The organism is Paenibacillus terreus (assembly GCF_042138595.1).
In the GTDB taxonomy this organism is placed as follows: Bacteria; Bacillota; Bacilli; order Paenibacillales; family Paenibacillaceae; genus Paenibacillus; species Paenibacillus terreus.
Map to the genome: position 1 here is coordinate 230,687 of NZ_JBHIRX010000004.1, position 57,671 is coordinate 288,357.

The 57,671-nt window shown below is 50.6% G+C and carries 52 protein-coding genes, 4 pseudogenes and 1 riboswitch (1 of these 57 cut by a window edge); of the genes and pseudogenes, 11 read left to right on the plus strand and 45 right to left on the minus strand.

Annotated elements, in window-relative coordinates:
* Positions 1-51: 51 nt before the first annotated feature.
* The 3 genes from ACE5KN_RS10210 to ACE5KN_RS10220 all read right to left on the minus strand — a co-directional run bounded on the left by ACE5KN_RS10210 (position 52) and on the right by ACE5KN_RS10220 (position 3,099).
* Positions 52-708 (minus strand): GntR family transcriptional regulator, encoded by a 657-nt coding sequence (locus ACE5KN_RS10210; protein ID WP_375526523.1) that lies wholly within the window; start codon positions 706-708, stop codon positions 52-54.
* Positions 709-813: 105 nt separating this feature from the next.
* Positions 814-1,941, minus strand: a complete 1,128-nt coding sequence (locus tag ACE5KN_RS10215) for an NAD(P)/FAD-dependent oxidoreductase (protein WP_375526524.1) — start codon at positions 1,939-1,941, stop codon at positions 814-816.
* Positions 1,942-2,109: 168 nt separating this feature from the next.
* Positions 2,110-3,099: an aldo/keto reductase gene (locus ACE5KN_RS10220; protein ID WP_375353203.1), complete on the minus strand. Its 990-nt coding sequence runs from the start codon at positions 3,097-3,099 to the stop codon at positions 2,110-2,112.
* Positions 3,100-3,260: 161 nt separating this feature from the next.
* On the opposite strand from ACE5KN_RS10220, the gene ACE5KN_RS10225 reads away from it, so the two are divergent.
* The 4 genes and pseudogenes from ACE5KN_RS10225 (at position 3,261) to ACE5KN_RS10240 (ending at position 9,583) form a co-directional block, all read left to right on the plus strand.
* Entirely contained in the window at positions 3,261-3,911 is a 651-nt protein-coding gene (locus ACE5KN_RS10225) for a TetR/AcrR family transcriptional regulator (RefSeq protein ID WP_375526584.1), read from the plus strand.
* A gap of 271 nt (positions 3,912-4,182) precedes the next feature.
* The gene (locus ACE5KN_RS10230; protein WP_375526525.1) at positions 4,183-5,592 is read left to right on the plus strand and encodes an efflux RND transporter periplasmic adaptor subunit; all 1,410 of its coding nucleotides are present in this window, start codon (positions 4,183-4,185) and stop codon (positions 5,590-5,592) included.
* A pseudogene (locus tag ACE5KN_RS10235) lies at positions 5,585-8,687 on the plus strand (efflux RND transporter permease subunit). Before ACE5KN_RS10230 ends, ACE5KN_RS10235 begins: the two are co-directional and overlap by 8 nt.
* 23 nt (positions 8,688-8,710) lie before the next feature.
* A complete protein-coding gene (locus ACE5KN_RS10240) occupies positions 8,711-9,583 on the plus strand; it encodes a TetR/AcrR family transcriptional regulator (protein ID WP_375353209.1) in 873 nt (290 codons plus the stop codon).
* Between the two features lie 100 nt (positions 9,584-9,683).
* Here the strand turns inward: ACE5KN_RS10240 and ACE5KN_RS10245 are convergent, their stop codons facing one another.
* From ACE5KN_RS10245 to ACE5KN_RS10275, 7 genes are all read right to left on the minus strand, one after another.
* On the minus strand, positions 9,684-10,466 hold the full coding sequence (locus ACE5KN_RS10245) for a patatin-like phospholipase family protein (protein ID WP_375526526.1): 783 nt from the start codon (positions 10,464-10,466) through the stop codon (positions 9,684-9,686).
* 23 nt (positions 10,467-10,489) lie between these two features.
* Positions 10,490-11,122, minus strand: a complete 633-nt coding sequence (cdaS, locus tag ACE5KN_RS10250; protein WP_375526527.1) for a sporulation-specific diadenylate cyclase CdaS — start codon at positions 11,120-11,122, stop codon at positions 10,490-10,492.
* A gap of 70 nt (positions 11,123-11,192) precedes the next feature.
* On the minus strand, positions 11,193-11,453 hold the full coding sequence (locus ACE5KN_RS10255) for a YciI family protein (RefSeq protein WP_375526528.1): 261 nt from the start codon (positions 11,451-11,453) through the stop codon (positions 11,193-11,195).
* A gap of 148 nt (positions 11,454-11,601) precedes the next feature.
* A complete protein-coding gene (locus tag ACE5KN_RS10260; RefSeq protein WP_375526529.1) occupies positions 11,602-12,507 on the minus strand; it encodes a LysR family transcriptional regulator in 906 nt (301 codons plus the stop codon).
* Positions 12,508-12,706: 199 nt separating this feature from the next.
* Entirely contained in the window at positions 12,707-13,753 is a 1,047-nt protein-coding gene (locus tag ACE5KN_RS10265) for an LLM class flavin-dependent oxidoreductase (protein ID WP_375526530.1), read from the minus strand.
* A 43-nt stretch (positions 13,754-13,796) separates the two neighbouring features.
* Positions 13,797-14,339: a GNAT family N-acetyltransferase gene (locus tag ACE5KN_RS10270; RefSeq protein WP_375526531.1), complete on the minus strand. Its 543-nt coding sequence runs from the start codon at positions 14,337-14,339 to the stop codon at positions 13,797-13,799.
* Positions 14,332-14,826 carry a DinB family protein gene (locus ACE5KN_RS10275; protein WP_375526532.1) on the minus strand — a complete coding sequence of 165 codons (495 nt, stop codon included), beginning with the start codon at positions 14,824-14,826 and terminating at the stop codon, positions 14,332-14,334. The genes ACE5KN_RS10270 and ACE5KN_RS10275 overlap by 8 nt, the downstream gene beginning before the upstream one ends.
* A gap of 270 nt (positions 14,827-15,096) precedes the next feature.
* Here ACE5KN_RS10275 and ACE5KN_RS10280 point away from each other — a divergent pair, with 270 nt between their 5' ends.
* The 5 genes and pseudogenes from ACE5KN_RS10280 (at position 15,097) to ACE5KN_RS10300 (ending at position 20,193) form a co-directional block, all read left to right on the plus strand.
* Positions 15,097-16,209, plus strand: coding sequence for an iron-containing alcohol dehydrogenase family protein (locus ACE5KN_RS10280; protein WP_375526533.1), 1,113 nt, complete (start codon positions 15,097-15,099; stop codon positions 16,207-16,209).
* Positions 16,124-17,323, plus strand: coding sequence for an ABC transporter substrate-binding protein (locus ACE5KN_RS10285; protein ID WP_375533076.1), 1,200 nt, complete (start codon positions 16,124-16,126; stop codon positions 17,321-17,323). The genes ACE5KN_RS10280 and ACE5KN_RS10285 overlap by 86 nt, the downstream gene beginning before the upstream one ends.
* A gap of 39 nt (positions 17,324-17,362) precedes the next feature.
* Positions 17,363-18,139 carry an ABC transporter permease subunit gene (locus tag ACE5KN_RS10290; RefSeq protein ID WP_375526585.1) on the plus strand — a complete coding sequence of 259 codons (777 nt, stop codon included), beginning with the start codon at positions 17,363-17,365 and terminating at the stop codon, positions 18,137-18,139.
* 121 nt (positions 18,140-18,260) lie between these two features.
* Positions 18,261-18,935: pseudogene (locus tag ACE5KN_RS10295) on the plus strand (ATP-binding cassette domain-containing protein); the annotation flags it as partial.
* Positions 18,936-18,963: 28 nt separating this feature from the next.
* Positions 18,964-20,193: an aminotransferase-like domain-containing protein gene (locus ACE5KN_RS10300; RefSeq protein WP_375526536.1), complete on the plus strand. Its 1,230-nt coding sequence runs from the start codon at positions 18,964-18,966 to the stop codon at positions 20,191-20,193.
* A 220-nt stretch (positions 20,194-20,413) separates the two neighbouring features.
* Here ACE5KN_RS10300 and ACE5KN_RS10305 read toward each other — a convergent pair whose 3' ends face one another.
* Positions 20,414-21,286, minus strand: a complete 873-nt coding sequence (locus tag ACE5KN_RS10305; protein WP_375526537.1) for a helix-turn-helix transcriptional regulator — start codon at positions 21,284-21,286, stop codon at positions 20,414-20,416.
* A 238-nt stretch (positions 21,287-21,524) separates the two neighbouring features.
* Here ACE5KN_RS10305 and ACE5KN_RS10310 point away from each other — a divergent pair, with 238 nt between their 5' ends.
* The gene (locus ACE5KN_RS10310) at positions 21,525-22,187 is read left to right on the plus strand and encodes a nitroreductase family protein (protein ID WP_375353228.1); all 663 of its coding nucleotides are present in this window, start codon (positions 21,525-21,527) and stop codon (positions 22,185-22,187) included.
* Here the strand turns inward: ACE5KN_RS10310 and ACE5KN_RS10315 are convergent.
* The 18 genes and pseudogenes from ACE5KN_RS10315 to ACE5KN_RS10400 form a co-directional block, all read right to left on the minus strand.
* Positions 22,146-22,334 (minus strand): annotated as a pseudogene (locus ACE5KN_RS10315) (transposase domain-containing protein); the annotation flags it as partial. The gene ACE5KN_RS10310 and the pseudogene ACE5KN_RS10315 sit on opposite strands and share 42 nt — an antisense overlap.
* A 392-nt stretch (positions 22,335-22,726) precedes the next feature.
* Positions 22,727-22,858: pseudogene (locus ACE5KN_RS10320) on the minus strand (nitroreductase family protein); the annotation flags it as partial.
* A gap of 63 nt (positions 22,859-22,921) precedes the next feature.
* Complete coding sequence (gene ssuE / locus ACE5KN_RS10325) at positions 22,922-23,479, minus strand: NADPH-dependent FMN reductase (RefSeq protein WP_375526538.1); 558 nt, start codon at positions 23,477-23,479, stop codon at positions 22,922-22,924.
* A complete protein-coding gene (locus ACE5KN_RS10330; RefSeq protein WP_375526539.1) occupies positions 23,476-24,822 on the minus strand; it encodes an LLM class flavin-dependent oxidoreductase in 1,347 nt (448 codons plus the stop codon). Before ACE5KN_RS10330 ends, ssuE begins: the two co-directional genes overlap by 4 nt.
* 60 nt (positions 24,823-24,882) lie before the next feature.
* Complete coding sequence (locus tag ACE5KN_RS10335) at positions 24,883-26,067, minus strand: M20 peptidase aminoacylase family protein (RefSeq protein WP_375526540.1); 1,185 nt, start codon at positions 26,065-26,067, stop codon at positions 24,883-24,885.
* Positions 26,068-26,086: 19 nt separating this feature from the next.
* Positions 26,087-27,097: an LLM class flavin-dependent oxidoreductase gene (locus ACE5KN_RS10340; protein ID WP_375526541.1), complete on the minus strand. Its 1,011-nt coding sequence runs from the start codon at positions 27,095-27,097 to the stop codon at positions 26,087-26,089.
* 13 nt (positions 27,098-27,110) lie between these two features.
* Complete coding sequence (locus ACE5KN_RS10345; RefSeq protein WP_375526542.1) at positions 27,111-27,863, minus strand: amino acid ABC transporter ATP-binding protein; 753 nt, start codon at positions 27,861-27,863, stop codon at positions 27,111-27,113.
* Positions 27,860-28,570, minus strand: a complete 711-nt coding sequence (locus tag ACE5KN_RS10350) for an amino acid ABC transporter permease (protein ID WP_375526543.1) — start codon at positions 28,568-28,570, stop codon at positions 27,860-27,862. The genes ACE5KN_RS10345 and ACE5KN_RS10350 overlap by 4 nt, the downstream gene beginning before the upstream one ends.
* Positions 28,567-29,355 carry an amino acid ABC transporter permease gene (locus ACE5KN_RS10355; protein WP_375526544.1) on the minus strand — a complete coding sequence of 263 codons (789 nt, stop codon included), beginning with the start codon at positions 29,353-29,355 and terminating at the stop codon, positions 28,567-28,569. The genes ACE5KN_RS10350 and ACE5KN_RS10355 overlap by 4 nt, the downstream gene beginning before the upstream one ends.
* Before the next feature lie 27 nt (positions 29,356-29,382).
* On the minus strand, positions 29,383-30,240 hold the full coding sequence (locus ACE5KN_RS10360) for a transporter substrate-binding domain-containing protein (protein WP_375526545.1): 858 nt from the start codon (positions 30,238-30,240) through the stop codon (positions 29,383-29,385).
* A 52-nt stretch (positions 30,241-30,292) separates the two neighbouring features.
* On the minus strand, positions 30,293-30,832 hold the full coding sequence (locus ACE5KN_RS10365) for a GNAT family N-acetyltransferase (RefSeq protein ID WP_375526546.1): 540 nt from the start codon (positions 30,830-30,832) through the stop codon (positions 30,293-30,295).
* 132 nt (positions 30,833-30,964) lie between these two features.
* Positions 30,965-31,918 carry an ATP-grasp domain-containing protein gene (locus ACE5KN_RS10370; protein WP_375526547.1) on the minus strand — a complete coding sequence of 318 codons (954 nt, stop codon included), beginning with the start codon at positions 31,916-31,918 and terminating at the stop codon, positions 30,965-30,967.
* Between the two features lie 12 nt (positions 31,919-31,930).
* Positions 31,931-33,076, minus strand: a complete 1,146-nt coding sequence (locus ACE5KN_RS10375) for a M20 family metallopeptidase (protein WP_375526548.1) — start codon at positions 33,074-33,076, stop codon at positions 31,931-31,933.
* 16 nt (positions 33,077-33,092) lie between these two features.
* Complete coding sequence (locus tag ACE5KN_RS10380; RefSeq protein ID WP_375526549.1) at positions 33,093-34,106, minus strand: ABC transporter ATP-binding protein; 1,014 nt, start codon at positions 34,104-34,106, stop codon at positions 33,093-33,095.
* On the minus strand, positions 34,099-35,112 hold the full coding sequence (locus ACE5KN_RS10385) for an ABC transporter ATP-binding protein (RefSeq protein WP_375526550.1): 1,014 nt from the start codon (positions 35,110-35,112) through the stop codon (positions 34,099-34,101). Before ACE5KN_RS10385 ends, ACE5KN_RS10380 begins: the two co-directional genes overlap by 8 nt.
* Positions 35,084-36,034, minus strand: coding sequence for an ABC transporter permease (locus ACE5KN_RS10390; RefSeq protein ID WP_375526551.1), 951 nt, complete (start codon positions 36,032-36,034; stop codon positions 35,084-35,086). The genes ACE5KN_RS10385 and ACE5KN_RS10390 overlap by 29 nt, the downstream gene beginning before the upstream one ends.
* 14 nt (positions 36,035-36,048) lie before the next feature.
* Complete coding sequence (locus ACE5KN_RS10395; RefSeq protein WP_375526552.1) at positions 36,049-36,999, minus strand: ABC transporter permease; 951 nt, start codon at positions 36,997-36,999, stop codon at positions 36,049-36,051.
* An 18-nt stretch (positions 37,000-37,017) separates the two neighbouring features.
* Positions 37,018-38,571, minus strand: a complete 1,554-nt coding sequence (locus tag ACE5KN_RS10400; RefSeq protein WP_375526553.1) for an ABC transporter substrate-binding protein — start codon at positions 38,569-38,571, stop codon at positions 37,018-37,020.
* Positions 38,572-38,747: 176 nt separating this feature from the next.
* Here ACE5KN_RS10400 and ACE5KN_RS10405 point away from each other — a divergent pair, with 176 nt between their 5' ends.
* Positions 38,748-39,638 (plus strand): LysR family transcriptional regulator, encoded by an 891-nt coding sequence (locus ACE5KN_RS10405; RefSeq protein ID WP_375526554.1) that lies wholly within the window; start codon positions 38,748-38,750, stop codon positions 39,636-39,638.
* 111 nt (positions 39,639-39,749) lie between these two features.
* Here ACE5KN_RS10405 and ACE5KN_RS10410 read toward each other — a convergent pair whose 3' ends face one another.
* The 16 genes from ACE5KN_RS10410 to aguA all read right to left on the minus strand — a co-directional run.
* A complete protein-coding gene (locus ACE5KN_RS10410; RefSeq protein ID WP_375526555.1) occupies positions 39,750-40,769 on the minus strand; it encodes an ABC transporter substrate-binding protein in 1,020 nt (339 codons plus the stop codon).
* On the minus strand, positions 40,762-41,583 hold the full coding sequence (locus tag ACE5KN_RS10415; protein WP_375526556.1) for an ABC transporter ATP-binding protein: 822 nt from the start codon (positions 41,581-41,583) through the stop codon (positions 40,762-40,764). Before ACE5KN_RS10415 ends, ACE5KN_RS10410 begins: the two co-directional genes overlap by 8 nt.
* On the minus strand, positions 41,580-42,665 hold the full coding sequence (locus ACE5KN_RS10420; RefSeq protein WP_375526557.1) for a FecCD family ABC transporter permease: 1,086 nt from the start codon (positions 42,663-42,665) through the stop codon (positions 41,580-41,582). Before ACE5KN_RS10420 ends, ACE5KN_RS10415 begins: the two co-directional genes overlap by 4 nt.
* A 218-nt stretch (positions 42,666-42,883) precedes the next feature.
* Positions 42,884-43,086, minus strand: a riboswitch (cobalamin riboswitch).
* Between the two features lie 210 nt (positions 43,087-43,296).
* The gene (locus ACE5KN_RS10425) at positions 43,297-43,929 is read right to left on the minus strand and encodes an RraA family protein (protein WP_375526558.1); all 633 of its coding nucleotides are present in this window, start codon (positions 43,927-43,929) and stop codon (positions 43,297-43,299) included.
* A gap of 19 nt (positions 43,930-43,948) precedes the next feature.
* Positions 43,949-45,271: an LLM class flavin-dependent oxidoreductase gene (locus ACE5KN_RS10430; protein ID WP_375526559.1), complete on the minus strand. Its 1,323-nt coding sequence runs from the start codon at positions 45,269-45,271 to the stop codon at positions 43,949-43,951.
* Complete coding sequence (locus tag ACE5KN_RS10435; protein ID WP_375526560.1) at positions 45,268-46,623, minus strand: LLM class flavin-dependent oxidoreductase; 1,356 nt, start codon at positions 46,621-46,623, stop codon at positions 45,268-45,270. Before ACE5KN_RS10435 ends, ACE5KN_RS10430 begins: the two co-directional genes overlap by 4 nt.
* Before the next feature lie 34 nt (positions 46,624-46,657).
* Positions 46,658-47,650 (minus strand): ABC transporter ATP-binding protein, encoded by a 993-nt coding sequence (locus ACE5KN_RS10440; protein ID WP_375526561.1) that lies wholly within the window; start codon positions 47,648-47,650, stop codon positions 46,658-46,660.
* Complete coding sequence (locus ACE5KN_RS10445) at positions 47,647-48,630, minus strand: ABC transporter ATP-binding protein (RefSeq protein WP_375526586.1); 984 nt, start codon at positions 48,628-48,630, stop codon at positions 47,647-47,649. The genes ACE5KN_RS10440 and ACE5KN_RS10445 overlap by 4 nt, the downstream gene beginning before the upstream one ends.
* A gap of 49 nt (positions 48,631-48,679) precedes the next feature.
* A complete protein-coding gene (locus ACE5KN_RS10450) occupies positions 48,680-49,603 on the minus strand; it encodes an ABC transporter permease (protein WP_375526562.1) in 924 nt (307 codons plus the stop codon).
* Between the two features lie 27 nt (positions 49,604-49,630).
* Positions 49,631-51,178 carry an ABC transporter substrate-binding protein gene (locus ACE5KN_RS10455; RefSeq protein ID WP_375526563.1) on the minus strand — a complete coding sequence of 516 codons (1,548 nt, stop codon included), beginning with the start codon at positions 51,176-51,178 and terminating at the stop codon, positions 49,631-49,633.
* A gap of 96 nt (positions 51,179-51,274) precedes the next feature.
* The gene (locus tag ACE5KN_RS10460) at positions 51,275-52,195 is read right to left on the minus strand and encodes an ABC transporter permease (RefSeq protein WP_375526564.1); all 921 of its coding nucleotides are present in this window, start codon (positions 52,193-52,195) and stop codon (positions 51,275-51,277) included.
* A gap of 3 nt (positions 52,196-52,198) precedes the next feature.
* Positions 52,199-52,759 carry an OsmC family protein gene (locus ACE5KN_RS10465; RefSeq protein WP_375526565.1) on the minus strand — a complete coding sequence of 187 codons (561 nt, stop codon included), beginning with the start codon at positions 52,757-52,759 and terminating at the stop codon, positions 52,199-52,201.
* Positions 52,760-52,987: 228 nt separating this feature from the next.
* A complete protein-coding gene (locus ACE5KN_RS10470; RefSeq protein ID WP_375526566.1) occupies positions 52,988-53,857 on the minus strand; it encodes a LysR family transcriptional regulator in 870 nt (289 codons plus the stop codon).
* 194 nt (positions 53,858-54,051) lie between these two features.
* Positions 54,052-55,398, minus strand: a complete 1,347-nt coding sequence (gene gabT / locus ACE5KN_RS10475) for a 4-aminobutyrate--2-oxoglutarate transaminase (protein ID WP_375526567.1) — start codon at positions 55,396-55,398, stop codon at positions 54,052-54,054.
* Positions 55,399-55,412: 14 nt separating this feature from the next.
* The gene (locus ACE5KN_RS10480) at positions 55,413-56,885 is read right to left on the minus strand and encodes an aldehyde dehydrogenase family protein (protein ID WP_375526568.1); all 1,473 of its coding nucleotides are present in this window, start codon (positions 56,883-56,885) and stop codon (positions 55,413-55,415) included.
* A gap of 115 nt (positions 56,886-57,000) precedes the next feature.
* Positions 57,001-57,671, minus strand: the 3' portion of a protein-coding gene (aguA, locus tag ACE5KN_RS10485; RefSeq protein ID WP_375526569.1) for an agmatine deiminase. 433 nt of this gene lie beyond the right edge of the window; the window shows 671 of its 1,104 coding nt (coding positions 434-1,104); its start codon lies off the right edge, out of view; it ends in the stop codon at positions 57,001-57,003.

A 57,671-nucleotide genomic window follows, 5' to 3' on the forward strand; every position in this document is an offset into this window, starting at 1 on the left:
GCCAAACCAGGTGAAACCTGGTTCCTGCGCTTTTTGCACTTTCCAAACATTTCAAGTATTTATCGAGTATCTTGTGACGTTCTCCAATTCTGCTGCTGCCAGATCCATGTTGCCCTCAATCAAAGCGCTGACCGCCGCTTGCAGATGATGCTGGCATTTTTCAGCCGTTTCCAGGCTTCTCCACCGTGACTGACAAAAGGCAGTAGTGATATATGTAATTTCTGAATAAAAACGAAGAAACGCCTTATTCTCCCCCACTACAAACAGATACCGGCAAAGTTCATCACACTTGACGAGATAATCAATAAGGTTGCCCTCTTTAAGCTGCTTATCTGCTTCTTCCAGGTAGCTGCGAAGCCTATCATGCTTGTCGGAGTTCCATTTTTCCTTGGAATGACGCAAGACAATCGCATACAGTTCAATTAAGGCATTTGCATAATCAGCAAGCTCCTGTCGGGAAATTGCTTTAACTCTTACGCCCTTCCGGGGTGCTCTCTCAAGAATTTCGTAATTCTGTAAAATATAGAAAGCTTCCCGGACGGGAATGTGGCTTACTTCTAGTTCTTTTGCAATTTCGCTTTCGGTCAGACGAGCACCTTGGGCTAACTCCTCAAGGAATATTTTCCTCAAAATATGATTGGCAATGGTATATGGCAATGGATTACCACCTTGATGATCCATGTGCGAGAAGTTAATCAGGTCTTTCATTAAAAGACATTCCTTTCAGTTGCAGACTTGATGACAGAACTCATTCCTTCCATGATAGTATCATTTAACCATTTACATGAAAAGGACGTTATAAATGAGCAAGAATTAGCCTTCAGCCATAGCTTTGCGGAGATCATAATCCTCCATGTCGATATCCAGCTCCATTCCTAGCGCCAGCTTGGCCAGCTGACTACCGATAAATGGGCCCATCGTCAATCCGGACGCTCCAAGCCCGTTAGCTGTTATAAGCCCTTCCCAACCGGGAACCGCGCCGATCACCGGCAGAAAACCGGGCGTAAAAGGCCGGAACCCCACTCTTACCTCCTGAAAAGTGCAGTTTGCCAAGCCAGGCGCCACTTCAAGCCCTTTATTCACGATTTCCTGAATGCCGCCTGCCGTAGCTCTTGTATCATAGCCTTGCACTTCGTTTTCATGCGTTGCTCCGATCACAATTTTCTGATGATCAAAAGCCAGCAAATATTGATCGGAAGGCGGCATGACCACAGGCCAACTGCTGGTGTCCTGCCGATCAGGAACCAGTAAATGCATGATTTGCGCTTTTTGAAAACGAACCTTAAAGTCAATGCCTAAAGGCTGCAGCAATGGATTTGCCCATGCGCCCGCACAAACGACGACTTCGTCAGCGAGGAAGCTGTCTGCACCGACCGCGACTCCTGTGACACGGGTGGACTGATATTGAAGCTTGGCATCCCCGTGGATCAGAACGGCCCCGTTTCTTTGTGCGGACCGAAGCAGCGCGTCGCGCAGTGCACGGCCATCGATGCGGGCGGCCCCGCTGATATGTACCGAAGAATAACTCTCCGCGAGCAGAGGGAAGGATTCACGTGTTTCTTGCTCATCAAGCCGGGTAATGTCACCGATTTCCGGTGCATCCCCTTTGCGAAGCCGTGCCCTCTCCTCCATCCTGCTGATTTTCTCCATATCCTCATGAATGCTGAGCGCACCCACTTGAGCATAGCCTGTCTCGGTTTCGCCCTCGCTCTGGAGCTCTTTGATCAACCCGGGGTAAAAACGCGCACCCGCCTTGGCCAGCCGGTACCAGGTCTGATTGCGCCGCTGTGAGAGCCAGGGGCAAATAATGCCGGCAGCGGCATCCGTTGCCTGTCCTTTATCTTTACGGTCCACAATCAGCACATCTGCACCCATTTTGGCCAGTTGGTATGCCGTTGATGCCCCGAGAATTCCTGCTCCAATGACGATGACTTTTTTCATAACTACATTCCTTTCCTGAATCGCTCCCTCCATTATAGCGAACACGGCAAGAAAGTTTAATATTCGTACGAATCTGTTTGACCTATAGCAAGAGACGCCCAAAAAAACTTATGCCACCCGGGGTGCTAAATAAGAACCCGGGTGGCATAGCTCTGTTTTGTTTTTGTGTCAGTCTCTTGTAAAATTTTCGATCACTCCGGCGGGATATCGGCCGCCAGCTGACCCATGAGGAAGAATTTCAGCTATACGCCCCAGATCTTCTGCGGATAATACAATCTGGCTGGCACCAACATTTTCTTCAAGGCGTTTTATGCTTCGTGTGCCGGGAATTGGAACGATATTGTCACTTTGGGCTAACAGCCAAGCCAGGGATAACTGAGCTACAGTTATATTTTTGCTTGCAGCCAGTTCTCTAAGCTGTTGGACTGCATTCAAATTATAAGTATAGTTACTGCCTTGCCAACGCTCGTCCCAGCGGCGCATATCGTTTTCCGGATATTCCTCAGCCGGTTTGACAGACCCGGTCAAAAATCCTCTGCCTAATGGTGAGTACGGCACTAACCCGATCTCCAATTCTTTTAACAATGAAAGAATATTACGATCTTCAAGTTCACGCTCAAAAATAGAATACTCGCTTTGCAATACGGACACGGGCGTTACAGCATGTGCGCGGCGTATCGTATCCGGTCCTGCATTGCTCAATCCAAAATATTTTACTTTCCCTTGTTGGATCAACTCACCCACCGTGCCAGCAACTTCTTCAATCGGGACATTCGGATCTGGGATATGCTGGTAAAAAACATCGATGTAATCGGTCTGCAGATAGCGCAGGCTGTTCTCTGCCACTTTACGTATGTTGTCCGGGTGGCTGTTGAAGCCGGAGCCGACAGGTTCAACTGTCATATCAAAACCAAATTTTGTAGCAATTACAACTTGATCACGAATGCCTTGGACTGCTTTACCTAACACTTGCTCATTATGACCGTTACCGTATAACTCCGCTGTGTCAAAGAAATCAACACCGAGATCATAGGCACGGCGAATCGCCTCAATCCCCTCTTTCTCGTCAGATGGACCATACGCTATAGAAATACCCATGCAGCCAAAACCCAGTGCAGAAACACGTAATCCCTGTTGACCTAAAGATCGATATTGCATTCTCTTGTCTCCCTTCGTTATCGCTAACTATGGTATCATACAAAAAATACAATGTAAACAAATATTATATAATTTGTATATATCATATACGGAGCACATTATGTATTTTGTGTAGCAGAAAAGTTATAATATTAAACGGGGTGAATAAATTGAACAACAATATGATCCATGATGGCCATCATGAAACAAGAAGTAAACTCATAACGAAGCTGCTTCCTTACGTGAGGAAAAACGGGTTTCAATCGCTTACAATGGACGAAATATCCAAAATAATGAGCATCAGCCGCGCTACGTTATATAAGTATTTCTCTACTAAAGAAGATATTGTGGAATTTATAGTGGATAGCTTTGTGAAATATATTCATGAAATCGTTGATGAAACGACTGGAGAACAAATTGGTGTTCGATTTCAGCAAATTTTCGAACAGTCAGTAATGTTAATTCAATACCTCACAGATGTTTTCTTGAAAGAACTGGAAGGTAATTATCCCGAGAAATATGAACGTTTAAGAGAGACATTAAAAATGCGCGAAAATCAAATACTAGATTTTTTCAATGAAGGAATGCAGCAGGGAATCTTTAACCATATAAACGGGAAAATCATCATTAAACAGGATGAGATTTTAAGAGAGATACTGGATGTAAAGTACTTGATGGAGAATAATCTTACAGTTTATAACATTATTTTCGATTACTACAATATAAAAAAATTACAATTATTTAAACCCGAACAACTTCAAACCTTAGACGATGGTATAATGATGCCTAAAATTGAGCATATGGCAAATAAAATAACCAAAAACCTCTTTTAGACCCTGCTGATTATCCCAAGCCCAAAGAAAAGAGGATTCAATCTCCAAACATTATCTAGGCAGAAAGCTACGACTCTTCATTTCCTGAAGGAGCGCAGCTTTCTGCCTAATTCTATTTTGGGCCTAATGGAAGCGCTCAAATAATATTGCTCCCTCTGCTTTCCCTCCCCTTATGTTGACAATCCCACCTTCAAAAATCTATAATTTCTTTAATTAAACTATATAGTTTATTATTATACTTATAAGTTTATTTTTCGGGAGGAAGATCATTTTGTTAAAACGCAACCTTCACCTTTTAGTGATTGGCGCAATGCTGCTAACCAGCTCTGCATGCTCGTCGTCAGGTTCCACAGAAACCAGCACCGATGATGCGACCGGAGCGAATGTTGCAACCACAACGGTCCAGAAACAATCGGGATCCGTCGTCAAAAATCTTTCCGGTACACTTGAAGCTTATAAAGAAGTATCCGTCGCTTTCGAGTTATCAGGCTTAGTTGAGCAAGCTTCCTTTGCGGTTGGAGATGTGGTCTCTCAAAATCAGGTGTTATCCAAATTGGATAGTGCTAGTTATCAGCTTCAACTGAAGCAGTCAAACAATTCTATTGCCGAGGCTCAGTCAGGTCTCAAAAATGCCGCTGCCGCGATGGCTGGCGCCGAAGCCTCCATATCCTCTGCCGAGGCTCAGATTTCTTCTGCTACTGCTTCATTAAACAAAACGGTTAAAGGAGCAAGACAACAAGAGCTTGACCAGGCCCGTACCAAGGTGGAACGAGCACAAGCGGCACTGACCAAATCCAGGACGGATGCGGCCCGTGTACAATCGCTTTATGAACAAGGAGTCGCCACTAAGGAGGAACAGGAACGAGCACAGCTGGCGCTCACGAATGCTTCCAAGGACGTTGAGGATGCGCGAAATGCCCTGTCCCTGCTGGAAGAAGGAGCTACCATGGAAGACCTGGAATCGGCAAAATCAGGAGTTGAACAGGCTCAAGCAGCCAAAAAATCGGCTGCCGCGACTCTGCAGCAGGCTGAAGCAGCACATGATCAGGCTTCTGCCCAGTATGAGCAAGCAATCGTGGCTAAAAAGGAGGCCGAGCTAGCTCTCTCCAAAACCTCTTTGAAATCTCCAATATCAGGCGTGGTTCTCGAAAAAAACGTGACTGCCGGTGAACTGGCCCCTTCCGGACAAACCGCTTACCGGATCGGACAAATCGACAAATTGAAGGTGCTGCTGCCTGTGCCGGATCATGAGATTGATCAATGGAACAAAGGGAATAAAGTGAGCCTGACCTTGTACGGTCAGCAACGGGAAGGAACGGTCAGCAGAATATACCCGGCTACCAATTCCGATACGGGCTCCATCAATGTGGAGGTTACTGTATCGAATCCCAAGCATGACTGGGCACCGGGCCAGGTGGTCCAAGCCGGTCTCAGCACTCAGCAAAGTGAGAAGCTCCTGATCCCTGCCAAAACTGTCCTTAGCAGCGGGAATGAGACTTATGTATTTAAAGTTGTAAATGATAAGGCAGTAAAAACGGTAGTGAAAGTTGGTGAGCTGTCCGGCAATAAGCTGGAAATTACGGATGGTCTTGCCGTTGGTGACGTTATTGTTACGACAGGCGCCAGCTCCATTTACGACGGTGCAGCCGTGCAGCCTGTGGAGGAACAAACCAATGATTGAATATTTTATCCGCAAACGGAAGCTGACCGTCTTTATCTTTGTTATGGCTATCGGTTTTGGAATTTTCGAGCTTACTCAGCTTTCCAGACATGCCTAATATTATCCAAAAAACAGCAGAAGTCACTACGATGTATCCGGGCGCATCCCCCGAAAAGGTAGAGCGTGAAATTACCATTCCGCTGGAACAGAAATTCAGAGAAACGGAAAACATCAAAACGCTCGAATCCACCTCAGCATATGGGTTATCGACGATCCGGATTGAGACGGAGGGCACGGCGGACGCCAAAGCTGTCTGGGAGGAAATCAGGCAGAAAATCAATGATATCGAAGCTGCACTTCCTGAAGAAGCACAGAAGCCGGTCATCAATGAAAACCTGAATAAAACCTTCATTCATTCGTATGCCATCACAGCCGGTTCATCTGAAGAATTATATAAGCTGCATGATCTGGTGCGGAAATGGAAAGACCAGTTCAGTACCGTTGACGGTGTCTCCCAAATTATCGTTCAGGGACTTCCAGATCAGGAAGTACGGATCCAGATTGACGCAGCCCGGCTGCAGCAGTATCAGATTACCTGGGAACAATTCATGCAGGCGGTGCAAAATGAAAATGAGCGCAGTCCGCTCGGAGATCTGGATTACAATGAACTGACCTATCAGCTAAATGTGGACCAGTCGCAAAGTGCGGAAGACTTGAACCGGATTATGATCAAGCAAACCGCTGATGGGACCCCGGTATATCTGGAGGATGTCGGCACTGTACTGCTCTCCCACAGCCAGTCCGATTATCTGGCTTATTATAACGGCAAGCCTGCGGTCATTCTGACGATTATGGGCAACACTGGGGCAGATGTGGAGAAAGTCTTTGAAGCAGTTAATCAGGAAGTGGTCGCCTTAAAAGATACCCTGCCCCAGAATTATCAGCTGCAAACTCTGTTTTCACAGACGGATCGCGTAGCCGATATTTTCCATCACCTGTCACGGGAAATGATGTTTGCTATCGCTTCCGTTATTATTGTATGTACGCTGGGACTGAACCTGGTGACTTCTTCGTTTGTGGCGTTGGCCATCCCCATTTCTATCGCCATCGGACTGATCATTTTGCCGCTGCTTGGTGTTACGCTCAACCAGGTTACTGTCATCGGCTTAATTATCGTCATGGGCATTCTGGTGGATGACGCGGTCGTCGTTAATGACAATATTGAACGGAGACTGCAGACCCTTGGGGAATCTCCTGCAGAAGCGGCTCTGCGCGGAACGAAGGAAGTCGCCATCTCTATTTTAACAGCTACACTGGCTACTGTAGCGTCTTTTGGCCCGCTGCTCTTTTTGACGGGAGATGCCGGTTCATTTGCCAAACCGCTGCCTTACGCAGTTATCTTTACCCTGTTGGCCTCCATGCTGATGTCGCTGACCATCATCCCTATTTTCAGGGAATGGTACGGAACAAGACGTCGGCGCAATATGAAAAGAGAGCATACTGCCCGCCCATCGGGGCTGCTGGGCAGGCAAATTGACGGCATGCGCAATTTCTATTCTGGCAAGCTTATTCCGAAAGTGATTCAGCGCCCCGCCCTCTATGCTGCAGGCGGATTGCTGATCAGCACCCTGTTATACGGGCTGCTTGCTTTGATTCCGCTGGACCTTTTCCCGGAAACGGATGATCCGCAGGTAAGCATCAATGTGCGGACACCTGTGGGCACTTCTATTGAAGAGACCCGGGAAATTACGGCCGACATCGCCGGCTGGATACAGCAGCAGCCGAACATCCGGACCGTGACTTATGCGGCGGGCGGCAGCGCTCCCATGCTGTTTCAGGATATGACCGCCGATGACCGGACCGGTCCTACGGTCGGACAAGTTGCAGTTGTCGGTGTCGAAGGGAAATTCAAGGCAGATGAAGCCTTGGCGGAATGGTCTGCCGAGCTGAAGGAACGTTTTCCGGGCCAGTCCATCACACTCAAAATTCCCGAGATGGGGCTTCCGCTCGGCAAGCCGATCTCCATCCGGATTTCCGGCAATGATCTGCCTCAGCTGCAGAGCCAGGCGGATTCCGTCAAACGGGAAGTGTTGAACACGCCGGGTGCGCAAAACGTACATCACAGTATGGAAAATGAAAGTTATACCCTGGATTTCCAGGTGGATAAACAGGCTATGGACCATTATAAAGTCGGCTACAGCAGCCTGACCAATACCCTGCTGCTGCTGGGCAACGGGCTGCAATTCAGCGAATTTGACACAGGCAGCGATCTGATTCAAATGAAAATGAGTCTGGGCAAACCTGATGAAGACCCTGAGGTTCTGTTTCAGCAGCTGAATGTGACCAATGCGGCCGGAACACAAATTCCGCTGACACAGCTGGCAGAGATGAAGCCGTCTTTTGAAACCCAGCAAATAAATCATTATAATTTAAAGCGTACGGTCACCATCGATGCTGATTTATACGGCCGCACCGCCAACGAGGTTATGCGGGAAATACGAAATAACTTGCAAAGCACCTCCTTCCCGCCCGGATACAGCTGGGCCATTGGCGGTGAAGTGGATGGCCAGAATGATATATTGTCCGAAATAGCCAAGCTGTATGTGGTCGTGATTTTCCTGATTTTCCTGCTGATCTTCCTGCAGTTTTATTCTTTCTCCGCGCCAGCAATCATCATGACGACGGTTTATATGGCCGCAGCCGGCGGATTCATGGGACTGTTCATTTTAAGCATGCCGATCAGCTTCATGGGTATACTGGGAATGACGGCACTTGCGGGTATTGTTGTGCGTAACGGAATTGTGCTGATGGAGTTCATTGAGGACGCGCGCCGGGAAGGCGCCGATCTGGAAGAAGCGGTGGTCGGGGCCACCCATGCCCGTTTCCGCCCCATCCTGCTTACCTCTGTAACGGCCATTGTAGGCATGATTCCGATTGCAACCATTGGTGAGCTGTTGTTCAGGCCGTTGGCTTATACCATCATATTTGGTTTAATGTATTCCACCCTGCTCACCATGTTTGTCGTGCCTTCACTGTATCTGCTTGTCGCCAGATTCAAACTGAGAAGGCAGGCCGGAAAAGAAGCTGCGAATGTTCAGCATGACGTTACTATATAAATTTTTAGTTTAAGAGAGGGACCATGAAAAAAATAACCAGCGAAGAAATTATTCAGGCCGCCCTTTCCCTGTTTTCCGAGAAAGGTTATGAGGCCACTTCTGTGGATGAGATCGCCCGTCAAAGCGGTATGGTCAAAGCATCATTTTATAAATATTTTAGAAGTAAGGAAGAGCTGCTGCAGGGCACGATTGCTTTTGTTCAGGAAGATATGGAGAAGGAGCTGGAAAAGGTATATCTGAACTCCAGGCTATCTCCCCGAGAGAAGCTAACCCAGTTTTATATGATCGTCCTTGAGCGTGTTTACCAGAGTAAGATGCATCTGCTTTTTTTTTCCGTACCGCTGCTCGGCTCGACCGATGAGAAGATTGCGCAGGCTGTAGACAGTCTGGAGAACAGTTTATCCAACCGGATTCTGGACCTGATGATGAATCTGTACGGGGAAGAATGGAGCGACTATTATTACGATATTATTTTTGTCATCAAAAGCATGATCATCAGTTATGTACGAATGAGTGGTCAGGAGTTTCGCGCTTCTGAGCATCAGCTGCTGGCTGACTTTGTCATGAGCATTACGGACATCCTGATGCAGGAAATGACCAATTCGGATCATCATCATGAAATCATGTGGAAGCCTTCTACGGAGGAACAAGGAAAACCGTGGAGCAAGTGGCAGCAGGTGGATTCGATTTTGCATCGTATGCACACCATTATTGAAAAGCTTAATCTGCAGGATGCGGATAAAATTGATTACTTCAGCATCTTGGAGAAGCTGCAAAGCGAGCTGGCCGAAACATTACACGAAACCGCTCATGTCAAAGCTTTATTGCTCTTTCTGGAACAGGTGGCTGAACTGCGGGAATACTGTCAGGAGTTAAAAATTGTCTTAAATTCATAATTGCATGCATTCATCATTTCAATGCGTGGATATAAGACCTAACGGAATGATAATTTGCTATAGAGGATGGAGCTTCCGATGGCTCTATCCTCTTCTCCTCTCATCCTTCTGCAATAATCCGCGTTAATTCAGGGATCAAGGATTCGGTGGCTTCTTCACCCGCAGCAATACATTCCTTTATTTTGGTAAAATCAAAGGCCGCATATTGGCCTACTTCAGGGCGAATGACGAGATCGGCCATATGCAGGCTGCCATGCTTGCGTTCCGCCGTCATCAGGCTATAAGAGCGATAGACCACTTCAATCATGTTGCGTGGAGGTTTCTTTTCATGCTCACGGGCTACATCAACAGCGATAATGAAATCGACATCTTCCTTGCGCATGTCCGGAATTGGCAAGTTATTCAGCACCCCGCCATCTACAAGCATTTGATCGTTTAATATTAGAGGGGCAAACACCCCCGGAAAAGCTGAAGTCGCTCGCAGCACCGTTCCAAGATCACCTTTGTCCAAAGTAACCTGCTTGCCTTCCATCAAGTCCACTGCGATCGCTTTAAAATGGACCGGAAATTGCTCAATTTTCAACCCTGCTTTATTCTGTTTCTCCAGCAAATCGCCTATCACTTGAATAATCCCGTTTCCTGCAATCAGGCCTCGCTGCCATAGGCCAACATCAATAAACCGGTATTTTGGAGTATGTACAAACGTATGTTCAATCTCAGAGACTGAAATACCTGCAGCGAAAAGCCCGCCAATAACCCCTCCCATGCTGGTACCAATGACACATTGAATGGGAATCGCATGCTTCTCCAACGATTTTAGCACCCCTAGATGCGCCAGCCCCCGAACGGCCCCTCCCCCTAAAACCAGGCCTATTTTTCTCATATGTCACCCCATCCTGTTGTCCGTTATATTTCGATTTCATCCAAGGCTTCAAGTCCGCTGACGGGATGAAGCTTTCCTTTGTAAGCAAAGGAAGCCCTGCCCGTTTCTTCGGATACGACCAGCACCACAGCGTCTGATCGCTCCGTGAGCCCCAATGCCGCTCTGTGCCTCGTGCCCAGCTTTTGGTCAACCACGGCTTGGCTGGATAAAGGCAATACATTGGCAGCAGACACAATTATGTCATTATGGATAAGGATTGCACCATCATGCAGCGGATTCCCTGGATAAAAAATGGCCTCCAATAAAGAAAAAGTAACGGTTGCGCCAATCGGTATACCTGAGTGGATCAGCTCCTCTAGTGAATCATTGCGCTGAATGACAATCAGGGCGCCGTGCCTGCGGTTCATCAGATCCTGAATGGTGATGGACAAGGCTTCGTAATTCATTGTAAAAGCGGATAAATAGCACTGCAGGTAAAACGATGCAGCAAGGGATTCCGCTTTTTTGTAGGAATCGCCAATTTTCTCGAATTCCGATAAATGGCATTCTCCCTCATGATCGATGGCTTCCGTGAGACGAAGGATGTCCTGTGCGATCAAATTCAGATATTGTTTTAACTCCATTTTTATGGGGGTGGCATCGCAATTTTTGGGCATAAGGCAGCACCTCATAGGTATACAATATTGGTCTCATTATGCCCGTATGGATCAGGTTAGATGCAGCGGTTTAATGCACCATTTCCCACTCATGGATTTCGAAGCGTCTTGCCTGATGGGCTACGTAAGGATCATTTTTCACCCATTCCCGTACTTCAGCAAGGGACTCGGATTGGTAAATGACCATGCCTCCCCATCCGTCTGCGAAGCGGCCGTTGGCAAAAACGCGTCCTTTGGCGCGCTGTTCATCCAGATAGGCAAGATGCGCAGCACGATGGGTTTGGCTTTTTTCTTCATCCAGCATCGGCAGCAAAACAGCAAAATACTTCATTGAGATTCCTCCCGGAGCAACTATTCCATATTCGTAACTATTCGAAATTCAAACCATCCGGAAATGCCATTTTATCGCCCCTCCCGTGGTTTTCCAAAATATAACCGAAAAAAAGAAAACCCGCAACAAAACGCTGCAGGCTAAGCAACTACCCTTTGACGGCACTGATTTCACGCATTTCATCCTGAAAAAAACGGTTGGAGATGATATACTGCACAATTTCCGAGTGCTCTCCGTTCAGACTAATGACATTCGTCTGCAGCGCAACCCCTGTCACTTCCGCGACATCGATTGGCGAAAGAAGCCCCTCCCGCACTTCTTTGCGTGCACATATCCCTGGCAGGAAGCAAATCCCGGCTTTGTTCAACACAAGCTGCTTCGCTGTCTCCGCGTTATCGGTATGAATATGAATGGCCGGAGGTTTGTTCAGGGATTGGAAAACACGGTGAATTCGCAGCCAATCCAGCGCGCCGCATTCAAAGAAGACGAACGGCTCATCTGCAATCCTATCCAGCGATACCTCCCCCATTCGGGCAAGAGGATGGTCCGCAGACGTGTAGAGGCGAATCGGGTCCTCATAATATTTCACGGATTGCAGGTATGGATGACTTATACCACGGACAAAACCGATATCCAGCTCCCTGTTCAATACTTTTGCTGCAATGTCGTCCGTACCGGCCGTCGTCACTTTGATTTGCAGCCCCGGATATTCCGCCTTCAGCTTGGGGAGCAGCTCCGGAATAATATAGTTGGAGACGGATATAGTACATCCAATCCGCAGCTCATTCGGAATCGTCCCCTGCTTCTGGATATGCTGCTTCCCCTTCTGGTAAATTTGCAGCACCTGCTGTGCGTACGGCAGAAACTGCCTTCCTTTCTCGGTCAGCTGCACCTGCTTGCCCAACCGGTCGAACAAGCGGCAGTCCAGCTCCCGTTCCAGGGTTTGAATTCTTGCGGTGACAGACGGCTGCGACAGAAACAATATTTCCGCTGCCTTGTTAAAGCTGCCATAATGATATACATAGACAAAAGCTTCAATATTCTCGATATTCATGGGCATTTCTCCTGATCAAATCAGAGTAGGATTATCGTTCGGAAACAAAAAGAGACCTTCAAAGCACAGCAAGCCCATGTATCTTCCTGGGTTGTATGCTTTGCAGGTCTCCGGTTGACCGGTTGATTATTCTATACTTTAAACTCAATAACCAAGTATGTCAATCAGATATTAGTGATTAAATGATCTGGTTCCCCTTCTATGTATGCCTGCTTTCCCAGATCGTGCTTGGAATTTCACGGCGCAGCACAGGGGCGACCTCGGAAGCAAAGCGCTCCATCTGCTCCCGCTGCTCCGCTTCGCTTAGGCCGTCTACGCTGATGGAGAGCACCTGATGCCCGAAGGCATCATGGTATTTTAAAATCTTCTCGATCACGCTATCAGGGCTTCCCACGAGAATTGGCCCATCCTTCAAATTATCCTCCAGGCTATCAAATGGAGACCGGTTGTGCTTCGCTGCATCCGTAGCTTGGAATGTTTCGTAGTAAGGACGATAGCGCCTAATCGCCTCCTCCGTTGTGTTGGACAGGTAAAGGCTCCCCGCCCCAGCTCCGACAATCGCATCCTTGGGGTCGTGTCCGTAATATTGCCAGCGCTCTCGGTAATGGTCGATGAGCGCTTTGTATTTCGCAAGCGGGTGAAAGGAATTGGATGAAAACAGCGGCTCGCCGTATTTTGCGGCCAGTTCGGTGGACAGCGGACTAGAGGCGCTGCCGTGCCAGACCGGAATTTGCTTCTGATATGGCCGGGGCATTACAGTGACTTCATGCAGAGGCGGACGATATCGCCCCTGCCAGGTAACGTTCTCTTCACTCCATAATCTTCTGAGCAGTTCGTATCTCTCGGCAAGAGATTCCCATTGCTCCTCCTCCGTAATACCGAAAAGCGGATAATGGCGTGGATCATTGCCTTTGCCGATAATCATCTCCAGACGCCCTCCGGAAAGATGATCCAATGTCGCGTAGTCCTCGGCCACCCGCACCGGATCCAGGACACTGAGCACCGTAACCGTCGTTAACAAGCGGATTCGCGTCGTTCTGGCTGCAATGGCCGTTAAGAGAATCGGAGGTGAAGAGGACAGAAACGGAGGCCCGTGCCGCTCCCCTACACCATAGGCGTCAAAACCCAGTTCTTCGGCAAGCATGGCCTGCTGCAGTATGTTTTGAAATTTTTGCTGCTCCGACAAGCTTTCGCCGGTAACTGCATTTCGGATATTCATCACTAGACTGAACAATACGAATTTCATGGGCGATCTCCTTGACTGCCTGGTTTGTAAATGCCTGGAACAATTAATGATGAAGCCTTTCTTCCTCCCTGCTTTGAATCCATACACTGAACAATTCGGGGTTCACAACCTTCCTTAGCAGATGCATCGTGCCATCCCCGTTGTTACGGTCAACGGATTCGATCCGTTCATACCCTTTCCTTTCATACATGGCGAGCAGCCACGGATGCTTCTCTGCCGTTGCCAGGGTAACGGCGGGCGCGCCGAGCTTATCCCGGATTATGGACTCCTCCACCCACGCCAGCAGCTTTGTGCCGACTCCGAGACCTTGATATTTTGGATCCACCGCGAACCATTTAAGGAAAGGAAGACCTGTGTCCCATAGATAGAGCTTTTCTTTCGATAATGTTAATGTAGCTGCAATTTCACCGTTCAGCTCCAGCACATAACATTCATTCTTCACAATATTGTCTTGTACAAGTGCCAGATCGGCATGAGCGGCCGGCCATTTCAGCTCCAGCTCCCGAATTGTGGAGTAGGCTTCATAAATGATATATTGCAGCCTCTCGGCATCTTCCAACTCAGCAAGACGGATGAGCTCACTCACGCTGGCCTACCTCCTCCGAGAATGCAGCGGCGGAAGCCTGTTTGATGCGCTCGATTTGCCCTAGATGATGGTGGACATGCCTCGTAAAACCTGCAACAATATCGGCTGCCCGCACGGTATCCCCCTTGGCGTTCACTGCGGTCTTTTCCCAATCCTCATCGGTTAACCGTCGAAACAGAAGGGCGTTGTATTGAAGCAGATGTTCGAATAACGCCAGAATATCGGCCGCTTCACCGTCATTTGCTTTCTGCCCGCTCACCCACGCGTCTTGATCAAAAGCCGGCAGCCTGGCCGTCGTGCCTGCCAGCGTATCGCGAACCCGGAAAGAGACGACGATATTGTGATCGGCAAGGTGAGCCAGCACCTCGGTAACGCTCCATGATTCCGGTGCCGCCTTCCATGTCAATTGTTCTTTATTTAAACCTGCTGTGGCATCAACCAGCTTATTGTGTGTATCAAGGTATGCCTGAATATCAACCTGACTCATTTGATTTCCTCCCATCGGTTCTGCCTTGAGATGAACTGGCTATTACATTCCCAAAATGACTTCTTTCTTCTTTACCCACCTGTTTACTTGGTTATACACCGACTTTACCAGCCTTGCTCCAATCTGACTAATAGAATCGATCTATGCTTGTATTGAAAACATCAATTAGACGTCACAGAACTGCTGATGATAGGGTTTCAATATATTCCACTTGACCCATAGGAATAATGTTATTTAAATGTTGATCAATGAAAAAGGAGTGAACGAAATATGATCACCGTGAAAGCGCCCCATCATTATTGGAATGAACCCGATCTTTTGCAAAAAAGCGGTTCATTGATTGCGCCCTACGGCAAGAAAGCGTTTATTGTTGCAGGCCAGAAAGCTCTGGAGGCGGCAGGTCCCGCGTTTCTCGAAAGCCTGGAGCAAGCGGGAATTACCCGCACCATCGCCCTGTTCGACGGGAAGGTTACGGCAGCGGAAATTGAAGAATATACCACAAAAGCTGCGGCACAGCCAACAGATGTAGTCATTGGCGTCGGCGGAGGCAAAGCCCTTGATCTGGCCAAGGCGATCGGCGGCAGGCTGCATCTGCCAGTCGTTACCGTGCCGACTATAGCGGCTACTTGCGCATCCTGGGCGGCTGTCTCCATCCTCTATGACGAACTGGGGCGCTTCTCGGGGTATTTGGCGAATGAGCATTCGCCGGCATTGGTGCTTGCGGACACACGGGTGCTGGCTGCTGCTCCCAAACGTTATTTAGCCTCTGGGATTGGCGACACCATTGTGAAATGGTATGAAATCGCCGTGAATTTGAGCGACGAGCCTGACGGGCTTGATGTGCAAATCGCAACCCAAACGGCCAGGCTGGCTCTCGACCGGCTGCGCCGCCACGCTTTGACGGCATATGAAACGGCCGGAAGCGGGGAAGTAACCCCGGCCCTAACGGAAACGGTCAATGACATTATCGTGCTCGCCGGTTTGGCCGGAACAGTGCAGGGGTTAAAGCCCCGTGCCGGTATCGCTCATGCTATACACAACAGCTTGACTTTTGTCCCGCAGACCGCAGGCACGCTGCACGGCGAGAAGGTAGCTTTCGGGCTGCTTGCCCAAACGGTGCTGGAAGGGAGAGCAGAACACGAAATCGGTGAGCTGGCGGCGTGGCTTCACAGCCTGAAGCTCCCGGTCACGCTCCGTGAATTAGGGATCACCGAAGTCACGCCAAGTATCGTGTCTGATATCGCCCAAAGAGTTCATCTGCGTGAAGAAACGGCACAAGGACTGAGCTTTGATGTGAATGAATCCAGTCTTGCCGAAGCCATCCAGCAAGCGGATCAATGGGGGCAGCGTGCTCAGCAAGAAGCCGTTCTCGCGAAATCATAGAACGAACATATACAGGAAAGGTGGAATCCCGGTGCTTCAAGTCAAAACATTGGCCTCCCTTGCCTCAATTTCCTTAATTATTCTTCTATTCGCCGCCGGCTGCGGCAGTAATGCTTCCTCCCCGGGGGATTCGAAGGCTGTCACGACAGCTTCTTCCGCCCCGTTGGCAGGATTAGATGAAGCCTCGTCTTCCGTTGATCTCAGCACAGTGACGCTGCGTGTCGGGCAGACGGGCTGGAGCAATCTGGAGCTTGGCTTTAAAGCTGCAGGGCTGAGTGATAACCCTTACAAAGTGCAGTACAGTGTATTTCAGGGAGGCAATCTTCAGCTCGAAGCGATGGCCGCGAGCAATATTGATCTGGGCTCCACCAGTGAGATCCCCCCTCTCTTCGCTTCCCAGGCGGCAAACGGGGGCAATTTTAAGATCATCGCCTCTTTCGAATCGACCACACTGAACCAAGAGCTTGTCATTCCGAAAGGCTCACCACTCAAAACCGTGGCGGATCTGAAGGGTAAAAAGGTAGCTTATGTCAATGCCACAACGGCTCATTATTTCCTGGCGAAAATGCTGGAGGCGGCCGGCTTGTCCTGGTCGGATATCGAAGCCGTGCCATTATCTACGTCGGACGGTTTAAGCGCATTGATCAGCGGCAAGGTGGACGCGCTGGCAAGCTACGGCAACGCGATTATTACCGCTCACCAGAATGGCGCGACGGAACTGGCCAGTGCCAAGGATATTTTATCCGGAAATTTCTTGTATGAGGCAACCCCCGAAGCCATTAATGATCCGGCCAAACATGCGGCTATCGTTGATTATTTGACACGACTGAACAAATTTTACGCCTGGACTCGCAATAATCAGCAGCAGTGGGCCGAAATTACGGCAGCCAACACCAAGCAGCCTGTCGAACAGGCGCTCAATACGCTGAAGCTTGGGGAAGAACAGCGACCATCCAAACTCTCCTCCGACTTCGAAAAAGCAATCGCTTCCCAGCAGGAGGTTGCGGATACGTTAGCCGGGCTGGGTCTTTTAAAGAATGATTTGGACGTTAGCTCCATTTGGAGCAGGGAATTTGAAGAAGAGTTGCAGCAAATCACGGCCGAATCCAAGTAGAGAAGTGAGCTAAAGAAAGGAGAGCAACTGCAATTGAAAATGTCGAAAACTAAATTGTGCTTCCATCGGGTTGCCCCCTGGATCATTCCCCTTCTCATTCTGCTCGCCTGGCAGACGCTCACCAGCACGGGGATCATTGCCAATAATGTGCTGCCACAGCCTCTTCAGGTATTGAACGTTTTTATCGGCATGCTGAAATCCGGCGAGCTGCTAACGCATATCGGGATTAGCGCCAGGCGTGCTTTCAGCGGATTTTTGATCGGCGGCGGACTCGGCTTCCTGCTTGGATTAATCAACGGCTTCTGGCGAACAGCGGAAAAGCTGACCGACTCATCTATCCAGATGATTCGCACCATCCCCCATCTTTCGTTGATCCCGCTCGTTATTATCTGGTTCGGGATTGAGGAGCCCGCCAAGCTGGTGCTGGTCTCGCTTGGTGTATTTTTCCCCATGTATTTAAACACGTTCCACGGCATCCGCTCGATTGATCCGGGGTTGATCGAGATGGGGCAAGTATATGGGCTAAAACGTTTCAGTCTCTATTGGCATATTTTCTTGCCGGGTGCGCTCCCTTCGATTCTTGTCGGCGTCCGCTATGCCCTTGGCATCATGTGGCTCACACTGATCGTCGCCGAAACGGTAGCAGCCAATTCCGGCTTGGGGTATATGGCCATGAATGCACGCGAGTTTTTTCAGATGGATGTCATCGTATTGAGCATCCTGATCTATGCACTACTCGGCAAACTGTCGGACAGTGCGGCGAAGCTGCTGGAGAGATGGTGGCTGCAGTGGAATCCGAATTATTCTGCACGATAATCTGAAGGGAGACAGTAACATGCCTCAGACAACAAACGGATCTCACATTCATATCCACCAGGTATCGAAACAGTTTGACGAGTATCCGGTTTTAACGGACGTGAATGTGACGATCGAGCAAGGGGAATTTATTGCCATCGTGGGCCGGAGCGGCTGCGGCAAAAGCACGCTGCTCCGCTTAATCGCAGGCCTTGATCAGCCTTCCGCCGGCTCCATCCAGCTTGACGGCCAAAGCGCCGGGGCACTGCATGAGGATATGCGCGTTCTGTTTCAGGAGGCACGTCTTCTTCCCTGGAAACGGGTGCTTGATAACGTTCGTATCGCCGCCGCAGGCAATGACAAAACAAGCGCTGCGGAAGCACTCGCGTGGGTTGGGCTGGAGAAACGCGGTAGCGATTGGCCAAGAGTGCTGTCCGGAGGGCAGAAACAGCGGGTCGCTCTGGCACGGGCACTCGTAAGCCGGCCCCGGCTGCTGCTGCTGGATGAGCCGCTTGGTGCGCTTGATGCGTTAACCCGAATTGAAATGCAGCAGTTGATTGAACGGCTGTGGCTGGAGCAAGGGTTTACCGCCATTCTCGTCACACATGATGTCAGTGAAGCCGTCACTCTCGCGGACCGTGTGCTTCTGATCGAGGATGGAAAAATCGCGATGGACATCAAGGTAAGCATGGCGCGCCCACGCGAACGGGACAGCACCTTCGTCTACTATGAGAATCTCATTCTGGACCGGGTATTAAACAGGGACGCAAGCGAGACAGAGCTTTTACAGTCCAGAAAACTGACCTACTCCATTTAATCATAACTTTGCGAAAGCGGGTGAAAGGATGTCCACGCCATTCGATCTATTTTCATTTGCCAAACGAATCCCTGCCACGCCGTCCATCGGCAGCACAACCGTCACGAAGCCGGATCATATTCATCTATCCTTCGGCTTTGCTGCACCGCATTTATTTCCTATTGAGCAGCTGTCCCGTGCCGCTTACGAGGCTGTAGCACAGCATGGAAGAAAAGCGCTGCAGTATTCCGGCTCCGGCGGTCCGCGCAAAATCCTTGAATGGATACAGAACCGCTCGTTTGTGCACGGAATCAAGGCCGAATTGAATCAAATTATGGTCACCTATGGTTCAACTCAGGGCATTGATTTGGCGGCCAGGATGCTGCTTGATCCGGGGGATCATGTATGGGTAGAATCCCCCTCCTTCTTCAGTGCACTGCAGGCCTTTCGTACGGCCGAGGCGGTAATCACCTCTTTTCCTATTGATGAGGACGGTCTGCGCGTCGATTTGCTGGAAAATGCCCTGCTGGAAGCAGGCCGCAATAACAAGCCTATCCCCAAATTTATTTATACGATGCCAACCTACCATAATCCCGGCGGGGTCACGTTATCAAATGAACGGCGCAGACGGCTGGCTCAATTGGCGGAGACGTATAACTTCTTTATTGTCGAAGACGATGCCTATTCGGAGCTTAATTTTAGCGGCCGCAAATTCCCTCCCCTCTATACGCTGATTCCGGAGAGGGTCATCTACCTGAACACCTTTTCCAAAATCATTGGTCCCGGTCTGCGTCTGGGATGGATGATCGCCGACAAACGGGTGATCGACAAGGCAAGATTGCTGAATCTTGGCGGCAGCATCGGTGTGTTTACGCAGGAAATTTTGGCGCAGCTGCTTGATGGTTTTGGCTTTCAAGAGCATGTGGATCAGCTCATCCTGCATTACAGTGAGCAGAGGGATGTCATGGCGGAGGCGGTGCAATCGTGCTTCGGAGATCATGTGACGTTTCATTTGCCTGAAGGTGGATTCTATATATGGCTGAAATTCGGCGAACATATCAATACGAGTGATTTTCTGCGGGATGCAGGCAAGCTGGGTGTCAGCTTTGTGGACGGAAAAAGCTTTTTTGCAGAGCCTGAAGGTTATCAGTATGCAAGGCTGTGCTTCAGCTATGTGAGTGAGGAGCAAATCGTACGAGGCGTGAATATTTTGGCGGATGCTTATTTTGCCTATGAGGAGCAGCGACTCTTTGGGCTGACAAAACAGCAGCCTCTGTAGTGTTTGCGTTCTTTCGCAAGCTGTGAGACGCTCCGAGAACGAAGCATTCCTCCAATCGCTGTTACCCCCGAATTTCAAGGATTATAATTGTCTCGTCAAACCCTGGCCAACTGGATGCTGCATGGTGCAAACCCCTGGCTAAACCTGGTATATGATCGCATGCATCAGCTTCTTTTGCGTCTAAAAGAAATGGCTGGTCAAACAGTGTATCATCAAATAATCAGGGGTTCAATGAATTTATTGGCCTGAATGCTCCTAAATTCATCAAATTTTTCTCATCCATATCGTCTTCAGGTGTATACAAAACGAGGGTAACATCGTCGTATTCGCCTGCATAAAACGTGTTGGAACGAACATTAATTTCACCTGCAGAGGGATGCTGCATTTTAAAATGGTTATCATCCCGAAAACACTGGACGTCATGGAGTTCCCAAATCGTTTTGAAGTCTTCGTTCACTTCCAAAAGCTTCATAATAATTTCAATGATGTAGGGATCTTCCATCCGCCGAGCAAAAGTGTAACGAAAAGCTGCGAGTAGCTTTCGGGCCGAGTCTTCCCAGTCCGCATAACGGCCTCGTACAACGGGGTCGTTGAACATTAACCAGATCAGATTTCCCGAACAGTTTTTCATCTTGTTAGACTGCAATCCAAATACTTCAGTGGCTGTCTGATTCCAAACTAACAGATTCCACTGACCGTCAATGGCGTAGGCTGGCAGATGTATATATTGATCAACGATGCGTTGAAGCACAGGGGTGGATATTTGCAGATATGACACATCTGAAACCGATTCCAGAGGGATCTTGCGATCCGCTAGGACATAGAGATGAACTCTTTCATCACGACTTAACTTTAAAGTACGGGCCAAGCTTGCGATGACACTATCTGATATACCCACGTCTCTCCCTTGTTCAAGGGATGTGTACCAAGACACTGAGATTCCTGACAAAACCGCCACTTCCTCCCGGCGAAGGCCCTTAGTTCTTCTATGAGAATTAGAGTTGTTACTCAGTCCAACTTGTTCTGGTCTTGTCCTGTTGCGACGGTTTTTCAAAAATTCAGCAAGCTCCTTACGCCGCAGTTCGTCATTCAAGAGTCTCATCCCCTTTCCAATGATCTATGCTTAATAAATTGTACCATAATCTTATAACGAATATAAATTGTACCATAATCTTATAACGAATGCATTTGTTTTATCGGATTTCGTGTGAGTTAAGTTAAGGTACTAGTTTTTATAGTAGCATAAACACCGTACTAGTTGACCCTTAGATCTCGCGGTATGATGTTCCTGCAATCGAATATAAATCCAACAAAAAAAGGAGAATAGAAGCATGAATTTACATGAGCATGGAAATCGGATAAACGATTTCAACAAAATTGTTTTTGAACGTAGGGCGATTAAGAAATACGATACTTCTGTTAAGATTAGCCGCGATGAAATGAAGGATATATTAACCAAGGCGACCAAGGCTCCCTCGTCCTATAATTTGCAGTCATGGCGTTTCCTGGTCATTGAAAGCGAAGAGGCTAAATCCAAATTGCTGCCTTTGGCCATATTCAATGGGCAACAATACAATGAACAACAGATAGTAACTTCATCTGCTGTAATTGCAATTTTTGGTGACCTAGAGCATGTTGCGAGTGCGCCAGAAATTTTCAATGCAGAAGTAAAACAGGGGTCAATGACTGAAAATGTGAAAGAATATATCCTTGAGGCTATCAATATTCATTATAGCAATAGCCCGGATCATTTTCGTAAAGACGTGGCCTTAACCGATGGCGGACTGGTGGCTATGCAGTTAATGCTGGTTGCACGTTCTTACGGTTATGACACTTGTGCCATGGGTGGGTATGATAAGGAGAACATTGCTGAAATATTTGGATTGGACAAGGAACGTTACGTTTCGGTTATGCTGGTATCCATCGGTAAGGCAGATTCTGATGGCCGCCCTTCAACACGAAAGCCGATTGCCGATGTTGCAGAGTGGAAATAAACGTTGAAGCTGCGGCAACTGCTCGAATAGATACTGCAGATAAGCCTGCGGCTTCAGGTCATTCGCCTTTGCGGTTTCCGCGATGCTGTAGATGATCGCACTTGCTTTTGCTCCGCGCGGCGTGTTGCTGAAGAGGAAGTTTTTGCGGGCACAGCTCGCGGAGCCAAAGCCAGCGCGAATATCTACAGTGTGATGGAAACAGCAGAAGAAAATGGCCCTTTTTAGCTGTAGAAATACGGGGGTAAAGGCGAACGCTGCCGCTTTTCCGGAATCGCTTCGTCCTCTCCGCTGCATCGTGCGTGTCCATACCTAAACCTAAAATAAGATATCGCTCTTTGGCCAAGACCAAAGGAGCTCCCACGATTCGCTTTGAGCAAAAAGGGGTCCCACCAACATTTTAACGAAAATATACGCTAAGCCCTCGGATACCAAATATGCACCTCCAATTGCTAGTTGTGTCTAACAATTGGGGTGCAGTTCATATCCCAGGGCGTCTTTTTTATTGCTTGAATGATTAATATCATGCCTTAGGCATTTCGTTGCAGATTGGCGCCTGAAGGAGCCAACGTAGCCTGCTGTAAAATTTCGTTCATTTCCTCCCGTGAAATCTTTACTTCGGGATCATAAGTGTATTTATTTAAAGCAGACACATTATTTTTATTTTGTGAAATTACGCAAAAAGGACGAGTTATGCTATGCGATGTACTAAGGGACGATTGAAGCTGACATCTCCTTTAATGCGTTAACGTCGACCTCGGGGCATATCCGCCCAGTTCGGCCACCAGTTCGGCAAATGCGTCATCCAGACGCTCTTTTAGTTTCTCCGTTAGCTTGAACCCACCGTCTTCCAAGCGGCCCACCCATTGATCCACGGAAAATACACCGCCGAGAATGCGGGTTCCACCTAAGGCTCCAACCACCGACTTCAGCGCGTAATCAACGGCAAGCAGATGCATAACCGACTGTCCGATGAACAGCGGGAGTACGGGCTTATCCGCAAATCCTTTTTGCGGGATCAGATCTAATATCGTTTTCAGCGCCCCCGAATAAGTGCCCTTATAGATCGGACTCGCGATAACAATGGCATCAGCCTCCTCGATCAACTCAACAGCTTTCTGAATGGCCGGATGGCTGAAGTCAGCTCTAAGCAATTCCTCTGCAGGCAGCTCTGTTGCTGACACGACAGCAACGCTGTAGCCGGCAAGCGTAAGCTGCTCTTCCAAATAGTCTGTCAGTCCGAACAAACGGGAGCCCTCCTTCGGGCTCCCAATAATAAAAACGATCCTGCTCATTTTGCTCCTCCTTGCCCTGCAGTAGCCTTCTTTCTGGCATAGCGGTTTTCCGGCACGGGCAGCCCGAGATTGCCGCGCAGCGTGTCGCTTTCATACCCGGTTCTGTAAATGCCCCTTTCCTGCAAAATCGGCACAACCTGATTCACAAAATCCTCAAGCCCTGTAGGGATAGCGGATGTAATCATGAACCCGTCAGCGGCTTCCTCTTCAAACCACGCCTGAATCTGATCCGCTACCTGCTCCGGAGTTCCGATGAAACCGCTGCGCGGTGTCGCGGCTTGCAGCGCTACCTGTCTTAGAGTCAGCCCCTTCTCCCGTGCGTTCTTTTTAATCTTGTCCGTACCGCTTTGAAAGCTGTTTTTACCGAGATCCCCGAGATCCGGGAACGGTTCGTCGAGCGGATATTGCGAGAAATCATGATGCTCGAAAAATCTGCCCAGATAATTCAGCGCATTCTCAATGGTCACTAGCCCGGCAATCTCCTGGTACTTGCGCTCGGCTTCCTCTGGCGTACTGCCGATAATCGGCGAGATTCCAGGAAAGATCAGCACTTCTTCCGGATTTCGTCCGAACGCAGCCGCACGGTTTTTCACATCCCGATAAAATTCCGCTGCCTCCTCCAGCGTCTCATGACCGGAAAATACCGCATCCGCTTCCTTGGAGGCGTAATTTTTGCCAACCTCGGACGACCCCGCCTGGAAAATAACAGGCTGCCCCTGTCTGGAACGGGCGATATTCAGCGGACCTTTAACGGAGAAAAACTTGCCTTGATGATTCAAAGTGTGCATCTTCTCGGGATCGAAAAATACGCCGCTTTCCTTATCCCGCACAAAGGCGTCATCCTCCCAGGAATCCCACAGGCCGCGGGTGACTTCGAGATATTCGGTTGCGATCTCGTATCGCTTGTCATGCTCGGGATGCTCTTTGCCGCCATAGTTCAGGGCCGAACCTTCCAGCGGGGATGTAACGATATTCCATCCGGCGCGGCCCCCGCTGATCATGTCCAGCGAAGCGAATTGGCGGGCTACGGTAAAAGGCTCGCTATACGTAGTCGACAATGTGCCCACAAGCCCGATATTTTTACTTACAGCGGCCAATGCGCTCAGGATCGTGAGCGGCTCGAACCGGTTCAGAAAGTGGGGAATCGATTTTTCGGTAATGTACAAGCCGTCGGCAATGAAGATAAGGTCAAATTTTCCTTCCTCTGCCTTCCGGATCCATTGCTTGTATAATTCAAAATTCACGCTTGCATCGGGCCGGGCATCCGGATGACGCCACATCGAAGTTCCTCCTCCCACACCATGCAGGAGTGCCCCCAGTTTTAGCTGTTTCTGCTTCGCCATGTTCCTTCCTCCTCATTTATGTGGTTCTGCAGTTCCCTGCCGCTTCCATGCTGTGTGCTATCATACCTGTTTCCCGCCAGAGCCTTCTGCATAATAACCCAGAGCGCGTACCGCTATGCCAGCCAAATAATCGGCTGCGACCGGCAGCGCGCGTTCATCCAGATCAAATGCCGGATGATGCCACTCCTGACTGCCTGATGTACCCAAAAATAAGAACAAACCCGGCACAAGCTTCTGGTAAACGGCAAAATCTTCTCCGGCCGGCGATGGTGCGGGGACAACCGGCAGAAGTCCCAAATGCTCCGCCTCCTGCCAGGCCAGCTCCGCCAAAGTTTCATCATTGATAGCCGGAGGCGGCCCCTCAATCCAGCGCACCGCCGCACTTGTTCCAAAAGCGGCTGCAACTCCTTCGATAACTTGATCGAAGCGGGCCAGCACACGGCTGCGTACTTCCTCATCGAAGGTACGAACCGTTCCTTCCAGCACCGCCTTGTCGGCGATCACGTTCCAGGTCGAGCCGCTGTGCAGCTTCGTTACACTGATCACCGCACTATCCAGGGCGCTGACATTACGGCTGACAATGGATTGCAGCGCCGTAATGATATGTGAGGCGACTACAATGGGATCGATGCCCGCTTCCGGGACCGCGGCGTGTGAGCCTTTCCCCTGCACTTCGGCTTTAAATCCGTCCGCAGCAGCCATGATCGGCCCTTGTTTAATGCCGATCGTGCCTACCGGCAGGTCAGGCTTGTTGTGCAGGCCGAAGATAGCCTGCACGTTGTCGAGAGCGCCGTTTTCAATCACCTGGCGGGCGCCGGCCGCTTTTTCTTCCGCAGGCTGAAAGATCAATCGAACGGTACCGTTGAGATCTTCCTCGCGTTCTTTGAGCAAATAGGCGGCCCCAATAAGCGAGGCGGTGTGGAAATCATGGCCGCAGGCATGCATTTTGCCCGGAACGGCAGAGGCGAAAGACAGTCCTGTCTCCTCTTGAATCGGAAGTGCGTCAATATCCGCCCGCAGCGCGATAACAGGCCCTCCGTGTCTTCCACCCACCTCTGCAATGACACCTGTCCGGAGCGGGTATTCCGCAATGCGGATTCCTGCCGCTTCAAGCCATCTTCTGATTCTCGCTGTAGTCTCGAACTCTTCATTCGACAGCTCCGGATAACGATGCAGCTCCCTCCGGATTTCCGTCAAACGGCCTGCCAGAGCGGCAGCGCTCCATACCTCCGTCTCCTTGCTCATACATTTCCCCCCTCTGGTATCAAGTTCTGACCTCCGCGAAAGCTTCGCTGAGCAGCTCGTACGAGCGCAGCCGTTTTTCGAACGGTGTCACGTTCGTGGTCACAATAAACTCCTCAATACCCGTCGCTTCCTGCAGGGCTAGCAATTTATCGCGCACGCTCTCTTTGGAGCCTGCCGTGATCAGCGGCTCTTTCTCCTCAATCGTGTAGGGCTCCCCGGACTGGCGTCCAAATTCTTCCGCTTGCTCCAGCGTGCTGACCGTGACCTTGCGTCCGCTGGCCAAATGAACCTTCACCAGCTTTTGCGGCGGGATCAAGCTCTGCGCTTCCTCATCGGTGTCCGCCACAATCGCGGAAAGCGCCAATATGATTTGCGGCTGCGTTCCCGTCCTGTGATTGAAGCTGGCCCGATATTGCCGCACTGCTTCTACGGCAGCCTCCTCATCGCCGCCAATGAACAATGAGAATACGTATGGCAGTCCCAGGCCTGCGGCCAGCTCGCTGCTGCCGCTGCTTGCTCCAAGCAGATGAAGCTCTGGGGCCAGCGGGGGGATCGGCGTTGCTTTCAGTCCGGCGAGTTCTCCGTCTTCATCCGGCTCAACAGCCAAATACCTGCGCAGCTCAACAATTTTATCCGTCAGGGATAACGGATTTGCGATATTCTGTTGCAGTGCCTGTGTGCTGCGCGGCAGCCCGCCCGGCGCGCGGCCGATACCCAGATCGACCCGGCCCGGCGCAAGCGAAGCGAGCACATGGAAATTTTCCGCTACTTTATAGGGGCTGTAATGCTGCAGCATAACGCCTCCCGAGCCGATGCGGATACGTGACGTCTTTGCCAGCAAATAAGAAATGAGCACCTCAGGGGACGATCCTGCCACCTGCCCGGAATCGTGATGCTCCGCTACCCAGAAGCGCTTGAAGCCAAGCTCCTCCGCTTTTTGCGCCAAAGCAACCGTATGCGCAAGAGCTTCTGCCCCTGTCTCGCCCTCATAAATCGGGCTCTGATCCAAAACGCTTATTGTAATTGTCATTGCTTCCTGCCTCCTAGATGGAATAGCTTGCCTCCGGAATTAACCGCTTCAAAAACTGCTTCGTCCGTTCCTCCTTCGGTCTGCCGAACAGCTCGGCGGGGCTGCCCTCTTCCACAATCACTCCGCCGTCCATAAAAACCACGTGATTGGCAACCTCCTGCGCAAAGCTCATCTCGTGCGTCACAATGATCATCGTAATGCCCTCCTTCGCGATCTTACGGATGACGGCAAGCACCTCTCCTACAAGCTCCGGATCAAGTGCGGAGGTAGGTTCGTCGAGCAGGATCACTTCAGGCTCCATGGCCAAGGCCCTTGCGATGCCGACCCGCTGCTGCTGTCCTCCCGAGAGCTGGCTCGGATAGGCGTCAAGCTTTGCACCGAGTCCAACCTTCTCCAGCAGCTGGATGCCGCGTTTCCGAGCCTCAGCCTTGTTCAGCTTCTTCACCACAATGAGCCCCTCGATGACGTTCTCAAGCGCGGTTTTGTGAGCAAACAAATTGTATTGCTGAAATACCATCGCCGAGCGCTGGCGCAGCTCATGAATCTCCTTTTTCCCGGCATGCTTGCAGTCCAGGACAAAGTCACCAATGTGTATGGTCCCGTCGCTTGGCCGCTCCAAATAATTGATACAGCGGAGCAGCGTTGTTTTCCCGGAGCCGCTTGGCCCAAGAATGGCTACAACCTCGCCTTTTCCGACCGTCAGCTCAATTCCTTTGAGAACCTCGCTGCGGCCGAACGATTTTCGAATGCCGCTAAGACGGATCATGCTACGCCTCCTTTTCTGTAAATATTGATCCTGCGTTCAATCATGCCGGTAATGCGCTCAATCAGAATGGTCAATCCCCAGAAAATGACGGCTGCGGCGAGGTATGCCTCGAAATATTTCCAGTTGCTTGAAGCTACGATCTGAGCCTTCGCGTTCAAGTCCACCACCGACACTGTAAAAGCCAGTGTTGAGCCGTGCAGCATACCGATAACTGAGTTGGACAAATTCGGCAGGCTGGCCGCAAACGCCTGCGGAAAAACGATGCGGCGCAAGGCCTGGGCAGTGGTCATGCCGACCGACCAGGCCGCTTCCAATTGACCGCGGTCGACAGCCTGCAGCCCGAAGCGGACAACCTCGGACATATAAGCGCCTGAGGTGATCGAGAACGAGATGAATGCAAAAGCGATCATCGGAATTTTCGCCGAGTTCCAGCCCAGGTCCAGCAGAGCGGACAGTCCATCAACGATCACAGGCAAACCGAAATAAATTAACAGCAGATGAGTCAGCATCGGTGTCCCGCGGACAAAGGTCACATAGGCTGTCGACAGCTGGGACAGGACCGGAATATGGCGCATGCGAAACAGTGCCGTGAGCGTACCGATCACGAAGCCGCAAGAGACGGAGACGACGGTGATGTACAGCGTGGTCGGGATAGCGGATAAAAGCTGGACGAACGCTGCCCAGATAAATCCCGGATCAAGATTCATAACCGGACACCTCCTTCTTGCCCGGGACGGGGCTTGGCGGACAGGCGACCGAGCGTCAAGCGTCTGTGGCCGGCTGATCGGCGGCCGCTTCCTTCATCCGGGCGCATATGCCGCTGCAGCTTTCGTTCCGCGAGCAGCAGAATTCGCTCCAGGACCATGCTGATCACCAGGTAAATAAGAGCGAGCGAAAGGTAGGTCTCGATAAAATGCTGGCTCAGCTGCCCAAGTGTTTCCGCCTTCCCCGTCAGCTCCATGACGCCCAGTGTAAAGGCAAGGGAAGTATCCTTCAGCATGGCAAGCACCAGATTGGAAAAGACGGGTACGGCGATGGCCAAGGCCTGCGGCAGAATAATGCGGGTAAATGCCTGATACCCCGTCATCCCGACCGCATAAGCCGCCTCGACCTGTCCGCGGTTAACAGCAAGCACCGCCGCGCGGATATTTTCAGAAATGTAGGCTCCCGCATGAAGCCCGAACGTTAAGATCACAAAATAGAGAACTGGCAGCTTCGCGATATCAACCGAGACAAGCTTTAAAATCTCCGGAAGCCCATAGTAGAACAAAAAAAGCAGAATCAAAATCGGTGTTCCGCGGAAGAAGGAAACGTAGAGCACCGATAAATGCTGAAGAACAGGCACTTTGTAAAGCCGAGGCAAGGCTACCAGCAGCCCTACAATCAAACCCAGTACAATTCCCCCCGCTACGATCAGCAAAGTAATATCCAAAGTGTCCAGCAGCTTGGGGATAAACTTGAACACATAGGTGATATCGAAGCCGTATTCCATCTTACGGTCTCACCTTTCTCTTAAAGTTCACGACGCATTGGCTGTAAAGTCCTCACCCAGCCACTCCTTGCTCAGCTTGCCCAGCGTACCGTCGGCTTTGATCTCCTTCAGGGTGGCATCAATGTCATCCGACAGCTTCTGCGCGTCAGGATCATTCTTGCGGAACACGAACAGAATGTCCGCCGCGGACAAGCTGTCGCCTACGGTTTTCAGCTTGGCTTGCGGGTCGATCAGAGAAAGCGTAAAATCCGCGCCGATTGTGGCATCGACCCGTCCGCTTGTAATCTGGCTGACCGTATCGTTCGCCGCTCCGTTTTTGTAAACAATCTCGATTTTCTTGTCATGATCCTTGTTGTAGTTTTCAAGAATTTGCGCCGCGGCGCTTGTCGCGCTTGTCAGCACCTTTTTGCCGACCAAATCGTCCAGATTCTGGATCGAATTATTGTCTTTGGCGACGATGATTTTGTTTTTCCAGAAGGCATACGGCTCCTTGTTGAACAGGTATTTCTGTTCACGCTCCGGATTTTTCTCCATCTCATGGGCCACGAAATCAATTTTCTTTGTTTCCAGGCTCAGCAGCAGATTGGAAAATTCCATCGTCTGAAACTCGAATTCATAATCAGGAAGACGTTTATCAATTTCTCTTACAAGCTCAACGTCAAATCCGGTCAGTTTACCATTCTCGTCGATATAACAAACCTTTTGGAACGCTGTTCCGGTACCGACGATTATTTTTTTGGCTCCGGCGCCCCCTGAACTGCCTGAAGTCGCATTTGCTGCATTTTCCGCGTTTTGCCCGCTTCCATCGTTGCTTGTATTTGAACCGCAGCCTGCGGTCACGATGACCAAAACCAGTGCTGCAAATAGCAATCTTATTTTCTTCATTCTGTTGACCTCCGTCATTTGCTCTTGATCATTGATTGCCAAAGCCAAACTATTACCGCTGCTTTAAGGCTTCCTGCTGCCCATGAGTTTGCTCGAACAATTCAGGGTTCACAATTTTGCGCAGCAAATGGCCAACTCCATCACCGTTGCCGGGATCAAAGGAATAGATACTTTTATATCCCCGGCGCTCGTACATGGGCAGCAGCCACGGATGCTTCTCGGCGGTACCAAGGGTTACAGCAGGCGCACCGAGCTTGTCACGGATGATATGTTTTTCCACCCAGTCGAGAAGCCTGCCGCCATATCCTTTGCCCTGCTCGGCCGGGTCAACGGCAAACCATTTAATGAAGGGCAAATCCGTAATATGCTTCACATCGTCTCCCTTTGAAAGAGTAATGGTTGCAACGATCGTACCGTCTGCTTCCAGCACATAGCATTCATTTTGCGAGATATTTTCCTTTATTTGCTCCAGATTGGCATTTGCAGCCGGCCAATGCAGCTCCAGCTCGCGGATCGTGGTATAAGCCTCAAATATTAAAGCCTGCAGCCGCTCCGCATCATTCAATTCTGCCAAACGAAAATGTTCGCTCATGAATGAATCCCCCTTGTTTCTAAATTTATAATTCCTATGCGCATAGTAAGAATTGATGTGATAATAATGTACCACCCGTTTCATGAGCGCGCTAATAGACTTTCTCTATCGTTCGATTGAAAAATGCTAAAATTAATCCTCCGCTAACTGTCTCTCTTTCTCCAGATACCCTTTCAATATCCTTGCAATTTCCCTCATTCCCGAGACATCGGCCAGACCTTCGGCTTCCGGATTGTAATTTGTATTTGTATTGACATCATACGTATAGGTCCTGCCTGCTGAATCGGTAATAAATTCAATGCCGGCGAAGCTGATTCCGTTTTGCTGCAGGAATGCTTCATATTTGGCTATGAGCGGATTGCTGAATCCTTCGATGACTTCAAATTTCGGACGTGACGAGGTTCCTTCCCCAACCGGGCAGAGCTGCTCCCCGATTTGGCAGGCATCCGCAGGACATAACTGAAATCCTTCCGAGGTATCCACTCTCACCGCGTAGTAGAACTTCCCGTCGATAAATTCACAGCGGGTAATCACCTGATCCTCGTTTTGGATGTACTGCTGGATCAAGGTTACCCCATCCACTGAATCCTCAAAGGCTGCGCTGTTTACGTAGGTCTCCAAATTTTCCAGGCTGTCAAACAGGTAGACGCCAAGCCCCTTTCCCGCACGATTATGCTTCGTCATAAAGGTCCGGTACGGAAAATTTCTCGCGGCTTCCAGCACTGCCTTTTTACCCACCGCGGCAACGGTAGCAGGAGTCTCAATACCGAACTTTTGCAGCTCCAGATACTGCTTCACCTTGTTGACTTCAAGCTCCAGCGCGCGGCTGGTGTTAAGCACGGTTCTTCCATGATGCTCAAGCCATGCCAGCACATTCGCGGTATATTCGGGGGCGTATCGATGATTCCGTGAGTGGGATGATGCGCTCATGCGATTGTAGTACACGCCGCTTGGCGGACGCTGGCTTAAATCCAGTCGGCCTTCGTCCAAATGCCAGAATTCGTGCGGCACCTCCAATTCCTCAAGCGCTGCCCGAAGCGGGACAATCCAGCTTTCATTTTCGTGGATAATATACGCTTTCGTCATTTGTTATCTCCTTCACAGCTCACGGTTTGTCAGACGTTCAATCACATGGGCCAACAGCTTCGTTCGCGGAACGAGCGATTCAATAACCAGATACTCATCCTTGCTGTGCGCCTTGCCGCCTTTCGGACCCAATGCATCGATGGTTGCAATGCCCACAGAGGAGGTAATATTGCCGTCCGACCCGGAACCGACCTTTTTGTCATGCAATTTTTCTCCCAGCTTCAGCGCTTCCTCCTGAACAATGCTCAGCAATTCTTCAGTCCGCTCGTTCTTGATCATCGGCGGCCGGGTAATACCGCCCTGCAGCTCCAATGAGGTTCCTTCAACATCGACGCGGGAGCAAATCTCCCGAATGCTGCGGTCAAGCTCTTCCGCCTGGGCTTTCGTTTCCATCCGCACATCGATATTGGCAAAAGCATGCGGTGCGATCGTATTACTTGAGGTGCCTCCCCCGATGACCCCAACATTGACATGCACGCCCGCCTCGGCATCCGTCAATGCGTGCAGCTTGATGATTTTATGTGCCAGTTCGGCAATGGCACTGCGTCCTTTTTCAGGCTCGGCTCCGGAATGGGCAGCGACTCCGGTTACGGTCAAATAGTATTTTCCGCCCCCTCTTCTTCCCGTAACCAGAGTTCCGTCCTCATCGCACGGCTCGACAATCAGGGCATACTTGCTTAATTTTGCAAATTCCTCTATCAATGAACGGGAATGAACCGAGCCTACTTCCTCGTCAGAGTTCAGAATAATCCGCACATTTTTATAGCTGTCGCTTCCTTTCTCCTGCAAATATTTGATGGCATACAAGGTTGTGATTTGGCTGGCTTTCATATCAAATACTCCCGGTCCGTAGGCATACTTCTCGTCTCTTGAAAAAGGCCGCTCCGCAACGGTTCCGGCAGGAAAGACCGTATCCATATGCGCAATAATGAGAATTTCCGGATGCTGCGCCTCCGGATGAGTGATCACAAGGTTGTTCCCTCTTTCCTTCTGTTCCTGCACATCCACCTGAAAGCCGATCTCTTTATAAAGGCTACCTAGCTTGGCCGATACTAAATCCACCCCTGATTTCACAAAGGTTCCGCTTTCAATATTGACGATTTCCTCAATGAGCAGCAGCATCTCCGCTTCTTTCTGCTTCCAATCTTTACTAGACATGAAGGGTCATTCCTTTCTAATTTAAAATGGTCTCTGCTTTCAGGTCGTCATGATATAGATGGCACCGCACACTGTGTCCCTGGGATAATTCCATGGCAGCAGGCTTAAGCTGCTTGCAAACATCCATCACATACGGACAGCGTGTATGAAACACGCAGCCTGACGGCGGGTTGGCAGGTGAAGGGATATCCCCCTGTAACAGAATCCGCTCTCTCTTTAATTTGGGATGGGGTGCCGGGATGGCGGACAGCAGAAATTGCGTGTACGGGTGCAAAGGGCGGGCAAACAATTCATCCGTCGGGGCTTGCTCTACCAAATGTCCTAGATACATCACTCCAATTCGGTCCGCAATATGCCTGACTACACTAAGATCATGGGAAACGAACAAGTAGGACAACCGATATTCGGTCTGCAGTTCAATTAATAAATTCAGGATTTGCGACTGAATGGATACATCAAGTGCAGACACAGGTTCATCACATATCACCAGTTTGGGCCGCAGCGCAAGCGCTTTGGCAATACCAATCCTCTGCCTTTGCCCCCCGGAAAATTCATGCGGAAACCGCTCCGCATGCCTGGCACTCAACCCTACGCGGCTTAACAATTCAAGTACGCGCTCATGCCGCTCATGTCTGGAGCCCTGACCATGAATGGCCAACGGCTCAGCAATGCTGTAGCCGACCCTTTTATTGGGGTCCAGGGATGAAAGAGGGTCCTGGAAGATCATTTGCACCTCTCTTCTTAACGCTTTGATCTCTCTTCCCCGCAGCGTAAAAATGTCCTGATTCTGAAAGCAGGCTCTGCCGCTTGTAGGTTCCGTTAAACGAAGCAGCGTCCTGCCGGTTGTGCTTTTCCCGCTTCCCGATTCTCCGACCAAACCGTAGGTTTCACCTTCATGTATTGAAAAAGAGACATCCTGCACCGCCTTCACCTGATTTTTTCTCCAGAAAGGTCCGGATTTGGCAGTGAAATATTTCGTTAATTGTTCAACCTGCAGCAGAGGCTGTTCACGAATCGGTTGTTCACTCATGGTGTCCCGGACTCCCCCTTCTTTCTTCAGCAATGGCAGCGTAATGCCAGCACCTTATTTTTTGTCCGTGTGCGGTTTCTTCCAAACGAGGCGGTTGTGAACGGCAAATGTCGGTGGCAAAAGAACATCTGGGCGCAAATCTGCAGCTGCCGCTCACTTCTTTCATTGAAGGCACAGAACCTCTGATTTCATATAACCTGCCCTTGCGCTCTCCGTCCAACCGGGGCACGGATTTCAGCAGACCAACCGTGTACGGGTGCAAAGGATTATCAAACAGGGTTACAACATCCGCTTCTTCAATAACCTCGCCCAGATACATCACGATCACCCGTGAGCACATCTGGGCAACTACCGACAGGTCATGCGTAATGAGCAAGATGCCCATGCCAAGCTTGGCTTTCAGCTCATTCATCAATTCCAGAATTTGCGCCTGGATCGTGACATCCAGCGCCGTGGTCGGCTCATCTGCAATCAGCAGCTTCGGTTCACAGGATAAGGCCATCGCAATCATAACCCGCTGCCTCATTCCTCCTGATAATTCATGAGGATATGCATGAAACCGGGCCTCGGGATCAGATATGCCGGTTAAGCGCAGCAGTTCTACAGCCCTTTGTTTCGCCTGGGCTTTGTTCAGCTTTTGATGCAGCATAAGTGCCTCCATCATTTGATCGCCAATGGTAAATACGGGATTCAGTGATGACATCGGATCCTGAAAAATCATCGCTATTTCATTCCCCCGCACTTCCCGCATCTTCTCCTCAGGCAGCTGCAATAAATCCGTACCGTTGTAGAGAATCTGCCCTCTGTAATCTGTCGATTCCTCATCAAGCAGACGCATGATCGATTCGGCGGTGACACTTTTTCCGCATCCGGATTCCCCGATAACGCCTAACGTTTCCTCGGAATCAATATGAAAGCAAACACCGTCAACCGCCTTCATGAAGCCTGTTTCCGTAGGAAATATGGTTGTTAAATCTCTAACTTCCAATAGTGAGGTCTGGTTCATTGCGCTCTCTCCTGCCTACACTCGTCTTCTTGTTCTTTTGGACACGCCGTTTCTTTTTGGTTTTGGGATCAAGGAAATCACGCAGTCCGTCTCCGATCAGGTTCAGACCAAGAATCAGCAAAATGATGCATACACCTGGGAACACCGTCATCCACCAGGCGTTAAAAATAACGTTTTTCCCGTCAAGCAGCAAATTGCCAAGACTTGGCGCCGGAGCAGGAATACCCGCACCGAGAAAGCTTAAAGAAGCCTCGGTTAAGATGGATACCGCAAAAATAAATGATGTTTGAATAACCACCGGCGAGAGCACGTTTGGCACAATATGCAGACCGATAATGCGAAAGGGCCCCGCCCCCTGTGCCTTTAATCCTTCGATATAGGTTTTCTCTTTGACAACGAGCGCTGCCGATCGAACAATCCGGGCAATCGACGGGATGTACACAATGGACAGAGCGATAATGACATTTATGGTTCGCGGCCCCATAATAGCAACGATAGATATAGCCAGCAAAATGGACGGGAAAGCATATAAACCGTCGCAAATTCTCATCAAAATATGATCACATACGGCATAATAAGCCGATAGCAGTCCAACAGCCAGACCGATAAGGCCTGAGATGATCGTTACCGCTCCTCCAACGAGCAAAGAGACCCTTAAACCAAAGATGACACGTGTATATACATCACGCCCCAAATTATCGGTTCCGAAATAATGCTCGCCGCTTGGCGGCTTAAGCCGGTTCAGCGCCTCAATCGAATACGGATCATAGGGCGTGATCCAGGGAGCAATGAGCGCTGCCAAGGTCATTAAGGTGATACATACGGTCCCCGTGACCAGCAGAGGGTTCGACCAGTATCTCCGCAGCGCGATGCTGTACCTGCCGGAAGCTGGCGCCTTGCTGCTTCGCTCAATTTTGGGCATATAGATCCCCCTTTCTAACGCCGGTTTAACTTGATCCGAGGATCAAGAAGCCCATAGAGTAAATCAATCCATAAATTTAGCAATACATAGGTGATCGTAATCAGCAAAATGCTGCCCTGAATGACCGCAAAGTCTCTGCGTTCAATGGAACTGATGATAAGCTGGCCGATTCCCGGTATGTTAAAGACCGTTTCAATGACGGCCGCCCCCGTAATTAGGGTCCCAAAGGTTTCCCCAATCACCGTTAATATAGGAATAAAAGCATTCTTCAGGGCGTGCTTGTATACGATTTTTTTCTCTTGAAGCCCCTTGGCCCGGGCTGTTTTGATGTATTGTTCACTCAGCACTTCGATCAGTGATGACCGGGTCATGCGTGCGATCAGCGCAGCCTGCATCGCCCCTAGCGCGATCGCCGGCAGCAGCAGGTAACGAAGATGGTCCCACAAACCGTTGCTTAAAGGCCGGTAACCAGCAACAGGGAGCCATTTAAACTCGACGGCAAAGATCAGGATCAGAAATAAACCGAGCAGAAAGCTGGGGACGGATATCCCGAGCAGGGATATGCCCATCACGGCTTGGTCGGCCAGCGTGCCTCTTTTTCTCGCAGCCATAATGCCCATATACAAAGCAAGGGAAACCGCGATGATTTGGGCGAGAATCGCCAGGGACAACGTAGGCGGCACCCTGCTGAAAAAAGCTTCGGCTACGCTCATATCCATGAAGATGGAATCCCCCAGATCCCCCCTGAGCACATTACCGAACCAGGCAAGAAACTGCTGATGCAACGGAAGATTTAATCCCAGCTGCTCACGCAGCGCGGCTATACTTTCCGTACTTGCCTCATCCCCCAGGATGACGCTCGCAGGATCACCAGGTGTTAAATGGATCAGCAAAAAAACGACGACTGCAACAACCAGCAGCACAGGAAGCAGCGACAGCACCCGCTGAATCAGATATTTGGCCATCAGTCTGCACCCCCGGTATTATTCATCGAGCCACACATTCCACAGAATCGGTCCGACTAAATCATCAAAGCCTTTTACATTGTCGCGGACAGCAATGAGATTCTGAATGTTGCCCAGCTTGATGATCGGGAGATACTCCCAATTTTTCCGGTTCAATTCATCCACCAGTGGTTTGGCAGCCTCAATAGAAGGGGCCGCTTGAATTTGAGCGAGCAATTCATCAATTTCCGGACTGTCTGTCCAGCCCGGATAATCCGCGCCAGACTCCAGGAATGGATACTGATGGATCGTTGCACGTGTGGCAAAGCTTACGGCAAACAAATCGAAATTATTTTCATCTGTCCGGCGTTCTTGAACCGTCGGCCAGTCATACACATCCAGCTTCGCATTTACACCGATGGATTTGAGCACCTCTTGGGCAACAGCCGCCAGATTGTATTGCTCCGGATAGTCGCGTGTGGTCAGGATGACAACCTCATCCCCGCTATAGCTTGATTCCGCAACCAATTGTTTGGCTTTTTCGATATCATTTACGTTGTATTGCTCCGCTCCCGCCTTGCTGTACCAATCGGTCTGTGAAGGAAGCGCCAGTGACGAATCCAGCTTATAGAAGCTGCTGTTGCTGTATGCCGCAGTAAGAGCTTCATCATAATTCAGAGCCAGGTTAAAGGCTTGCCTCAGCTTCTGATCCGCGAACGGGCCTGCTTTCTTGTTAAAGACATAAGTCACAATGCCCCCTTCACTGAAGTAGTTGCTTACCCCATCTGTCGATTCGATTTGTTCGGCATTATCAAAAGGGATGCCAAACGCCGCATCGTACTCTCCTGTCATAATGCCGGCAACACGGGTTGACTCGTCTGTCACATAACGGAAGTAAATCTCATCGAGATAAGCATTCTTCTTGCCGCCAAGTCCGCTCGACTCTGTCTCTTGCGGGGCATAATCCGCAAATTTGGCCAGATGAACATACTGATCGGTCTTCCATTCCTCCAGCTTGTAAGGACCTGTTCCGATAAACTCTTTTACACCTTCGGGACCGGCGGCGTCGATAACCTCTTTGGGCATAATGCCTGGAAAGGGAGCCGTGTCAGCAAGTATGTAGGAGCCTATAAGAGATGATGCCTCCAGCGTAAGCTGTACGGTATAATCATCGATTTTCGAAAATGCCGCTCCTTTCAGATTGGCTTGCCCCTGGGTCGAGGTGGCCAGCCATTTCTCCATGGAGGCTACTACATCTTCAGCTTTCATCTCCTTGCCGTTATGAAACAGAACACCTTGACGAAGATGAAAGGTGTAGGTTTTCCCATCCTCACTAACCTCATAGGATTCGGCCAATTGAGGAACAACCTCATAGTTTTTGTTCAGCGTCAGCAGCTGTTCATAGATATTGCGGGAGACGTCTCTTGTCGCCTGATTGGTGGTCAGATGAGGATCAAGTGTGGCAGGATTGGCGGGGTAGGCTACCTCCAATATGCCGCCGGAAACGGGATTGTCCTCTTCATTCCCTTGTACGCTGGAGGCTTCCGGCTTGCCGCTGCATGCGGCAAGAACAAGGACTAAACTTAATGACATTACGATAGGCAGTCTTTTAAATGATAGATTCACAGGACTCCTCCACTTCTTCACGAATTATAGTATAGTTTTCCACTTGGAATAGTTTATAATATAGCATACGAGGTGTATTACTTATCTCTAACGATCGTAATCGAACAATTATGATGTTTAATACTTCACGGTGGGGGAGAAGCATGGATATTCAATACTTTATTACTTTTCGTGAAGCTGCACGCTTCCTGAGCCTCACGAAAGCAGCAGAGCAGTTGAACTATGCGCAGCCAACGGTCAGTGTACAGATTAAGAAGCTTGAGAACCATTTCGGCACCAAGCTGTTTGTGCGAAACGGCAACAAATTAAAGCTGACCGAGCCGGGATTCAGACTTCTTCACTTTGCGGACAAGATTGTTGAGGGTTATCTGGGGGCAGAGAATCTGCTCATTCCGGATTCTGCCGTGGATCTCCGAATTGGCACGACGGAGACACTTGCCGCTTTTTTGCTTCCTCCGTATTTTCAATTGTTCCGTAAGACGTATCCAAAGCTGAATGTCACTTTTTTTCCTGCATCTGATGAAGACAACATTCGTAAACTTAAGAATAACGAGATTGATTTGGCTATCGTGTTAAGCACTCCCGTTTCTGCTCCTGACTTAAGAGCTTTTCCTATTCGCAATGAGGAATTTATATTCATTTGCCCGCAAAACCATCCTCTGAGCGGCAGGGATGATGTATCGATTCATGAGCTGCACAACAGCTCGTTTATTTTTACAGAGAAAGGGTGCAAATACCGGGAAGCGCTGGAGCAATCCATGAACGATCATGGTGTAACCTATGAAACCGTGTCTGAAATGGGAAGTATTGAGGGGATCAAGCAATGTGTCATCTATGGCATGGGAATCGCGATGATTCCCAGAATAGCCGTTGAGCAGCAGCTTCTTCAGGAAGCTCTGTCCGGCTTTTCCATTAACCCGGGAGCTATCCAGCCGTTTTATTCGCAAATTCTTCTGTCCAAGAACAAACATATTACGGCGCCAATGAATCACCTGATTACATTGCTTACAGTGGATGATCATGTGTTTACATAATTATTGTTTTGCACCCCGTTTCTTAAAAGACGTAAAAGAAGCCTTTCTCCGGAACTGCAGCTCACCGCTTCAATTCCGGGAAAGGCTTTTTTGATTTTGAAAAACAAATAACTATTTCATATCTTCGACTTTATCAGGGTAAAACCCGCTGGCCAGTGTCCTTAACGCCATCGGTGCGCGTACCCCTTCTGCCGCCGCTGAAAGAGGCATCACAACAAAGCGTTTGTTCTTGATGGCGGCAACATCCGCTAATGCAGCATTGCTCAGCAGCAGAGCTTTCTTTTGGTCCACGCTTGTATCGCCATAATCGACGATGACAATGAGATCCGGGTTACGGTTCACAACCTCCTCCCAGCTGACCGTGGCCCAGCCTTTTTCGATATCATCAAAAATGTTCTTTCCGCCCGCCATGTTAATCAGGCTTGTCAGATAGGTGTTGGCGGCCGTAAACGCGGTATCATCCCCACTGTCATAGACAAATACCTTGACGGGTTCGCTGACCGTACCGATGCTGTCCTGAATTTGCCCGACTTCCCGTTTCATAGCATCCACAAGAGCTTGCGCCCTCTCTTCGACTTGAAAAATCCGGCCGATATTCAGGATGTCCTGATACACGTCCTCCAGTGTCGGACCGGTCTTGTTCGAAGACTCCTGTACATAAGTTTGCACACCTTGCCCGGCGAGCTCAGCCCTGGAACCAAGCGTCTTCTCGGTAAATGCGCTTTTCCAGCCCGCGTAGGCAAAATCCGGATTCGCCGCAAAAAACACTTCCTGGGACGGGTATTGTTCCGACAACACCGGAATTTTGTCGTACTGTTCTTTATACTCAGGAAGGATTTGGTCATCCAAATAAGCCGTCCCCACCATGGAATTCTCCAGGCCAAGCGCCAGCATGACCTCCGTGGCATGCTGGTTCAGCGTAACGGCACGCTGCGGCGGCTCGGTGAACACAAGCTTTTCCCCCATATTTTCGATGACAACAGGCTCTTTCCCTGAATTCTGCCGGTCCGGTTGCGCCCCGGCTGGTGATATGGCCGCTGCTTCTTGAGAAGCACTGCCACACGCAGACAGCAGGCAAATCAATGCTGTGCCAACCATGCACAAATTGAATAATCTATTAAATTTAATCATGGCTTCCTCCGCTTGTCCAATCATTTGGACTGATATTTGCCATTCCGCTCATCTCTGGCAGAAATGTTATTGACGGTTTGCCTGTCATTGGATGCATGACAACTTCAGTCGCCACTTCAAAAATGGCAAACAGCAGCCTGGGCGTGAGGATTTCCTCCGGTGTCCCGGTGACAATCACTTTGCCATCCTTCATGACAACCAAGCGGTCACAGTAGCAAGCTGCGATGTTGAGATCATGCAGAGCTGCCAATGAAGTGATGTTGAGCCCTTTTACCAGATCCATGATTTGCAGCTGATGCTTGATATCCAGATGATTGGTAGGCTCGTCCAGGATGAGAAATTTGGCCTGCTGGGCAAGCGCCCGCGCGATCAAAACACGCTGCTTTTCACCGCCTGACAGGGTTGAGAAGCTGCGCCCCGCATCCTGCAGCAATCCGACACGTTCCAGCGCCTGCTCCACCAGCATCAGATCCTCCACGCTATCCGGTTGATACCATTTTTTATGAGGATTACGCCCCATCATGACCATGTCCTTGACGGAGAAATCAAAGGCGACCGGCGCTTCCTGGCTGACGACAGCGATCTGCCGGGCAGTCTCTCGATGCGATATGGAATGCAAATTCTGTCCGTCAATCGAAATCCGGCCGGAATCAGGCTGCAGGACACGGTAAATATTTTTCAGAAGTGTGGATTTCCCGCTGCCGTTTGGCCCGATCAGCCCGACAAGCTCGCCCTTCCGCACATGCAGCAGAACGGAATCAATCAGCTGTTTATCCTGCACGCTGTAGGAGAGCCCTTCAACTGACACATTCATTTACCGTTCCCCCCACCAAATGAGTATGTACTTCTCCGCAGCAGCCAGATGAAGAACGGCCCCCCGCATAAGGCTGTAACGATGCCAATCGGCAGCTCTTCCGGTGCCAGCACGAGCCGTGCGGCCACATCAGCCCAGATCATGAATATCGCGCCAAGCAGCATGCTTAGCGGCAGTACCCGGCGGTGATCTGAACCGGTCATCATCCTCGCGATGTGTGGAATCATCAACCCGACGAAGCCGATAGAACCGCTTACAGAGACAATCGTGCCTGTTATCAGGGCTGCAATAACGACGAGTAAAATACGAAAAGCGGCAATGTTGACTCCCAACGTCACTGCCGCCTCCTCCCCCATAAGCAGGGAATTCAGCGAACGATGCAGGGACAATAGCACTGCAGCTCCCACAGCCACGATAAGGGCCGGGACGGTCAGATGCTCCCATTTCGCGCCAGTCAGACTGCCCATCATCCAATACATAGCGGAGCGGATGCCATCCGCATGGGGAGCCAATGTGACGATAAAATTGGTGGCGGCTGACAGCATCATGGAAGTGACAATACCGGACAGCAGCAATCTCGTTGTTGAAATCTCTCCACCGACCTTGGCCAGTATGAACACGAGCACCATAGCAAGCAGCGAGCCTGCAAATGCGGAAAGAGGCAGCGCGTATATCCCGAGAAAGCGGAAGGCTCCGAAAATAATCACAAGCACCGCCGCTGTGGACGCCCCCGAAGAAACACCGAGGATGTAGGGATCAGCCAGCGAGTTCCGTGTCAGAGCTTGAATGGCAGCTCCTGCAACAGCGAGTCCCGCGCCAATGACAGCTCCCAGCAGGACTCTGGGAAACCGGATATTCCACACAATATGCTCCTGCGCTTTCGTCCACGATCCGTCTAGCCGGCCATCCAGGAGAGGAAGATGGGAAAAGGCGATGTTCCACACCTGTAGAGGATGAATCCGTACGGGTCCCAGCATGACAGCAATGGTAATGGAAGCGGTCAGAACAACCATCCATGCGAATAAATGAACCGCAAACCATGCAGGTTTAGCCCGGAGCCCTCCATTCTGTTTTTTGATCATTTAACTCCTTTCCTCTCTTTGCCGCGCAAGGAGATTGTAATAATGCACAGCAAAAAAGCACCCTCAAGTTTATGAGAGTGCCTGTACTGGATCAAAGTAAAGCGCAGAGCAGCTTCCAGCCTGTTTCATCACCTTGCCAGGAAATGAAAGCAGCAGTAAGAAAAGCCCGACGACATCATCGTGAACCGTGCCGGCCACCCCCTATCCGCGTAGGTTTGTGACAATCCAAGAAGCAGGCAGGTCTCCTGACTTGCGCATCTTCGCCGTCTGCGGTCTTCCCATCGAACAACGACAGTGACCATGAACTTGCAGAACGGCTCCTCGCTTACAGTGGCGGGACCGTGCCGGATTTGCACCGGCTTCCCTTTTAAGACGAGGCTGTGCTTTCACACACCTCGCCACCTGCTCTTTTAAAATATTTAAAAATGTGAGTTTAAAACAATATAATGGTAGCATGTATAGAAACTGTTGTCCATTGAAGTGCGGCACTTTCTTTGCCTCAAATCAATTGACTTCTGTAATGAGAGCGGCTTCTGCAATCATGGGCAAAACAAGAAGCCTTCCTTCGGAATGGCTGCTCGCGCCTCATTTCCAAGAAAGGCTTTCTTGTATTCTGTATAGGATATATGGATTAACCGGGATTCGGAATGGTTCCAAGCACTTTGTCCAAATAAAGTCTGGCTGAAGCTTGGTCTCCACAAATAGCCAAACTTCGTTCTTCATCCTGGTTCAGCTTGTTTCTGGCTGCCTTTGCCACATCCTGAGCCTGCTCTTCGGGAACCGCAACTACACCATCGATATCCCCGATAATCCAGTCCCCTGGCTGGATGCTGACTCCTCCTGCAGAGATCGGGATATTCGTATGTCCACCCCCGTATTTATTACCTGAGGCAATCGTTGCGCCTCTGCTGAAGACTGGGAAATTCAAGCTGCGGATCCCTTCAATATCCCGAATGACGCCGTCAACCACCAATGCCTGGAGCCGGAAGGTCTGAGCGAGTCCCACGACGAAATCTCCCGCGACAGCGCGGCGTGTGTCCCCCTGTGCGGCGATGACAAGAATATCTCCTGGCCGGGCCTCCCGAATCCCCTGCAGAACGGCGAGATTATCCCCGGCAGGAATACTTACCGTAAATGCCCTCCCGGCGATCTTGTGCTGATGATCGATGGGTTTGATGGCATAATCCAGATTCGTCAATCCACCCAGGACATCCGAAATGCAAGTCGTCGGCAATCCTTGAAAAATGTTATCGATATCGGACATTTTCTTCTCTCCTAATATTTTATGAGGTGGGCACGGTTGAATGACGGTTCGCGGGCACAGGCAAACCGAGATGCTCCCGCAGCGTGCTTCCTTCGTAATCGGTCCGGAACAGTCCACGGTTCTGCAGTTCAGGGATGACCCCCTCAACAAAGTCATCGAATCCGCCCGGCACATAAGGGGGCATAATATTGAAACCGTCAGCCGCATAACCTTCGAACCACTTCTGAATATGGTCAGCCAATTGAATTGGTGTACCGACCACGATCCGATGCCCGCGCGCTCCCGCTACCTCGCGGAACAACTGACGCAAGGTCAGCCCTTTGTCCCTGGCAAGCTTCATCAGCAGCTGAGGCCTGCTCTTGCGGCCGCTCGATTCCGGGATATCCGGAACAGGATCATCCAGGGAGTAGCCGCGCAGATCATATTCAAAGCGTTCCTCCAAAGTATCATAGGCCCGGGAATCATCAATAAAGCTTTGCAATTGCTCGTATTTCTCCCTGGCCTCCTTCTCCGTTGCTCCGATGACAGGGAACAACCCGGGAAGAATATGAACATGCTCCGGCGGCCGGCCATATTTCGGGAGCAATCCTTTCAAGCCGCTATAGAAATTCTGGGCATCCTCATAGCTCTGCTGCGCAGTAAATACCACCTCTCCAATCTGTGCGGCCAGCTCCTGACCGGGGCCGGATGAACCCGCCTGAATGATGACAGGATGACCTTGCGGACTCTGACTTACATTGAGCGGACCTTTGACGGAGAAATACTTGCCCTTATGATTCAGTTCATGTACTTTGCGCTTGTCGATGTATTCTCCTGTCTCCTTGTTTACAATGTAAGGTTCCTGTTCCCAGCTGTCCCATAGTCCTTTCACAACTTCAACGAATTCAGCCGCACGCTCATACCGCAAACTGTGGTCCAAATGGTCTTGTGCCGAGAAGTTAAGGGCCGCTTCATGCGTTGACGTAGTCACCACATTCCATGCCGCCCGGCCATCGCTCAGCTTATCGACGGAAGCAATAAGGCGCGCCAGATTAAAGGGATCATAATAAGTGGTTGAAGCCGTAACCGCCAAACCGATCCGGCGGGTTACCGTGGACAGCGCCGCCAGCAGTGTGATTGGCTCAAACCGTGCTACAACGGAAGGCGGGCTTCCGGCGGAAGTTGTGAGTCCATCCGCCAAGAAGATCATATCCAGCTTCGCCTGCTCCGCTTTTTGCGCGAGCTGTGTGATCAAATCAAAGTTTTCGCTACCGGAGTGTGCCTCAGGATGCCGCCATCCAGCCACATGATGGCCTGCGCCTTGTATGAACAGTCCCAGCTTCAGCTTCCTGCCCCTGCTCATGCCAGCTGCACCCCTTTCCGTTGTTGGCTTTGAGCCGAGAATTGATTGTTGGGACGGGCAAGCCCCAGATTTTCCCGCAGTGTAGTACCGCGATATTCCGTGTGGAACAATCCTCTCCGCTGAAGCTCAGGAACTACCAGTCTGGCAAAATCCTCGAGGCCTGAAGGCAGCGCCTGTGGACGGATGACAAAGCCGTCACATGCTCCGCCGGTGAACCAGCTCTCCAGCTCGTCTGCAACTTTCTCGGCCGTCCCGGCAAAGGTGCGATGCCCGTTGCCTCCAGACACCCGTTCAATCAATTGGCGGATCGTAAGCTTTTCGGATTCAATCATATTCTTCATCAGCTCAAACCGGCTTCGATTTTCATTAATGGTTGCAGGGTCTGGAAGCTCCGGGACAGGTCCGTCAAGCGGATAAGAGAACAGATCCACCTTCAGCCGCTTGGAGAGCCGGTGCAGTCCCAATTCGGGAATGATGGATTCACGAAGCTCGGCTTCTTTCTCTTTGGCTTCCGATTCGGTTGCGCCCACGATGACACTGAAACCCGGGACGATTTTAACCTCATTCGGATTGCGTCCGTATTTCTCCACCCGTGATTTCACGTCTGCATAAAACGCCTGCGCATCTGCAAGTGTCTGCTGAGCTGTATAGATCAATTCCCCGATACGCGCCGCCAGCTCCTTGCCGTCCTCCGAAGAACCCGCCTGGGCCAACACCGGATAACCTTGCGGCGGACGCGGCAGATTCAAAGGACCTTCCACAGCGAAAATGTCACTTCGATGTCTTACCGCATGAATATGTTCCACATCGGCGTACAAACCGCGGGCTTTGTCAAAAAGAAGCGCGTCATCTTCCCAGCTGTCCCACAGCTTGGTTGCAAGCTGGACAAACTCCAATGCACGCTGATAGCGCTCGGTATGCTCATAATTTTGTTCACGGCCAAAATTAAGATGGGTCTTCCCGATCCCGGTGGTGACGATATTCCAGCCAGCGCGCCCGCCGCTCAGATGATCCAGCGAAGCGAACAGCCTGGCCGTATGATACGGCTCTGTATATGAAGTGGATACCGTAGCTACGAGTCCGATCCTTTCCGTGACCCCGGCCAAAGCGGATAAAAGAGTATAAGGCTCCAGACGATTCAGCGCCTGATGCTTTACGTTCTCCCCCAGCTCGTAGGCATCCGCCAAAAATACGGTATGAAATTTGGCCTGCTCGGCGATAAGAGCCATTTTTTTATACAAGGACAACGAGGTTACTCCCTCTGGCTCAGCCGAAGGAAGCCTCCATGCTGTCTCATGAAAACCCGTGCTGTTCATAAAAAAATTCAATATCATCTGGCGATTTGTGCTCATTTTGTTGCTTCACCTCAACCTTTTCATGAAAATTTTATAAAGGAAAGTGACATGACACCCTATGACCAGCTGTATACTCTCTGAACTCCGGGGGCTGGCTCCGGCAAATTTCCTGCGCCATCGGACATCTTGTATGAAAGCTGCACCCCCTGATCGGGTCCGAAGGGCTTGGGACATCCCCCTGCAGTACGATTCGCTCCTTTTTGTCCCGCGGATGCGACACAGGGATCGCCGACAGCAGCGACCGGGTATACGGGTGCTTTGGGTGATTGAACAAATCATTTTTGTCCGCCAGTTCTACGATTTTACCGAGATACATCACCGCGATTTTATCGCTGACAAACTTTACGGAGGCCAGGCCGTGCGCAATAAAAATAAACGTAATTCCGTGCTCCCGCCGGAGCTTTCTGAGCAAATTGAGGATCTGGGCCTGAATCGATACATCGAGCGCCGATACAGCCTCATCACACACGATAAGCTTCGGTCTTAGTGCCAGCGCTCTGGCGATGCTGATCCGTTGTCTTTGCCCGCCGCTGAATTCATGCGGATATCTGTCCAGGTGATGCTTCCCGAGCCCGACCGTTTCCATCAATTCGGTAAGTCTGCTCCCCAAAGCTTCACCCGGCGGAAGACCATGGATGCGAAACGGCTCTGCAATAATGTCTCGCACCTTAAGCCTTGGATTCAATGAAGAGTATGGGTCCTGGAAGATCAATTGCAAGTCCGACCGGATGCCTTGAAGCTGCTTCTCGGTCATACCTGTCAGCTTGCGGTCAGCAAACCACACTTCTCCTTCCGTAGGCTCCTGCAAATGGAGAATCAGCTGGCCGAGCGTCGATTTACCGCATCCGGATTCTCCGACAATGCCAAGCGTCTCCCCCCTGTTTACAGCGAAGCTAAGGTCGTCCACGGCCCGAATATGTCCCTTCTTCGTGCCCAGCAATCCTGTTCTATAGGGGTAATATTTTTTCAGTCCCTCCACCTTCAGCAAGGGGCTTTCCTGTTTCTCCACAAATGCGCTGCTCACTGTACCCCTCCCTGAATCAGCGGATAAAAGCATCTTACGGCATGCCCTGCTTCGATCATCTCTAGACCCGGCTTCTCTGTTCCGCACCGGCTTGTTGCGTACGGGCATCTCGACTGGAAGGCGCACCCGGGAGGAAGCTCATGCAAGGCCGGAACCGTTCCTTTAATGGAATACAATTCCTCCTGCTCCGTGTGAAGCTGGGGAAGCGACCTCATCAGATCGGAAGTGTACGGATGAAGCGGACGGTCAAACAGCTCCTCCACCGGGGCTTCTTCTACAATCTCGCCGGCATACATCACCAGAACCCGGTCCGCCATTTCGGCCACAATTCCAAGATCATGGGTAATCAGAATAACGCCCATATCCAGCGTGCTGCTCAGTTCTTTGATGACTTTAAGAATCTGGGCCTGCACCGTAACATCCAGTGCTGTAGTAGGCTCATCCGCAATGAGCAGGCCGGGACGGCAGGATAGAGCGGATGCGATCATGACCCGCTGCCTCATTCCTCCCGACAGCTGGTGGGGAAAATAATGAATTGCCTTTTCCGGGCTGGGAATGCCGACAATTCTTAACAGCTCAATACTGCGAAGCTTTGCCTCATTCCGGCTCAGCCCCGCATGTGTCCGCAGCGACTCGGAAATTTGGCTGCCGATTGTAAATACAGGATTAAGAGAAGTCATCGGCTCTTGAAAAATCATGGAGATTTCACTGCCGCGGACTTTCCTCATTTCACTTTTGTTCAGCTTAAGCAGATTGCGGCCTTTCAGTATGATTTCCCCGGTAACCTCTTTGCCCGGCGTGTCGAGAAGTCCGATAATCGACAATGAGGTTACGCTTTTTCCTGAACCTGATTCTCCGACAATACACAGGGTTTCGCCTCTCCCAACATGAAAAGAAACCCGGTTAACCGCAGGGATAACACCCTCCATTGTTCTGAAAGAGGTACAGAGATTCTTCACTTCCAGTAACGCTTCGGGCATGAACTCATCACTTCTCTCTCCATAATGATTGGACATTCAGCCATACTTCCTATTTCAGCTTGGGGTCCAGCCAGTCGCGGAGCCAATCTCCGACAAAAATAATCGCCAGTACCGTGAACGTTATGGCCAGTCCCGGAAATGTGGCTACCCACCAGCTCGTCGCCAAATACTGTCTCCCATCGCTGAGCATCCCTCCCCACGATACGGCAGGAGGCTGAATGCCCAAACCGAGAAAGCTCAACGCCGCTTCCGAGATGATGACCCTGCCCACGCTGAGCGTTGCAATCACGATAAAGGATGAAATAATGTTCGGCAGGATATGGACTCCCATAATCCGCAGAGCTTTGGCGCCGCTGACGCGGGCTGCACGCACATAATCACGCTCCCGTACGCTCAGCACCTCGCTGCGGACCAGCCTGGTGTAGCTGACCCAGCCTGTTGTACCAATAACAAAGATCAGTGTGCCAACCCCTTCGCCAAGCACAAACATAAACAGCATCATGAATAAAATGGCTGGTATGGCGACAAATGCGTCCGTTACACGCATAATCAGCGCATCGATCCACGATCCGTAATACCCAGCCAGAAGACCAAGCACTAACCCGATGAGTCCGGAAATAGCTACAGCGCTAAATCCGACGATGAGCGATACCCGTGATCCATAAATAATCCGGCTCCATATATCACGGCCCAGCCCGTCTGTTCCCAGGATATATTCCCAATTACCGCCCTCTTCCCAGGCCGGGGGAAGCAGCTTTTGAGCAATATTGGCCTTTGCCGGATCGTGTGGCGCAATATATGGCGCGGTCAGCGCCAGCGATATAATGATCAGGAGCAGGAACAGGCCCACGGCGCCGGTCTTGCTCTTGAACAATTGCTTCCTGCCCCCTCTGGATTTTTGTATGTCCGCATGGGGGGAGTGAGCGGGAACAGCTAGAGAAGCTTCTGTCTGAATGGATTTTTCCACATCCATGCCCTCCAATCCCTCTGTATGCTTTGCCTATTCTTTCAGCGTAATGTCTTCAGCGTAAAACATCTCATCCGGACGCGGAGTAAAGTCTATCCTGTGGTTCACTCCATAGTTGAATTTATTCTGATACAGGAAAATTCTTGGACGATCCTCGGCCAGAATCGCTTGGACCTTCTGGTACTGCTTCTCTCTTTCTTCGTCATTCAGGTTCACGGAGGCTTGCCGCAGCAGTGCATCTACTTCTGGGTTGCTGTAGTCCGTCTGCCCTTTGGCGTTATCCGATCTGAATATTTCCAACGGAAGCGGGGCTTCAAACATGGAGTTGCCTTTGCCCTGGAGAGCCAGTTCCTTAAAGGTGTTGGAGTTGTCGCGCTGCTTGTACTGGGTCTGCTCCAGGATTTCAAGATTGACTTTAAAATTGGCTTCTGTCAGATAGGCGGCAATGGCCTCGGCTACCTCTTTGGTGCTGGCGGGGCTGCTGAGTGTCAGTTCAACTCCATTCGGATAACCGGCCTCCGTCAGCAATTGCTTCGCCCGTTCCGGATCATAGAGATTCGTGTTGGACAGATCGGGATTAAAGCCAAGGATCCCAGGTCCGACAGCTTCCTGAGTAGGTACGCCCGCACCACCCAGCACACTGTCAACCAATGTCTGCTTGTCGATCGCAAGCTCAATCGCCTCCCGAACCTTCGGGTCCGCTGTGACCGTTCCGGGAGTTTGGCGCACCAGCAAGCTTTGTACTCTCGCGCTCTCCAGGTCGGTATAATAGGTTTTCCCGCTGTCTTTTACCCGCTGAATATCGCCAGGGGGAATGATCACCGCTATATCAATGGAGCCTGTGAGAAGCTCCGAAATCCTTGTTGTGGCTTCCGGTATGGTGCGGAACACGACTCTGTCCCATTTGGGGTCGCCGCCATAATAATCCGTATTTTTGACCAGCTCAACCCGATCGTCCTTAATCCATTTGTCAAACTTGTAAGGTCCTGTTCCCATCGGAGCCGCATTGAAACCTTCCACTCCCTTCTCCTGGAAATACTTTTCCGGCAGAATGCCGGAGCTGATACGGCTTAATCTTGATAGTAAAATCGGGTCCGGCTCTTTCGTAACAATATCAACCGTATAATCATCAATCACTTCTACATGGTCGATGATGTTGTATGAGGAATAATCGATCAGTGATTTATCCCGCGCTGCGCGCTCCAATGTAAATTTCACGTCAGCAGAGGTAAAAGCATCGCCGTTATGGAATTTGACATTCTCTCTCAGGTTGAAGCGCCATGTCAAATCGTCAGTTCGTTGCCAGGAAACGGCGAGACCCGGTATTTTCTTTTTCGGGTCGGATGCGTCCTTTTTGACGAGATAATCAAACAGATTGACATGAATGGACTCCGTCTGGGTGTTGCCATGATCATGAACATCAAAGGTAACGTTATCAATGGTGTTGCCGATGGTAAGCACCTTCTCTCCGCCGGACTGGCTTGCGCCGTCGGCCGCGCTTCCGCTGCCGCCGTTTCCGCATCCGGTGATCACCAGTATGAATACGATGATGGCGAACGGCCATTTGAACAATCGTTGCATCTTCTTTATCCGCCTTTCTCTAGTAGACAATCCAACAGAAAAAACAATTTAACTTAGTTTTTATATCGATATAGTTGGATTTAAGTCGTGAAGTGTCTAGGAGCTGTATTTGATCCTCGGATCAAGCAGCTTGTACGTAATGTCTGTCAATAGATTAATCAGGATTACGATGAATGCAATAATAAATATAGAGGCCTGAATGATGGCCATATCATGCGTATTGATCGCCTGCACAATAAGCTGGCCCATGCCTGGCCAGGAAAACACCGTTTCGGTAACCAGTGATCCGCCAACGAGATTGGTCAGCTGCAATCCTGAGATGGTCACTACCGGAATCAATGCGTTTCGCAGACCATGTTTGCCCAGAATTACGATTTCCCGAAGTCCTTTGCTCCGGGCTGTCCGGATATAGTCCTGGCTGATAATTTCGAGAAAGCTGGAACGAATCAGCCGTGTCATCTCGGCGGCAATGCCGGTGCCCAGTGTAAGCGCGGGAAGAATCAGGTGTGAGAAACCGCCTCTGCCCGAGACGGGTGTCCATTCGAGCTGAACCGAGATGAGCAAAATCAGCATGATGCCTACCCAAAAGTTAGGCATGGCTTTGCCCAAAACCGATATGCCTGAGATCAGCAGATCCATGAAAGAGTTTCGTCTGACTGCCGACCAGATGCCAAGCGGGATCGAAATGCAGCAGGCCACAAGCATCGAAGCCATCGCCAGCTCGAAGCTGGCAGGCAATCTCTCCAATACGATGGGCAAGGCGGACTGTCCGTAACGGAATGAATCGCCGAAGTCTCCATGCAGCAGATTGGACACAAAGATAGAATACTGTACATATAAAGGCTGATCTAAACCCAAGGCCTCTTTTAGAACCTGCCTGTCTTCAGCTGTAGCTGTATCCGGAAGCATCATGGTTACGGGATCACCTGTGACATGAACCAGTACAAAAACAACCAGTGTAATGATAAAGAGCACCGGAACAACCTGGAGCAAGGAGCGAATGATATACTTGGCCATTCGCTATTTCCCTTGCGTTTTTGCTTTCCCCTCGGGATCAGAGGCTGTGGTAAGCACCACTTCACCAGCAATCGTCTGAGGATTAAGCAGAAGATTATATATAGGGCATACACGCTCAACCGTTTCGTGAAGCTCTTGAATTCTTTCGGGTTCCTCATCAGAGGTAATATGAATTTTGTAATGAATGTTGTGCGGGTAAATAGGAACATCCTCATAACCTTCTTGCCCGGCCAGCGGATGCTCCTGTCCATGGACCTCAATCTCCAGGGATTCCAGGGATATCCCCAGCTTGGCAGCCTGGATCAGCGTGATGTGGGTCATGCAGCTCCCCAGAACGCCAAGCTGAATTTCCGGAGACGCCGGACCAAGGCTATATCCGGCAAAATTTTCGGGACTGTCGCTTATGATCTGAAAATCCCTGATTCGGATTTCACGGACTCCGCTCCGGCCGGCCGCACGCACTCTGGCAGCATAGTTTCTGGGCTGGGGGTTGGCAAGCGCCTGCTGATGCAATTGCTGGGCAGCTATTTTTTTCTGTGCAAGATATTCATTTAATGTTGCCATAATTTCATCTCCCTTTGGATATCGAGTGTTCGGTTCACGTCGCAAACATAAGAATCGGAACCAACTTAAACATACATTTTCCTATGTATTTAGTCGGTATTTAAGTTATTTTCTTCCCCCTTGCTTTGACGTTCACCGGAAACGAGGTTGCTATTCACTTTAACTGAAAGAAGGTAATTAATAAAATACGAAATCGTTATGCCTGACCATTTAAAATTCCTATGGTATCTATAGGAATTGATTGAAATCGATGCTCTTCATAAATTGCACAAAAGCTCTAACCTGGTTAAGCTGTGTCGATTCCTGATGATAAAACATAAATGTCCGGCGGATGATGGGCTCGCCCTTCCTGTTCTTGATTTGGATCTTCATCAGCGGTTCCCCGCTGAAATACATGCTTGGCATAATGGCATAACCGAGTCCGTTCATGACCATCTCCCTTGCGGAATCCGTATGATCCACCTCCATCCCGATTCGGGGAGGCACAGAATAATGATCGGACCACCAGTTATCGATTTCGGATTTCAGAACGTAGTCCGTTCCGTAATCAATCCGGGGGAGAGCAGGCAGATCTTCAAGAGTTATGGCTTCCTTGGACACGACACATAACGTATCCTGAAACAGAAAATGCTTCTCCTCGTTCCAGGTGTACTCCCCTCGAATGAGCCCGATGTGGATTTCATGATTGAAAATCATACTGTGAATGGTTTTACTGCGGCCTGTAATGACTTTATATTCAACCTTTGGATAGAGCTCCTTGAACATCTTTAGTATGCGTGGGAGCTTGTTTTTCGTAAAAAAATAACCGACTCCAAGCCTGAGTGTTCCAGTAACCTGGTTATCGAGATTCAGCAGATCATCCTTGATTTTTTGATATTTTTTCAGCATTTCATCCGCGGCTTTTGCCATGTATTCTCCATGCGGCGTAAAATCCACACCGCGTCTTCCCCGCTTTACAATGGTAATTTCAAATTCCTTCTCAATTTGCTGGATTCGACCTGTCAGTGCCGGCTGTGACATGAACAGATTCTGGGCGGTCTTCGTTATATTGCGATGCTTGTATAATTCCTGTAGTATACGCCAGTCCCGGTCTTCCACTCCATATCCCTCCGTTAATATAAACTATTCCAATTAAGTAACTAGGAATTTTAACTAATATATATTACTTCTATTTATTTGTATAGAGAACAAGCCATTTGCTATATACAGAAAAAAAACTCCTGCGTTTGCAAGAGTTTAAAAGAATGTTAAAAAAACCTCTAATAAATGCGGAGTTAAATCGGCACTCCATATTACCCTACATATATTTCCGAGAGTGATTCACTCATGATGTCAAGGCCTTCCTCCAGCTGCTCGTCGGTTATCACCAGTGGAGACAGGAAGCGGATCACATTGCCGTGAACGCCTGCAGTCAGCAAAATAATACCCTTGTCATAACAGGCACGAATCAGTCCTGCCGCAAACACTGCGGCAGGCTTTCTGTCAGAAGGCTCGGTAAATTCGATGGCGCACATTGCTCCGAGGCCACGGACATCACCGATGATGGGGTGCTGCTTTTGCAGCTTGTTAAAATGGTCTCTGATCCGCAGTCCGATCTGCCCGGCCCGTTCGCAAAGGTTTTCCCGCTCCATCTGGTCAAGGACGGCAAGAGCGGCCACACACCCCAGCGGACTGCCGCCATAGGTTCCACCAATTTCGCCCGGATTGGGCGCATCCATAATGTCCGCTCTGCCGACGACCGCGCTGATCGGCAGGCCTGCGGCGAGTGATTTGGATACGGTGATCAGGTCAGGCTCAATGCCAAAATGCGTGCTGGCGAACATTGTGCCTGTGCGGCCGAAGCCGGTCTGGATTTCATCCGCGATGAAGAGAATGCTATGCTGTCTGCACAGCTCATATACGCCCTGGACAAAAAGCTTCGGCGGCACAATAAAGCCCCCCTCTCCCTGCACCGGCTCCATAATGACCGCTGCCAGTTCTTCCGGCGCAGCCTCAGTCAGCAGAAAGTCCGCAAACTGGTCAAGACAGAACCGCGCATACTCCTCCTCGCTCATGGCTCCCGGACGATGATACGGGTAAGGATAAGGGGCCTTATATATAGCCGGGGCGAACGGACCCATCTGAAATTTATATGGCCGCACCTTGCTTGTCAAGCTCATGCCCAGCAGCGTGCGCCCATGAAAGCCGCGCGTAAAGGAAACGATGCCGGGCTTTCCGGTATGCTTGCGGGCGATTTTCACGGCATTTTCCACCGCTTCGGCACCACTGTTCAGCAGCACCGCTTTTTTGGCAAAGGAGCCCGGCGCAAGCGCCGCCAGCTTCTCGGCCAGCTCGATATACGGCTCATACATGCCGACATGAAAGCATGTATGCAGGAACCGCTCTGCCTGCTGCTGCACAGCCTGCACAACCGTCGGCGGGCAATGGCCGGCATTCAGCGTGCCGATCGCGCCGGCGAAATCGAGAAACACATTGCCGTCCACATCCGTCAGCAGCGCGCCGCTGGCGCTCTCCACAAACAGCGGAAAGTTGTTGCCAACGCCGCTCGCCACAGCCGCCTCCCTTCTGCGGAGCAGCTCAGCCGTCTTCGGCCCGGGCAGCGGACCCTCAATCCTGACATACTTGCGCTCTTTCACCAATCTTATCGCTCTCCTTAATTGCGGTACCAGCCCAAGGGCTCAACCTGCAGATTGGTATTGATTTGCTTGACCTCCGTATAGGCCTCATAGCCGAATGTTCCCAATTCTCTGCCGATGCCGCTCTGCTTGTATCCGCCCCACGGGGCCTCATTATAGGTGGGATGGAATGTATTAATCCAGGTGATGCCTGCCCTCAGCTTCCGCACGACCCGCTGCGCCTTCGCCCCGTTATTCGTGAACACCGCGCCCGCGAGTCCGTACACCGTGTCATTCGCCAAACGAATCGCTTCCGCTTCATCCTTGAACGTCTGCACCACCAGCACCGGTCCGAAAATTTCCTCCCGTACAATGCGCATATCCGGCTTCGTATCCGTAAAAATGGTCGGCTGCAGGAAATAACCCTTGGCATACTCGCCTCCCGTCAGCCTTTCCCCGCCGCACACCAGCGTGGCGCCTTCTTCTTTGCCCAGCTCGATATAGCTGAGCACCTTTTGCAAATGCGCCTCCGATACAAGCGGCCCCATCTCGGTGCCTTCATCGAGGCCGCTTCCGACGGTGATGCGCTTCGTCCGCTCCACAAGCCGCGCCATAAAGCGCTCGTAAATGCTCTCTTCCAGCAGCAGGCGCGAACCTGCCGCGCAAATTTGCCCCTGGCCCGCAAAGATGGCGAACATGGCATACTCCACCGCTGTTTCAAAATCGGCGTCGGCAAATACGATATTCGGCGATTTGCCGCCAAGCTCCAGCGATATTTTCTTCATATTGCCGGCAGCGGCCTGCATAATGCTGCGGCCGGTGGCCGTACCGCCGGTAAAGGCGATTTTGTCCACCGCCTCGCTAGCCGCCAGCTCATGGCCGACCGTAGGCCCGGCTCCCAGCACAAGATTGGCCACTCCGGCCGGGAAGCCGGTGCGCTCGATGAGCTCGAACAGCTTGACGGCAGTCACCGGCGTAAGTTCTGACGGCTTGAACACGACCGTATTGCCTGCCGCGAGCGCAGGGGCCAGCTTCCAGGCAGCCATCAGCAAGGGGTAATTCCAGGGCACAATCTGGCCGCACACGCCGATCGGCTCGCGCACGACGACGGCCTGCATCGGGTCCGCCACCTCATAGGTTTGGCCGTGCGGCTTCGTCGCCAGTCCGGCGTAATAGCGGAAGCAGGCGATGGCGTCGTTCACGTCTCCTTCCGCTTCCCGCAGCGGCTTTCCGCTGTCCAGCGTCTCCAGCCGCGCGAACTCCTCCTTCTCCGCCTCCAGCAAATCGGCCAGCTTGAACAGCAGCCGTGCCCGCTCCACTGCCGGCGTCTCGGGCCAGCCGCCATCGTCAAAAGCACTGCGCGCTTCGGCAATCGCCCTCCGCGCGTCCGCGACACCGCCTTCCGCCGCCTGCGCGATGGTTTCTCCATTCGCCGGATTGACAATTTCCCTCGTTTCGCCTGATACTGCTCCCACCCATTGTCCGCCGATAAACATCCGCAACATGAGCATTCCTCCTGCTCCCAAGAAATGTGAAACGGTCAAACCTCCAAATAACGAATTAACGGACTGCAAATAAGGTTATGTCAACGATTAGCAGCGGGTTGCTGCAGATCATGTCATCATGTCAATGTTCGCTGGCGGGCTGCTGCTGGGTGATGCAATGAATGTTGCCGCCGCCAAGCGCAATTTCCCGTGTATTCACTTGAACAACCTTTCTGTCCGGGAACAACGCGCTAATTTGTTTAAGGGCGTCCTGATCGCGAGAGTCGTCGAAAGCCGGGATGACAACACCCCCATTGCAAATATAAAAATTGACATAGGTAGCGGCAAAGCATGTTCCCGTCGTCCGGCTGTAGCTGCGGCGCGCCCTGTCGATGCGCCGCGCTTCTTCCTCCGTTATCGTCAGAGGCGACGGAATCGGAATCCGGTGGATTTCCAGCTTCCTGCCGCGCGCATCGACGGCTGAACACAGCGTTTGGTATGCCTCCTGCAGAACTCCATACTGCGGATCATCCGGGTCGTCCGTCCAGCTCATTGCCACAACGCCGGGCCGGACAAATGCGGCCACTTCATCGATATGGCCGTCTGTCTCGTCAAAGCGCATGCCTTCCTTGATCCAGATAATCGTATCGACGTTCAGGTATTCCTTCAGCAGCTCTTCGATATCGCCCTTGGACAGGTCCGGATTCCGGTTCGGATTCAGCAGGCACTGCTCCGTTGTCAGCAGCGTGCCTTCCCCGTCCACATGAATGGAGCCTCCTTCAAGAATGAAATGCTGGGCGTCATAACGGTCCT

Bases quoted from the DNA above. Each gene is read 5' to 3' on its own strand.
- ACE5KN_RS10210 (WP_375526523.1), bottom strand. From the start codon at position 708: ATGAAAGACCTGATTAACTTCTCGCACATGGATCATCAAGGTGGTAAT.
- ACE5KN_RS10215 (WP_375526524.1), bottom strand. From the start codon at position 1,941: ATGAAAAAAGTCATCGTCATTGGAGCAGGAATTCTCGGGGCATCAACG.
- ACE5KN_RS10220 (WP_375353203.1), bottom strand. From the start codon at position 3,099: ATGCAATATCGATCTTTAGGTCAACAGGGATTACGTGTTTCTGCACTG.
- ACE5KN_RS10225 (WP_375526584.1), top strand. From the start codon at position 3,261: ATGATCCATGATGGCCATCATGAAACAAGAAGTAAACTCATAACGAAG.
- ACE5KN_RS10240 (WP_375353209.1), top strand. From the start codon at position 8,711: ATGAAAAAAATAACCAGCGAAGAAATTATTCAGGCCGCCCTTTCCCTG.
- ACE5KN_RS10245 (WP_375526526.1), bottom strand. From the start codon at position 10,466: ATGAGAAAAATAGGCCTGGTTTTAGGGGGAGGGGCCGTTCGGGGGCTG.
- cdaS (WP_375526527.1), bottom strand. From the start codon at position 11,122: ATGCCCAAAAATTGCGATGCCACCCCCATAAAAATGGAGTTAAAACAA.
- ACE5KN_RS10255 (WP_375526528.1), bottom strand. From the start codon at position 11,453: ATGAAGTATTTTGCTGTTTTGCTGCCGATGCTGGATGAAGAAAAAAGC.
- ACE5KN_RS10260 (WP_375526529.1), bottom strand. From the start codon at position 12,507: ATGAATATCGAGAATATTGAAGCTTTTGTCTATGTATATCATTATGGC.
- ACE5KN_RS10265 (WP_375526530.1), bottom strand. From the start codon at position 13,753: ATGAAATTCGTATTGTTCAGTCTAGTGATGAATATCCGAAATGCAGTT.
- ACE5KN_RS10275 (WP_375526532.1), bottom strand. From the start codon at position 14,826: ATGAGTCAGGTTGATATTCAGGCATACCTTGATACACACAATAAGCTG.
- ACE5KN_RS10280 (WP_375526533.1), top strand. From the start codon at position 15,097: ATGATCACCGTGAAAGCGCCCCATCATTATTGGAATGAACCCGATCTT.
- ACE5KN_RS10285 (WP_375533076.1), top strand. From the start codon at position 16,124: ATGAATCCAGTCTTGCCGAAGCCATCCAGCAAGCGGATCAATGGGGGC.
- ACE5KN_RS10290 (WP_375526585.1), top strand. From the start codon at position 17,363: ATGTCGAAAACTAAATTGTGCTTCCATCGGGTTGCCCCCTGGATCATT.
- ACE5KN_RS10300 (WP_375526536.1), top strand. From the start codon at position 18,964: ATGTCCACGCCATTCGATCTATTTTCATTTGCCAAACGAATCCCTGCC.
- ACE5KN_RS10310 (WP_375353228.1), top strand. From the start codon at position 21,525: ATGAATTTACATGAGCATGGAAATCGGATAAACGATTTCAACAAAATT.
- ssuE (WP_375526538.1), bottom strand. From the start codon at position 23,479: ATGAGCAGGATCGTTTTTATTATTGGGAGCCCGAAGGAGGGCTCCCGT.
- ACE5KN_RS10330 (WP_375526539.1), bottom strand. From the start codon at position 24,822: ATGGCGAAGCAGAAACAGCTAAAACTGGGGGCACTCCTGCATGGTGTG.
- ACE5KN_RS10335 (WP_375526540.1), bottom strand. From the start codon at position 26,067: ATGAGCAAGGAGACGGAGGTATGGAGCGCTGCCGCTCTGGCAGGCCGT.
- ACE5KN_RS10340 (WP_375526541.1), bottom strand. From the start codon at position 27,097: ATGACAATTACAATAAGCGTTTTGGATCAGAGCCCGATTTATGAGGGC.
- ACE5KN_RS10345 (WP_375526542.1), bottom strand. From the start codon at position 27,863: ATGATCCGTCTTAGCGGCATTCGAAAATCGTTCGGCCGCAGCGAGGTT.
- ACE5KN_RS10350 (WP_375526543.1), bottom strand. From the start codon at position 28,570: ATGAATCTTGATCCGGGATTTATCTGGGCAGCGTTCGTCCAGCTTTTA.
- ACE5KN_RS10355 (WP_375526544.1), bottom strand. From the start codon at position 29,355: ATGGAATACGGCTTCGATATCACCTATGTGTTCAAGTTTATCCCCAAG.
- ACE5KN_RS10360 (WP_375526545.1), bottom strand. From the start codon at position 30,240: ATGAAGAAAATAAGATTGCTATTTGCAGCACTGGTTTTGGTCATCGTG.
- ACE5KN_RS10365 (WP_375526546.1), bottom strand. From the start codon at position 30,832: ATGAGCGAACATTTTCGTTTGGCAGAATTGAATGATGCGGAGCGGCTG.
- ACE5KN_RS10370 (WP_375526547.1), bottom strand. From the start codon at position 31,918: ATGACGAAAGCGTATATTATCCACGAAAATGAAAGCTGGATTGTCCCG.
- ACE5KN_RS10375 (WP_375526548.1), bottom strand. From the start codon at position 33,076: ATGTCTAGTAAAGATTGGAAGCAGAAAGAAGCGGAGATGCTGCTGCTC.
- ACE5KN_RS10380 (WP_375526549.1), bottom strand. From the start codon at position 34,106: ATGAGTGAACAACCGATTCGTGAACAGCCTCTGCTGCAGGTTGAACAA.
- ACE5KN_RS10385 (WP_375526550.1), bottom strand. From the start codon at position 35,112: ATGAACCAGACCTCACTATTGGAAGTTAGAGATTTAACAACCATATTT.
- ACE5KN_RS10390 (WP_375526551.1), bottom strand. From the start codon at position 36,034: ATGCCCAAAATTGAGCGAAGCAGCAAGGCGCCAGCTTCCGGCAGGTAC.
- ACE5KN_RS10395 (WP_375526552.1), bottom strand. From the start codon at position 36,999: ATGGCCAAATATCTGATTCAGCGGGTGCTGTCGCTGCTTCCTGTGCTG.
- ACE5KN_RS10400 (WP_375526553.1), bottom strand. From the start codon at position 38,571: ATGTCATTAAGTTTAGTCCTTGTTCTTGCCGCATGCAGCGGCAAGCCG.
- ACE5KN_RS10405 (WP_375526554.1), top strand. From the start codon at position 38,748: ATGGATATTCAATACTTTATTACTTTTCGTGAAGCTGCACGCTTCCTG.
- ACE5KN_RS10410 (WP_375526555.1), bottom strand. From the start codon at position 40,769: ATGATTAAATTTAATAGATTATTCAATTTGTGCATGGTTGGCACAGCA.
- ACE5KN_RS10415 (WP_375526556.1), bottom strand. From the start codon at position 41,583: ATGAATGTGTCAGTTGAAGGGCTCTCCTACAGCGTGCAGGATAAACAG.
- ACE5KN_RS10420 (WP_375526557.1), bottom strand. From the start codon at position 42,665: ATGATCAAAAAACAGAATGGAGGGCTCCGGGCTAAACCTGCATGGTTT.
- ACE5KN_RS10425 (WP_375526558.1), bottom strand. From the start codon at position 43,929: ATGTCCGATATCGATAACATTTTTCAAGGATTGCCGACGACTTGCATT.
- ACE5KN_RS10430 (WP_375526559.1), bottom strand. From the start codon at position 45,271: ATGAGCAGGGGCAGGAAGCTGAAGCTGGGACTGTTCATACAAGGCGCA.
- ACE5KN_RS10435 (WP_375526560.1), bottom strand. From the start codon at position 46,623: ATGAGCACAAATCGCCAGATGATATTGAATTTTTTTATGAACAGCACG.
- ACE5KN_RS10445 (WP_375526586.1), bottom strand. From the start codon at position 48,630: ATGCCCGAAGCGTTACTGGAAGTGAAGAATCTCTGTACCTCTTTCAGA.
- ACE5KN_RS10450 (WP_375526562.1), bottom strand. From the start codon at position 49,603: ATGGATGTGGAAAAATCCATTCAGACAGAAGCTTCTCTAGCTGTTCCC.
- ACE5KN_RS10455 (WP_375526563.1), bottom strand. From the start codon at position 51,178: ATGCAACGATTGTTCAAATGGCCGTTCGCCATCATCGTATTCATACTG.
- ACE5KN_RS10460 (WP_375526564.1), bottom strand. From the start codon at position 52,195: ATGGCCAAGTATATCATTCGCTCCTTGCTCCAGGTTGTTCCGGTGCTC.
- ACE5KN_RS10465 (WP_375526565.1), bottom strand. From the start codon at position 52,759: ATGGCAACATTAAATGAATATCTTGCACAGAAAAAAATAGCTGCCCAG.
- ACE5KN_RS10480 (WP_375526568.1), bottom strand. From the start codon at position 56,885: ATGCTCATGTTGCGGATGTTTATCGGCGGACAATGGGTGGGAGCAGTA.